The organism is Actinocorallia aurea (assembly GCF_054783995.1).
In genome coordinates this window covers 1-45,480 of record NZ_BAAGPQ010000001.1, presented here as the reverse complement: position 1 = coordinate 45,480, position 45,480 = coordinate 1, and the positions used below count along the sequence as shown (strand labels likewise).

Sequence of the window (45,480 nt, the reverse complement as noted above, 5' to 3'; positions counted from 1 at the left end):
TCGTGGAACGGGCTGAAGACGATCGGCACGTTCGCGTTCTTGATGTTCTGCGCGAGCGCCCGGATGTAGTCGTCCTCCTGGCCCGCCGCGATCGAGGGGATCGAGGCGACCGCGGGGTCGTGCGCTTCGAGCTCCAACTGCGGGAAGGCGCCGGCGTTCCAGATGGTGCGGGCCCAGTTCGCGTCGGGCAGGCCGCCCCAGCCGAAGAAGCTCTTGATCATGTTCGGCTTCATGCCGGTCTTGTTGGCCAGCGCGTTGCGGTCCGCGATCTGGTTGCGCGCCTGGTCGGTGAAGACCCCGAAGATGTCGCGCTTGGGGTAGATGTACTTGTTGACCTTGACGACGCCCGGCGCGTTGTAGCGCTTGAAGTTCTTCGGCGCCGGGTAGTTGTAGACCTTCTTCTTCTTCTTGACCTTGCGAGCGGCGTCGCTCTCGTCACCCGTGAGGGACAGGCCGAACTCGTCGGTGCCGCCCGCGGTGGAGTCCGCGCCGGTCTCCGCACCGCCGGAGGCCGCCGGGGCTTTCGCCTGGGGGGTCTCCTCGGTGTAGACGTCGCGGCCGCTGGCGTCCTGGTCGATGGTGTAGGTGGGCGTCTCCTTGGGGGCCGCCGTCTCCGTGGTGGGCGAGGCGCAACCGGCCGCGAACACCACGGGGAGCGTGAGTGCCAGGAGTGGTCGGAGGGTCGTCATGACGGATGGTGCTCCAGGGGGTCGGTTACAGGGAAATGCTCAGGGCGCGGAGGGCGCGGGAGCGGGCAGGTTCTTCACCCACAGTTGGTGCGCGCCCTCTTCCCAGCCGAGCCGGTAAGGCACGCCGGTCAGCACGCGGTAGTTGCCGGTGCCTGCCCTGAGCTGTGCGAGCAGCGCCTCGTCCACCGGAGTGGCGGCGGGGTACTGCACGACGATCATCTCGAAGCTCCGCTTGCGCAGGAGCGACTTGATCTGGGTGAGACCGCCGTTGTCGACGGGCTTGGTGACCACGTCGGCCAGCGGGGTCCACTGCGCGGGGCGGTATTCCTCCATGTACTGGCTGAAGGTCTCGGGGGCGGAAGCCAGGTACTTCCCGGAAGGCTCCACGGTCTCGTCGAGGACCGTGGCCACGTCCCGGTAGTCGGGCCAGAGCGAGTACTCGTACTCCGACTGGGCCATGCCGAGCGCGAGGAGCGCCACGGCGGCGATGATGCCGACCTGCGGGAAGCGGAAGTGCCTGCCGATCATGCGGACGAGCCCGACACCGGCCATCGTCGCGCCCAGCAGCCCGGCCATCGCGAGCTGGACCCGCCACAGGCTGTCCTCGAACGCGCTGCCGAGGAGCAGGAGCGGAGCGACCAGACCCGGCGCGAGGAACGCGGCGGACAGGGCGAAACGCCAGCCGCGGCCGGGCTCGGGGTCGGCGCCGACCGGCACCTCGCCCATCCGGGCCTTCCAGATGTAGAAGCCGGCGCCGAACAGGCCGAACGCCAGGAAGGTGCCGAGCCAGTAGAACCAGCCGCTCGCCAGCTCGCCCAGCGGCACGCCCGCGGGCGCGTCCGAGGCGCCGGACGCGTACAGGCCGAGCCCGACGAGCACCGCGAGGAACAGGCCGGACGACAGCCCGATCGCCTTGCCGACCGGCTTGTGCCGCGCGGTGACGAGCACCGCGAGCAGCGCGATCGACGGAAGGTAGAACACCGCGCCGAACTTGACGGCGACGGCGAGCACCGCGACGGGCGCCGCCGCGAACAGCGGCCACGCCGGACCGCTGCGGCTCAGCACGACGAGCCACATCGCGCCCGCGAGCAGCAGCACCGCGAGGGAGTCCTCGGTGGCGAGCGCGCCCGCGACGAGCGTCGGCGCGATCACGCTGTAGGCGCCGGCCGCGGCCAGCCCGACCCGCTCGTTGAACAGGCGGGTCGACAGCGAGTACAGCAGGCCGGTCGCGCACAGCATGAAGATCAGGCTGACCGCCCGCATGCCCTGCACGCCGATCCCGCCCTGGAGCGCCTCCGACAGCGGCGGGTAGATCCCGAGGCCGCCGTGGAACTCGCCGTTCGACGGCAGGATCGACGTCTCGCCCTCGGACACCGTGTTGCTCAGCCGCAGCGTCAGGATCGCCTGCATGAGCAGCAGGCCGAGCAGCACGACGCGGCTCAGCCAGGCGCGGCGCTTGCTGTTGCCGGGCGCCCACGCGATGGGCGGGGCGCTCGGAATCCGGTAGGGGGCGGGGCGTACGTTGGAGCGGTACTTCTTCGGCTCTTCGTGGTCCTCCCGCATCGGGGGGGCCTGGTGCCGGGTCTCAGTCGTCATTGATCAGCTTTACTGGGTCGAAGCCGAGTTTCTGGCCCCACTTGGACTTGAGGGCGTTCTGGTAGGCCTTGACTGAGTCGTCGCGGGCCTCGACGCGGAAGTCGACGACGTTGCCGAACTCCTCCTTGCGCATCTCGAACCAGACGTAGCCGAGGATGTCGTTCTTGCTCGCCGAGCCCTTGAGGAGCTTCTTGACGTCGTTGGCCTTGGCCTGCTCAGCGGTGGAGCCGGTCTCGGCGATCACGATGGGCTTCTGGGTGAAGGCACGCAGCTCGTTGCGGAGGGGGCCGAAGACCTTCTTGAAGATGTCGCCGCGGCCGGCCACGGCATCGTCGTCCTTGTACATGTAGCCGGAGATGCCGATCCAGTCGACGTACTCGTCGCCGGGGTAGAACTCCTTCACCGGGGGCAGGCCGTCGCCCTGGGCGGTGTTGGGGCTCCAGACCCAGATGACGTTCCCGACGCCCATCTTGGTGAACACGTCGTGGATGTGCTTCCAGGCGTCGACGAAGTCCTCGGGGGTGTTGTCCTTGGAGTCGCCCTTGCAGGCGTCGCCGATGTCCTCCTCGGACTTCTCGCTGCCGTCCTTCTCCAGGTGGCCGGAGTCGGAGCAGTACCCCCACGGGTACCACCAGCCGTTCATCTCGTGGCCCCAGGAGTAGGCCAGCGGAATGTTGGCGGCCTTCACCAACGAGGCGTACTTCGAGAGCTCCGCGTCGTACTTGCCGTCCGCGAACTCGCGAAGGGTGCCTTCGAAAGGCTCGACGTCGGCGAACGGCAGAGCGCCCGCCTTCCAGATGTCCTGGTTCTCCTTGGTCTTGAAGTCCGGGCCGAACTCCTCGAAGTACTTGAGGAGGTTGTGCGGCCTCCCCATGAGGTCGCCGAACTCCTTGCGGCCCTTCAGTCCGGTCTCGATCGTCCCGCCGTAGGCGAGGCCGATGTAGTCGTTCTTCGGCCAGATGAGCTCGCGGATGTCGACGGCCTTGGTCAGCGGCACCTTGTCGGCGTTCTCCGCGGCGTGGTAGGCGTCGCGGTCCAGGGCTGGGTCGCCGCAGGCGGCCAGGACGAGCGCGGCGGCCATTCCCACGGCCGCCGCTCTCAGAGTTCTCAGCGTGCGCATCAGTCGTCCACCACGTCCCGGTATTCGCGCGGCGAGACCAGCACCCGGCCGACGACGACGGCGTAGAACAGCGCGGTCACCAGCGCCATCGCCACGTCCGGCGGGTACATGGTCGCCATGCGCCAGCAGGCGAGGCCGAGCCAGATCGCCGCGCAGCCGCCGCTGAAGAACACGTACGACTTGTAGACGCGGCCCATCTTGTTCTTCTTGACGCCGTTGGAGCCGGACGGCTTCCAGCCCATCTCACGGCCGCGCACCATGTCCCACAGCGCGAACACGTGCGCCCAGCCCTGCATGAAGCCGACGGCCCACGCCTCGAGGCGGAAGGGCGCGCGGTGCCAGGCGGGGAAGATGATCGACGCGTAGATGAGGCTGGGGACCAGCCACACCATGTGCTTCATGTTCATCAGGTCCGGCGCGCCGATGAGCATCATGATCGGCAGGATCGGCGCGACGAACGTGAACAGCGCGGTGTGCAGGTAGTAGAGCATGCCCGCGGCGAAGGACATCTTGGTGGAGAACGGCAGCGGGGCCTTCCAGAACTTCTTCGCGCCGAGCAGCGAGAAGGAGCCCATGCACCAGCGGTACTGCTGGTTGTGGAAGGCGCCGGCGTTGTCCGGGCACACCCCGGCCGACAGCGCGATCGGGACGTACTTGGTGCTCCACCCGAGGACCTGGAGGTCGTAGCCGGTGTGGATGTCCTCGGAGTGCTCGATGAGCGTGGTGCCGTTGTTCTCGTTCAGGGCGGCCCGGCGGTAGACCGCGCAGGAGCCGACGCAGATCGAGCCGTTGCGGCGCTGCCGGGAGACCTGGACGGAGCGGTAGAACAACTCCTGCGAGGCGCCCGCGCCGCGCTCCACCCACGTCTGGTGGTCCAGGACGCGGAAGAACTGCGGGGTCTGCACGATGCCGATCTTGGGGTCGTCGTCCATGACCGGCAGGACCTCGTTGAGGATGTCGTGCCGGGGGGCGAAGTCGGCGTCCAGGATCAGCATGAAGTCGCCGTCGGAGCTGTGGTAGCCGAACTGGAGGTTTCCGGCCTTCTTGTACCAGCCGCGGTTCGGCCGGGAGCCGTACCGGAATCCGAAGTCGGCGGCCATGGCCGCGAGTTCGGGGCTGGCGCCGTCGTCGAGGACGTAGGGCACGCATTTCCCGGGATAGAACTCGACGACCCTGCGCACATGGGTCCACGTGTTGTGGATGACCTCGATCGGCTCACCGCACACCGGCAGGAAGATGTCGACCGACGGATAGCGCGCGGGCTTCCAGTTGTCGACGATCTCGCGGTGGTGGTCGATGTCGAAGTTCTTCGTGAACAGGTCGAGCCGCAGCGACAGCAGGTAGTTCAGGACGGTGAAGAACAGGAACGGGGCCGCGAGCCACAGCTGGCTGATCGAGACGAACTTCACCGCCGTGATCGCCAGGCAGACGAAGCTGATGAACGTGAAGATGTTCAGGACCCACACGTACCTGTCGACGTAGGAGTACTTCTCCTTGTCGTCCGGCGGCTGCGGGAGCAGCGGGGAGGGGTCCGGGATCGGGGGCACCGGACGCAGGCGGCGGCCCCGGGGCTGGGGCCGGCGCGGCATCGGAGGAAGGTCCTCCATGGTGCGCAGGGTGTCGCCGCCGACCGGGCCGGGGGGCACGGGGCGGCGCTGGGGGCGGGGGCCCGCGGTGCGGGGGCGCGGGGCCTGGCCCACGCGCATGCCGGCGGCCGCAGGGCGACCGCCCTGCTGGGGGTACTGGCCCTGCGGAGGGCGCGGCTGCCGGGGGGGCATGGGCGGGCGCGGCGGCGCAGCCTGCTGCGGAACTGCGGGCTGCGGGGCAGCCTGCGGCACGCCACCGGTGAGCCATTCGAAGTCAGGCCCGCCTGGCGAGGTCGACGATGAGGTCGACATGTCGGTCACAGAGCGCCTCTCCACGAACACGGAAAGCGGCACATGCCGCACGAAACGGTCTCGACCCTATAGGACCCGCGTTGCCCAGAAGTTACTTTCCACAGATCAGGAAGGTCCGTTGCCCTTATCGGATGATCGGCGACTACCGTCCGTCAGCCGACACCCGGGGGAACGTGACGACGGTCACGAAAGTCATCCGAACTTTCCGTCTCAGCCGTGAATCATACGGTCAGGGCCCCTGTGCTGCCCGAAGCGGGGAATCTCACCCTGGGTGCGGAATGTTCCATTCGCCATGGGAAATAGCGAATAGGCGGTCCGTTCTCCGAGGCCGCTATTGATCTTTCCCAGCGCATTCTGCAATGCAAGTGGATAGGCCAACCGGTGTCAACCACCGGTCGTCGCCGTCGCCGGGACGAAGCGTCCATTCCCGTCACCCAGAGTGAGACGAGTGGCGAGATAGAGGGATGTTCCGCTAGGTTCTCCCTTCAACAGACAAAGAGTCGAACACCTCCTGACTCGGCCCACCCCCCAAGGGGCACATCAGTGCATTCCGTGACAAGGCGCGCCGCAATCGGCGGAATCGCGTTGACCAGCATGCTTTCCGCCGTGCGCCCCGGCACGGCGTACGCGGCGCCCGCCGACACCGGCGCGACCGTCGTCGGCGAGCAGGAGGTACGGGCGCGCACGCTCGACCTCACCGTCGCCACCCCCTCCATCCCGTTCATGCAGTGCAAGATCCGGATCTTCACGCCGCTCGGCTGGAGCAAGAACGCCGCGCGCACCTGGCCGGTCCTCTACGTCTACGGCGGCGGCGGCGAAGGCGGCGACTACCAGGGCTGGGACGTCATGACCGACCTCAAGGACTACGCCGCGGCGTGGGACGTCCTGGTGGTCATGCCCGAGGGCGGCGTCTCGGCCGGCTTCACCGACTGGCTGCGGCCCAAGGGCGGCGGCGTCGTCAACTGGGAGACCTGGCACACCTCCGAGGTGATCCAGATCATCGAGCGCAACTACCGGGGCGGCACCGACCGCGCCGTGATGGGGATCTCCTCCGGCGGGCAGGGCGCCGTCACGTACGCGGCGCGGCACAAGGGCCTGTTCAAGTACGCCGCCTCCTTCAGCGGCATCCTGCACATGACCAAGCCCGGCATCCCCACGATGATGGAACTCGCCGACATGACGTCGTCGACCGGCGCGACCGCCGACCAGAAGTGGGGCGACCCCGTCGCCAACCGGGCCAACTGGCTCGCGCACGACCCCTACTACCTCGCCTCGAACCTGCGCGGCGTCGGGCTGTACCTGACCACCGGGACCACCGGCCGGCCCGGCCCCCTGGACGCGACGTGGGGCGACGTCCTGGAGGACATGGGCGTCGTGGGCGGCACCCAGTCCCAGGTCGTCGGCGGCGTCGGCGAGGCCCTCGTCGGGGTGACGGTCAAGTCGTTCGTCGCCAGGCTCAAGGCGCTCGGCATCCCCTACACCGCCAACATCTACGGCGACGGCCTGCACAACTGGGCGTACTGGAACCGCGAGTTCCGCAGCGCCTGGCCGCACCTGATGAAGGCGCTCAAGGCGCAGAAGTACTGACGGGCGAGAAGCACCGAAAGCGAAGGCCGGTCCGGGAAGCCTCCCGGACCGGCCTTCTGCCTTCTCCTCAGACCGCGAGCATCCTGCCGACTCCCTCGTCGCGCAGGTCGTCCTTCTCCCCCGCGTGGACGACGAGGCCGCCCTCCAGGATGACGAACCGGTCCGCGAGCCGCAGCGCGAGCTCCAGGTACTGCTCGACGAGCAGGATCGCCAGGCCGCTCGCGTGCAGCCGCTCGATCGCGTCCTCGATCTCCAGCACGATGTTCGGCTGGATGCCCTCGGTCGGCTCGTCGAGGATCAGCATCCGCGGCCGGGTCACCAGGGCGCGGGCGATGGCGAGCTGCTGCTGCTGGCCGCCGGACAGGAACCCCGCCTTGCGCTTGAGCAGCGGCACGAGCCGCGGGAACGCCTCCAGCGCCTCGTCCACCGCCTTCCGGTCGCGGTGCCCCGTCGCCTCCAGGGTCACCTGGAGGTTCTCCTGCACGGTGAGCTGGGGGAAGGTCTCGTGGCCCTGCGGCACGTAGCCCATCCCGCGGCGTACCCGCTCGTGCGTCTTCATGCGGGTGACGTCCTCGCCGTCGAAGACGACCTTGCCCGCGGTGGGCGGCAGCACGCCCATCACGGCGTTCAGCAGGGTCGTCTTGCCGACGCCGTTGCGGCCCATCACGCACATGAGCTGGCCCGCGTCGACGGCGAAGTCGATCCCGAACAGCACCCGGGCCCGGCCGTAGGCGGCCTCCAGCCCTTCCACCTGGAGCATCACGCGGCGTCCTCCTTCTTGCGGCCCAGGTAGACCTCCTGGACCCTGGGGTCGGCCTGGACCGCCGCGACGTCGCCCTCCACCAGTACCGTGCCCTCGTGCAGCACGGTGACGGTCGAGGCGTAGCGGCGCAGGAACTCCATGTCGTGCTCGATGACGATCACCGTGTGGTCGCGGGCGACCTCCGTCAGCAGCTCGCCGGTCCGCTCGCGCTCGTCCTTGCTCATGCCCGCGACCGGCTCGTCGAGGAGCAGGAGCTTGGGGCCCTGGGCGAGGAGCATGCCGATCTCCAGCCACTGGCGCTGCCCGTGCGACAGGATCCCGGCGGGCTTGTCGGCGAGGTCCGCCAGACCGATGGTCTCCAGGGCCGCGCCGACCTCGGGCGAGACGCCCCTGCGCCGCCGCAGCAGCTTCACCAGGGGCTTGCGGAACGTCGCGGCGAGGTCGATGTTCTCCAGCACCGACAGCTCCTCGAACACCACCGACGTCTGGAACGTCCGGCCGACGCCCATCCGGACGATCTGGTGCTCCTTGCGGCCGACCAGCGAGGTGCCCGCGAACGTCACCGTCCCCGACGTGGGCCTGGTCAGGCCGGTGATGATGTCGATCAGGGTGGTCTTGCCCGCGCCGTTGGGCCCGATGAGGAACCGCAGCTCCCCCTCCCCCACGGTGAGGTCGACCCCGTTGATCGCCTTGAACCCGTCGAAGACGACCATGAGGTCGCGGATCTCCAGCAGGCCTCCGGCCGGCTTCGCGTCCGGTGTCCGGTCCTGCGTCTGGTCCTGCGTCTGGTCCTGCTCCGGTTCCGTCATACCGCCACCTCCGTCTTGGCCTCGGGCGCGGCCGCCGGGGGCGCGGCCTCGGCGGTCCTGGCGCGGCGGCGGGCCAGGAGGTCGCCCGCCTGGCGGGCCAGGCCCGCGATGCCGCGCGGCGCGGCCATGATGACCAGGATGAAGAGACCGCCCTGGACGTAGATCCAGCCGTCGGGCCAGCTCTCGGAGAACGTGGTCTTCGCCCAGTTCATGAGGACGCCGCCGAGCAGCGCCCCGGCCAGCGAGAACCGGCCGCCGATCGCGACGGCGACGAGCAGCTCGATCGACGGGACCACGCCCAGCAGCGCCGGCGAGATGATCCCGACGACCGGGACGTACAGGGCGCCCGCGATGCCCGCCATGCCGGCCGACACGGCGAACGTGATGGTCTTGACCGTCGCGGGGTTGTAGCCGAGGAAGCGGACCCGGTCCTCGCCGTCGCGGATCGCCACGAGCAGGCGGCCGAACCGGCTGCGGACCATGTGCCTGGCCAGCAGGTAAAGCACCCCGACGGCGATGACGACCACGAAGTAGAACGTGACCTTCGTCGAGTCGTCCTCGGGGTACATGCCGAAGACGTCGTAGAAGTTCGTCAGGCCGTTGGTGCCGCCGGTGAGGCCCTGGTTGCCGATCAGCCAGATCACGAACGCGGCGGCGAGCGCCTGGCTGAGGATGGCGAAGTAGGCGCCGCGCACCCGCTGGCGGAAGACCAGCAGGCCGAGCACCGTGGCGATCGCCACGGGCAGCACCACCACCATCGTCAGCGCGAAGAACGGGCTGCGGAAGGGCTCCCAGATGGCGGGCAGCTCCTCCACTCCGCTCCAGGTCATGAAGTCGGGCAGGCCGCCTTCGCCCGCCTCCTTGAGCTTCAGGTGCATGCCCATCGCGTAGCCGCCGAGGCCGAAGAAGACGCCCTGGCCGAGCGTCATCATGCCGCCCTGGCCCCAGGCGAGGCCGATGCCGAGGGCGGCGATGGCCAGGCACAGGTACTTGGCGAGGAGGCTGAGCCGGAACGGGTCGAGGGCGGCGGGCGCGACGGCGAGCAGCAGCAGCGCGACGGCGGCGAAGGCCAGGTAGCCCCGGTACGAGCCGGTGAGCAGTGCCTTCGGGTCGAACGCGCGCTTGCCCTGCTTGACGGGCGGGGTCGTGCCCCGCGTGTCCGCGCTCACGTCAGGGCCCGGGAGCGCAGGACGAACATGCCCTGGGGACGGACCTGGAGGAAGGCGATGATCGCGACGAAGACCAGGACCTTCGCGGCGCTGGCGTTGGTCCAGAACTCCGCGTACGACTGGAGCAGGCCGAGCGCGACCGCCGCGATCACCGCGCCGCGCAGCTGGCCGAGGCCGCCCGCGACGACGACGAGGAACGCGTCGACGATGTAGTTGGTGCCGAGCGTCGGGCCGATCGGGCCGATGAGGGTGAGCGCCACCCCCGCCACGCCCGCGAGGCCGGAGCCGATGAAGAAGGTCAGCTGATCGACCCGCTCGGTGACCACGCCCGAGCAGGCGGCGAGTTCGCGGTTCTGCATGACCGCGCGCATCCGGCGGCCCTGCTTGGAGCGGTTCATGTAGGCCCAGATCGCCAGGCCGCAGGCGATCGCCAGGGCCATGATGAAGAGCCGGGTGTGCGGGATGATCACGTCTCCGAGGGTGATCCGCCCGGACAGCCAGGACGGCGCGGTGACGTTGACGTTGGGGGCGCCGAAGATGTCGCGCGCGAGCTGCTGGAGCACGAGGCTGACGCCCCAGGTGAGCAGCAGGGTGTCCAGGGGCCTTCCGTAGAACCTGCGGATCGCGAGCCGTTCCAGGATGAGGCCCATCAGGCCCGCGACGGCGAACGCGACGGGCAGGGCGACGATGACGGCCTGCCCTCCGGCGAGGCCCTGGAGCATGTAGGCGGTGTAGGCCCCGGCCATGATGAACTCGCCGTGCGCCATGTTGATGACGCCCATCTGGCCGAAGGTGAACGTGAGGCCGAGCGCGATGAGCAGGAGCGCGCCGGCGATGCTGAGGCCGATCGGCAGCTGGCTGAGCATGGTTCCCCTCCTTTCCTCGGGTGCGGGTGGCTCAGTGCATGCGGGAGGGGCCACGCCCGCCCCCCGGGCCCGCGAGGGCTCGGCGCGCGGGGTGGCCCCGGTGTCCATGCGTGCTGGCTGCGGGGCTCAGGAGAGTCCGGCGGCCCAGGGGTAGTTCTTGAGGTAGGGGTCGGGCTGGATCGGCTCGCCGGAGTTCCAGACCTCCTTGATCAGGCCGTCGGGCTGGATGACGCCGATCCGGGCGGTCTTGTAGACGTGCTGGGTGGGGCCGTCGATGGTGACCTTGCCTTCGGGCAGGTCGAGGACGATGCCGCCGGCTGCCTTCTTGACGGCCTCGACGTCGGTGCTGCCCGCCTTCTCGACGGCGGCGGCCCACAGGTAGACGGCGTTGTAGCCGGCCTCCATCGGGTCGGAGGTCACCTTGTCGGCGCCGTACTTGGCCTTGAAGGCCTCGACGAACTTGGAGTTAACGTCGCCTTCCGTCGTCTGGTAGTAGTTCCAGGCCACGGGCTGTCCGACGATGTTGTCCACACCGATGCCGCCGACTTCTTCCTCGGCGATGCTCACGGAAAGGACGGGCAGGCTCTTGGCAGTTCCGCCGGCGGCCTTGAACTGCTTGAAGAAGGCCACATTGCTGTCACCGTTGAGGGTGTTGAAAACGGCGTCGGGCTTGGCCGCCATTACCTTGGAGACGAGCGTGCCGTATTCGGTGTGGCCGAGCGGGGTGTATTCCTCGCCCAGGACCTCCATGCCGTTGGCCTCGGCGTAGGCCTTGATGATCTTGTTGGCGGTGCGCGGGAAGACGTAGTCGCTGCCGACCAGGAAGATCTTCTTCTTGCCCTCGGACTTCAGGTAGTCCAGGCCCGGGATGATCTGCTGGTTGGTCGTGGCGCCCGTGTAGAAGATGTTCGGGGACTGCTCCAGGCCCTCGTACTGCACGGGGTACCAGAGCAGCGACTTCTCCTGCTCGAAGACCGGCAGCATCGCCTTGCGGCTCGCGCTGGTCCAGCCGCCGAAGACGGTGGCGACCTTGTCGCTGCGGATGAGCTTGCGGGCCTTCTCGGCGAAGGTCGGCCAGTCGGAGGCTCCGTCCTCGACGACCGGCACGATCTTCTTGCCGAGCACGCCGCCCTTGGCGTTGATCTCCTCGATCGCCATCAGCTCGGAGTTGTGCACCGTGACCTCGCTGATGGCCATCGTGCCGCTCAGCGAGTGGAGAATGCCGACCTTGATCTCGTTGGCGTTCGCCTCGGCGCCGTCACCGGACGAGTCCTCCGTGCTGCCGCAAGCGGTGAGCGCGAGTGCGGAGGCGGCCACCAGGACCGCCATTTTCCGCAGGGGGGTAATGCGCAACTTTGCTCCTCGGGCGTGGTTCCCCGTTGTTGTCGGGAACAACCTCCGCGAGGCGTATTTCGCGTGTCCCGCGCCCGTGTTAATTGCGCATTACCGAAGTACCACCATGTGAACATACGGTGAATCGGGGCAGGCGAAAGGGTCTCACCCTGCGGGAACTATTGAAAGGTTACTTTTCAGATGAGGATGGAGAGGCAGGTCACGCTGCCTTCCAGTGCCTCGAACTGGCTGATGTCAAGAACCGTGACCCGCCAGCCGTCGGCGCGCAGCCGGGCCGCCGTGCGCGGGGCGCTCGCGGCGACCATCACGTGGTCCTCACCGAGGACCAGGACGCGGGCGCCCGCGGCCTCGGGCGCGACCAGCAGGCCGGGCAGCCCCGCGGTGTCCACGTGCTCGGGCGATCCGATGAGGGTGCCGTCGGGCAGGGCGGTCATGCCCGTCTTCAGGTGCAGCACCCCGCTGACCTTGACGCCGACGACCCGGCGGCCGCGCATCAGCGGCGCGAACCGGCACAGGGCCTCGTCATCGGTGCGGCCCGACCTGCCGACATACCAGGTGTCCCCGGCCCGCAGGACGTCGCCGCCGTCGAGGGTGCAACCCTCCCCGAGGGTGTGGATCTCCAGACCGAGGTCGCGCAGCGCGCGTTCCGTCCCCGGGGTCTCCGGCCTGCGTTCGGGCGCGCCGGGAGCGGCCAGGACGGCACGGCCGTCGGACACGATCGCGGTGTCCTCCACGAAGACCGCGTCGGGGCAGTCGTCGGCGGGCTCCACGTAGCGGATCTCGAAGCCGGCGTCCGCGAGGACCGCGACGTAGGCGTCGTGCTGGGTGCGGGCCAGGTCGAGGTCGACCGGCACGCGGGCGAGATGGGTGAGCAGCCCCTCGGCCAGCCGGGGCCCGGGTGCCCGGACCAGGGCCGTGCGCGGCGGGGCCGCCGCCGTCACCGGGACGCGCCCTCGGTGGTGAGGATGACGCCCAGGGCGTGCGCCGGGCTGAGGCCGAGGGTCGCGGCGATCCGGTGCAGCTCCTCGCGCTGCCCGTCGCTCAGCTCCCCGGTGCACAGCGCGACCCTGACGATCTGCTCCAGGAACCACTCCCTGGCCTCGACCGCGAGCTGGGCGCCCGTCGCGGCGATCTCCTCCAGCTGGTAGGACTCGGGCATGTCGAGGTCGCCGGCGAGCTCGTCGGGGCCGTAGGCGCTCTCGCCGTAGCCGCGCACGACGTCCACGGCGCGGACCCGGGCGACGGTGTCGGCGGGGTCCCCGGCCAGCAGGGCCAGGCAGCAGGCGGCGCGGGCGGCGGCGGGCAGGGCCGACTCCATCCGGGCGGCGGTCGGCATCCGCAGCACCGAGGTGTTGAAGCGGGTGGCGCAGCTCCGGCACTGCACGGTGTGGCCGAGCCGGGCGAGCGGAATCACGGGCAGGAAGAACAGCGACACGTAGCGGCGCCCGGCGCGCCGCCGGTACCGGCGGTCGCCGCCGCAGGACGGGCAGTGGAACATGCCCTCGCCCACGGTCTTGAAGTTCACCGACACCCCGAAGAGGACGTACATCGGGTGCTCCCTTCGAAGGGTGGAGAAGTCAAGGTACAGAGTGATCCGGCACCATGTGGGCGATATAGCCAGAGACGTGCCGGTGGAAGGGTATCCCCGGGTCGGCGCTGCTCCCGCCCACGATCACGACATCCTCCTGATACCAGGACGGATCGTCGTTCACTGCCATCCGCCTGTAGCCTCTTCGCGCGATGAACACCCGTCTGCCCCGCTCCGCCGCCCTCGTCCCGGCGCTCGCCGCCCTGGCGGGCCTCGGGGCGGCCCTCTGGACGCTCGGCACCCCCTCCCTGTGGCGGGACGAGGCGGTGACCGCCGATCTCGCGGGCCGCTCCCTGCCGCAGCTCGCCGCCGTCCTCGGGAAGATCGACGCCGTCCACGCCGCCTACTACGCGCTCATGCAGGTCTGGACCGCGGTGGCGGGCGACTCGGTGATCGCGCTGCGCCTCCCGTCGGCGCTGGCCGCCGCGGCCGCCGCGGGCCTCACCGCCGCCCTCGGCAGAAGGCTGGTCTCGGACCGGGCGGGACTGATCGCCGGGCTGCTGGTGGCCGCCTCGCCCTTCGTCGCGCGGCACGCGCAGGAGGCCCGCCAGTACGCCATCGTCATGGCCGTCGCCGCGCTGGCGTCCTGGCTGCTGGTGCGGGCCGACGGCAGGCGCGGCTGGGCCTGGTACGCGCTGTCCGTCGTCGCGCTGGGCGCCGCCCACCTGTTCGCGCTGCTGATCCTCCCGGCCCACCTCCTGACCCGTCGCAAGGACTGGCGGGCGTTCCTGATCTCCACGGCGGCGGCCATGGTGCCGCTGTCGGTGCTGGGCTACGCCGCCGCGGGGCAGCGCTACCAGGTCGGCTGGATCGAGCGGCCCACCTGGGACGGGGTCGGGAAGCTCCTCGAAGGGCTCGGCTGGGGACCGTACTTCGTCCTCCCGGCCTTCGCCCTGATGGCCTACGCGGTCTTCCGCCGCTCCCCCGCCGTGCCCGTCGCGCTGCCGTGGCTGGTGCTGCCGCCCGTGCTGCTCCTCGGGGTCTCCCTGGTCTCGCCCCTGTACGTCCAGCGGTACCTACTGTTCTGCGTGCCCGCCGCAGCCCTCCTCGTGGCCGCCGGGCTCGACCTCCTGCCGGACCTCGGGCTGCGGTGGCGGCCCCTGGCCTGGGCCGGGCTCGCCGTGGCCGTCGCCGCCGCCGTGCCCGCCCAGCTCGACGTCCGCCGCCAGGACGCCAGGGTCGACGACCTGCGCACGCTGTCCGACATCGTGGCCGCGGGCAAGGAGGACGGCGACGCCGTGGTGTTCACCGACATCCGCTTCCGGCCCGTCATGGACACCTACCGCCAGGCCTGGCAGGGCCTGGACGACGTCCTGCTGCGGACCTCCCCCGAGAAGACGGGCGATCTCAAGGGCGGCGAGGTCGGCCGCGGCGGCTACCCGGCGGCCCTCGCCGGGGCGCCCCGGGTCTGGCTGGTGGACAACAAGGTGGCGTTCCTGCCCGGCTCCAAGGCCGCGTCTCCCGCCAAGCGGGCCGCCCTGGAGAGCGGCGGCTTCGTCCTGGTCGAGGAGTGGCGGTACAAGGGCGGCAGGATCGGGCTGTACCGGCAGAGCGAGGCGCTGCCGGAGCTCGCCGAGCGCAGCTCGGACCTGCCGTAGGGGCCGATCAGCCGGGGAAAGCCGATCAGTCGAAGAAGCCGAGCCGGCGGAGCTGTTTGGGGTTGCGCTGCCAGTCCTTGGCGACGCTGACCTGCAGGTTCAGGTAGACGCGGGTGCCCAGCATCGCCTCGATCTGCTTGCGGGCCTGGGTGCCGACCTTGCGCAGCCGCTCGCCCTTGCGGCCGATGAGGATCGCCTTCTGGCTCGGCCGCTCCACGAACACGTGCGCGTAGATGTCGGTGAGGTCGCTCCGGCCGGCGCGCGGGCCCATCTCGTCGACGACCACGGCGATCGAGTGCGGCACCTCCTGCTCGACGCCCTCCAGCGCCGCCTCGCGGATGAACTCCGCGGCGAGGATCTGCTCGGGCTCGTCGGTGAGGTCGCCTTCGGGGTAGAGCGGCGGGCCCTCGGGCAGCTTGCCGATGATCACGCCCGCGACCACGTCGAGCTGGTAGGGGTCCTGCGACGAGCCGCCGAGGCCGCCGACGGCCGAGACCGGCACGATGTCGTCCCAGGAGCCGAGCGCGTCGACCGCCATCAGCTGCTCGGCGAGCGCCTGCGGCCCCACCTTGTCGGCCTTGGTGACGATCGCCACGATCGGGGTGCCCTTGATCTGGGCGAGCTCCCGGGCGATGTAGCGGTCTCCGTCGCCGACCTTCTCGTCGGCCGGGACGCAGAAGCCGATCACGTCGACCTCGGTGAGGGTGCCGCGCACGAGGCTGTCGAGCCGCTCGCCCAGCAGGGTGCGCGGCCGGTGCAGGCCGGGGGTGTCGACGATGACGAGCTGGGCGTCCGCGCGGTGCACGATGCCGCGGATGGCCCGCCGCGTGGTCTGCGGCCGGTTGCTGGTGATCGCGACCTTCGCGCCCACCAGGGCGTTCATCAGCGTCGACTTGCCCACGTTGGGCCGCCCCACGAAACAGGCGAATCCGGATCTGAAGTCGGGCTGGTCTGGCGTGGTCACCCTCCGATTCTCCCGTATCCGGGCCGATGGCCCGACCAGCGGCCCGGGAAATCGCCCTCGGGAAGGGCGGCAAGCGCGCGGCAAGAGCCTCGCAAGGGTCCTCGGGGACGGTGGTCCCATGAACAGTGAGACGCGTCCCCCGGTCGTGCGGCCCCGCGCCGCCGGCGACCCCGAACCCGACCTGACCACCTTCGCGATCGTCCACCGCGCGATGCGCGGCGAGGCCCGCAGGCTCGCCGCCCTGACCGCCGAGCAGGGGGACGTGCCGTTCCCCGCCGAGCGCGAGGCCGCGCTCCAACGGCACCTCGACCTGCTGCTCCACGAGATCCACGCCCACCACGACCGCGAGGACGCGCTGGTCTGGCCGCTGATCACCGCCTCCGCCGGGGCCGCGATCGACCTCGCCCCGCTCACCGAGGACCACGCCGCCATCGACCCCTGCCTCGACCGGATCAGGGCGTCCCGCGGCGTCGCCCGGTCCAAGGCGCTGGCCGACCTCCGCGACCTCCTCGACGAGCACATCACCGACGAGGAGGCCTCGGTCTTCCCCGTCCTGCGCCGCTACGTGTCGGTCGCCGACTGGGACCGGTGCGAGAAGGAGATCGCGAAGGCGCCCTTCGCCCAGATGAAGTGGGTCGTGCCCCTCATCGCGTCCTACGCCACGTCCGAGGAGTTGGACCACCTGGTGAAGGAGGCCGGGCTGGGCATGCGGATCCTGCTGCGGCTGACCCGCCCGTCCTTCGTGCGCCTGAACCGCGCGGTCTACGGGTGAGCGGAGCCGCGCCCGCCCCTGCCGGGGCGGGCGGGGGTCAGGGCAGCCGGGAAAGGCTGCGGCGCTCCCAGAAGTCCGATCCCGCGCGGCGCGCCACCTCGGCGGCGCGCGCGTAGTGCCGTGGGGCGTCGGGCAGGCCGAGGAAGGCCGCCGTCTCCCCCAGGACCCAGGAGACGGGGCAGAGGGCGACCGCTGTGGTGAAGGTGCCGACGAAGGCGTCCGCGTACGGCAGGAGCAGCCGGTAGGCGTCCCGCGCGGCCTCGGCGTCGCCGACCGCGACGGCCGCCAGCGCCCTGAGCGACATGTGCAGGTCGAACAGGTAGTCGGGCCGGATCGGCACACCTTGCGCGAAGACCTCGCGCGCCTCGGCGGCACCGCCCCCGGCCGCGAGCGTCAGCACGTAGGCCTCGCAGGCCGCGCCGTACGGCCAGTTCCGCCACATCAGCTCCGCCTCCCCGCTGAGCTCCGCGAGCCGGTCCTGGGCGAACATGACGGCGAAGCGTACGCACCAGCCGACCGCCGCCTCCGCGCCGAACGAGCTGGTCCGGGCCATGCCCTCGACGACGGCCGCCGCGTGCGCGCCCGCCTCTTCGAAGCGGCCCGCCAGCGTCAGTTCCAGGCAGGCCCGCCATGCCGCGAGGTTCAGCAGCAGCGGCAGGTCGTAGCGGCGGGCCAGCTCCACGCCGCGCTCGTGCAGCTCCGCGGCGGCGGCGAAGTCCAGCCGGGAGCACGCGTTGTTGTGCAGCGAGAGCAGGGCCAGCGCCGTGTAGACGCCGAGCGAGTGCCGCTCGGCCACCTCCAGCATCTCCCGGGCGGTCTCCTCCCGCGCGACCACGTCCCCGGCCTCGCGGTGCAGGTTGTTGAACAGGCCGTTCAGCGCGTGCACCAGGATCTCGCCGCCGCCCAGTTCGCGGGCGAGCGCCACCGCCTCCTGCGCGGCCGGCACGCCCAGGCCCGACGGGTCCCCGTCGAGTTCCAGCGCGATCGAGGTGAGCAGCCGCGCCCGGGTCTCGCCGTGCGGCAGCTTCGCCAGGACCGCCTCCATCGCGGCGATGAGCCGCTCGTCGTACAGCCCGTACGGCCTGTTCGCCCACAGCATCGGGGTGTCGACCGCGCTCAGGACGCGCGCGGCGAGCTCCACGTCGGCCGGCTCGGCGTCGGCCAGCGCCGCCAGCGCCGGAACCGCCTCGTCACGGCGGATCCGGGCCGTCATCACGTCGCCGGCCAGGACGAGGGCGCGGACCAGCCGGGCCGTCAGCTCCATGCGGCCCCGCACGTCCCCGCCGGTGCGCGTGTGCGCCTCCAGGGCGCTCGCCCACAGGCCCGCGGCGGCGCGGTGCGCGAAGCGGGTCTCGGCGGCCTCGGCGGCACGCGAGGCGTGCACGGCGGCTCGGTCCAGCCGGGTCCCGGCGGCCAGGTGGTGGTGGGCGAGGGCGGCGCTGTCTGCGGGCCGCAGGTCCTCCAGCGCCTCGGCGACACGACCGTGCAGCCGGGCCCTGCGCAGCCGCGACAGCTCGCCGTACAGGGTGTCGCGGACGAGGACGTGGGCGAAGCGCGGACCCGTCTCGTCCTCGGTGATCAGACCGGTGATGAGCGCGGCCTCCAGGGCGTCCAGGACCGAGTCCTCGTCCAGCGCGCACACCCGCACGAGCACCTCGGCGTCGACCTCCCGGCCCAGCACCGCGGCGGTCCGCAGCACCGTCGAGGCCGTGGCGGGCAGCCGGGCGACGCGCCTGCGCAGCACGTCCCCGACACCCGAAGGCACCTCGCGCAAGGCCGCGTCCGGGCCTTCGGCGTCCAGGAGGCGGGCGGTCTCGCGCACGAAGAAGGGGTTGCCCGCGGTGCGCTCGGCGACCGCGGCGAGCGTGCCGGGGTCGACGGGCCTGCGGCACACCCTGCCGACGAGGTCGGCGACGGCCCCGGCGCCCAGGCCGCCGAGCGCGACCCGCACCGGCTCGCGTCCGGCCAGCGCCGCGAGCGCGTCGGCCAGCGGCTCGCTCGGCTCGGTCGAGCGGAACGTGCCCACGAACAGGACGCCGGGCGCGCGTTCCGGCAGGCTCGCCAGCAGGCCCAGGGTCTCGGCGTCGGCGCGGTGCAGGTCCTCCAGCACGACCGCGAGCGGGGTCTCGGCCGCGACCTCGGCCAGATAGGCGCCGATGGCCCGGTGCAGCAGGAACCTGGCGACGGACGGGTCGCCCTCCGGGGCGGGCGCGGCGTCGTCGAGCATCGGGGCCAGCGCCCTCGGCGCCGGATGGACCGCGTGCAGGGACCGCAGCAGCTCGGCCCACGCCCACGCGGCGGGCGCGCCGTCCACCTCGGGCGTGCGGCCCTGGGCGCGGTGCCAGCCTTCGGCGGCGAGGTCGCGGCAGATCCGGTCGGCGAACGCGGTCTTGCCCGCCCCCGCCTCCCCCGAGACCAGGACGAGGCGCCGCCCGGCCCGGACCGCCGCGAGCACCTCGGCGACCTCGGTCTCCCGGCCGACCAGCGGCTCGGGGTCCTCCGGCGCGGCGACGGGAGACGGCGCGGGCACGGCGACGGTGACCTGCTCACTGGGGACCAGCCCAGTGGGAACCAGCCCAGTGGAAACCGGCTCAGTGGGGACGCGCACGGTGGGGACCGGCGCAACGAGGTCGTCGTCCTGGCGGAGGATCGCGTGCTCCAGCCGCTGGAGCGCGGGGCCGGGGTCGACGCCCAGTTCGGCGGCGAGCAGCGCCCTGACCTTGCGCAGCGCGGCGAGCGCGTCGGCCTGCCTGCCCACCCGGTAGAGGCCGAGCGCGAGCAGCCGCCACAGCTCCTCGCGCAGCGGATGCTCGGCGGCCAGGGCCTCCAGGTCGGGCAGCGCCTGCGCCGCCGACCCGTCGTCCAGCATCGCCGCGGCCCGCCGCTCGACCGCCGTCAGCCGCAGCCCTTCCAGCCGAGCGGACTCGGCCTCGGCCCAGGGCAGGTCGGCGAACTCCGCGTAGGCGGGCCCGCGCCACATCGCCAGGGCCGCCTCGGCGGACGCGCGCGCCTGTGACGGCTCCGCCGCCCGCCCGACCAGCGTCTCGAACCGCCACACGTCGACGGCCGCCTCGTCCAGCGCGAGCGCGTATCCGGGCGCCCTGGTGACCAGCACGGCCGCGGGGGTCCGCGGGGCCCGGTCCGGCTCCAGCGCCCGCCGCAGATGCGACACGAACGCCTGCACGCCCGCGAGCGCGCGCGGCGGCGCCTCACCCGGCCACAGGTCCTCGATCAGCCGGTCCACCGGGACCATCCGGCCCCGTGCCGCGACGAGCCGCGCCAGCACGGCCCGCTGCCTGGTCCCGCCGAGGTCGGCGGGTCCCCCGCCGACCCTGGCCTCCAGCGCCCCCAACACCCGTATTTCGACCATCTCGGGGGCATCATAAACCGCCCGGGACGCCGGAATCCGCCCCCACGCGGACGTGGACGCGGATCACACACCGGCAGGGTCAGCCGACGAGTTCGAGCGTGTTCCGGTCCTCCTCGCCGCGGTCGCGGCGGGGGCGCGCTCCCGGCAGGACCCTGGCCAGCGGCGCGGGCAGCCACCAGTTGGCCCTGCCGAGCAGCGCCATCGTCGCCGGCACGAGGACGAGGCGGACCACCGTCGCGTCGACGGCGACGGCCGCGGCCAGCCCGACCCCCATCTGCTTGATGAGGACCGCCGGGTCCAGCACGAAGCCCGCGAACACCGCGATCATGATGAGGGCCGCGCTGGTGATGATCCGCCCCGTCGAGGCAAGACCGGCGACGACCGAGCCGCGCGCGTCGCCCGTCCGCTCGTACTCCTCGCGCACCCGCGACAGCAGGAACACCTCGTAGTCCATCGAGATCCCGAACAGCACCGCGAACATCAGCGGCAGCACGTAACTGGAGACCGGGACGCCGTGCGGCAGCCCCAGCACCGAGGCGCCCCAGCCCCACTGGAAAAGCGCGGTGACGACCCCGTAGGCCGCGCCGACCGAGAGCAGGTTCATCACCGCGGCCTTCACCGGCACCGCGATCGAGCGGAACACCAGCAGGAGCAGCGCGCACGACATGCCGACGACCGCGAGCACGACGATCCACAGCCGGTCGATGATGAGCGCGCTGATGTCGCGGTAGGCGGCGGTGAGCCCGGTGACCTCGCCTCCGGCGGGCCGCACCTCGGCGCGGACCGCGTCCACGAGCGGCGCCACCCGCTCGTCCTGCGGGCCGAACTCCGGGACGACGGTGAGGGCCGCGACCGCGCCGTCCGGGGACGGCACCGGTTCCGTTACCGAGGCCACCCCGGGCACCTCGGCGAGCCCGTCCCGGACGGCCGCCGGATCGGCGCCCCCGCCCAGGTCGAGGACCACGACGAGCGGGCCGTTCGCGCCCGGCCCGTAGGCTTCGGCGATGAGGTCGTAGGCCTGCCGGACGGTGCTGGACGTCGACTCCGAACTCGCGTCGCTCGGCCAGTTGCGCAGCGCGAGCGTCGGCGCGGCGAGCGCCAGCAGCAGCGTCAGCGCGGCCAGCAGCCAGGGCAGCGGCCGCCGTCCGACGCGCTCGGCCCAGGCGGCGACCCGCGGTGAGGCCACCGCGACGGCCGCGCCCCTGCGCTCGCGGCGGCGCAGCACGCGCCGGCCCGACAGCCCCAGCAGCGCGGGCAGCAGCGTGAGCGCCGACGCCATCGTCGCGGCGACCACCAGCCCCGTCGCGTATCCCATCGTGACGAACACCGGCAGCCCGGCGAAGGCGAGCCCGCACAGGGCGAACAGCACGGTCATGCCCGCGAACAGCACCGACCGGCCCGCGGTGGCGTTGGCGGCGGCGACCGCCTCGCGCACCTCGAGTCCTTCGGCCAGGTTCTCCCGGAACCGGGTGAGGACGAACAGCGCGTAGTCGATGCCGACCCCCAGGCCGATCATGACGGCGAGGGTCGGGGTCGTCGTGCTCACGTCGATGAGGCCCGCGAGCACGGTGATGCCCGAGACGCCCACGCCCAGCCCGGTGAGCGCGACGGCCAGCGGCAGCCCCGCCGCGACGACCGAGCCGAAGGCCAGGAACAGCACCGCGAGCGCGGCCGCGATCCCGATCGCCTCCGACGTCCCGCCCGGCGCCGACACGTTCTCCGGCACCTGGCCGCCGAACTCCGACCGCGCCCCGGGCACCCGTGCGGCGTCCTCCAGCAGCGCGAGCTCCGCCTTCGGCGCCAGCTCCGTCACCGCCCTGTCATAGCGGACCGTGAGGAGGGCGGTGCGCCCGTCCCGGCCGAGCAGCGGATCGGCCACGTCGGCGACGCGCGGCAGGGCGGCGATCCGGTCGCGGGCGGCGGCCACCGCGGCCGGGTCCAGCGGCCTGTCCCCGTGCACGACGACCCGGGCGTCGGCCCCCGCCATGCGCGGGAAGTGCTCCCGCAGCAGGTCGGTCCCGCGCTGCGAGCCCGTCCCCTTCAGCGTGTAGTCGTCGTGGAGCGCGCCGCCGACGCCCGCCGCCAGCCCGGCGAACACCGCCACGGCCAGCACCCACAGCCCGATCATCCGCCAGGGCCGCCGGGCGGCGAACCCTCCCAGGCGGTACAGCAAGCGCGACATCCCATCCCCTTCACACGGTGGTCCTCAACCGGGACCACTGTGCGGGAGGGTGCTTGCGCACGGGTTGGCCCGCACTTGCGGGCCGCCCGGGGCGGGGCGCGTCAGAGGGTCTCGCGGACCGTTCCGTCGAGGCCGCAGACGAGGACGGGGGCCTCCGCGGCGAGGTCGCGGACCGCCGCGATGTCCGGGGCGCCGCCCGCGGTGACGACGACGGCGGCCTCCAGCGCCTCGGCGCCGCTGGCGACGGCCATGGCCACCGCGGTCTGGAGGGCGGTCAGCGAAAGGCTGGGCAGGGCCACCGTCGAGGCGGTGTAGGTGCGTCCGGTCTCGTCGCGGACCGCGGCGCCTTCCTCGGCGCCGTTGCGGGCGCGCGTGGAGCGCGCGAGTTTGATGAGCTTCTCGTCCTCGGGATTCACGGGCTCACCCTAGTGGCTCGCTCCAACCGGATCGCCGCCGCCTCCGCGGCCTTCGCGACGGCGGCGCGCTGGCCCTTGCGCAGCAGCGCGGGCCCGGCCACCAGCAGCAGGTCGCCGCCGACCCGGTGCGCGACGAGCTCGTAGCTCAGCCGGGTGCCGTCCTCGGCCTCCTCCCGGTAGGCCGCCGCGGCGGTGTCGGCCTCGCTCAGCCGCGGGACGGGCAGTTCCGCACGGCGCAGCCCCATCATGCCCTCGCCCGCGGGCGCCTCGATCGCCGCGCAGTCGTCGATGAGCCGCCGGGCGTCGGCGACGGCCCTGGCCGCGGCCTTGTCGCCGAGGTGGAAGATCCGCTGCGCGAGCGTCGCGCCGGGCTCCACCTGGAAGAAGACGGCGACCTCGGCGGGCTTGGCGGGCCGCAGCCCCTTGCCGTCGGCGAGGCCGAGCAGCGCCGCGCAGTCGAGGTCGAGCGGGGCGACGCCGCCGAACACCTCCTGCGCCGCCGCGGGCAGGTACCCGGCGGGCAGGTCCGCGGCGGTCAGCAGCGCCGACGCGGTCTTCGGCGCGCCCGCCGGGGCCGCGGTCCGCGTCCCGCAGCCCGCGGCACAGACCGCCATGACGGCGCACACGGCCACGCAAGCGAACCGACCCATGGGATATCCCCCCGAAGTCTCCCGACGGCGAGCGGGAACGTTCCCGGTCCCCCGGCGCGTCAATCCTCGGGGTCGCTACCGGGCCGATTCCTCCGGCGCCTCGGCGAGGCGTTCGACCAGGACCGTGGAGATGCGGTTGCGGCGGCCGGTGAGGCTCTCGGCGGTCAGGCGCAGGCCCGCGACCTCGGCGGTCGACCCGGCGATCGCGACGCGGCCGAGGGCGTGCGCGAGCAGGCCGCCGACGGTCTCGACGTCGTCCTCCTCGATGGGGGCGCCGGTCAGCTCGGCGAGCTCCTCCACGCTCAGACGGGCCGTCACCCGGACCGCCCCGTCCTCCAGATGCTCCACCCGGGGGGCCTCGGTGTCGTACTCGTCGGTGATCTCCCCGACGATCTCCTCGAGGATGTCCTCGATCGTGACGAGCCCCGCGGTGCCGCCGTACTCGTCGATGACGATCGCGACGTGGATGTGCTCGGCCTGCATCTCGCGCAGGAGGTCGTCGACGGGCTTGGAGTCCGGCACGAACGACGGGTCCCGCATCAGCGTGGAGACCCGCTCGCCGGAGGCGTCGTCGCCCGACTCGTGCAGCCGCCGGATGACGTCCTTGAGGTAGGCGACGCCCACGACGTCGTCCTCGTTCTCGCCGGTCACCGGGATGCGCGAGAAGCCCGAGCGCAGCGACAGCGACAGCACCTGCCGCAGCGACTTCTCCCGCTCGATGAACACGATGTCGGTGCGCGGCACCATCACCTCGCGCACCACCGTGTCGCCCAGCTCGAACACCGAGTGGATCATCTCGCGCTCGTCCGGCTCGATGAGGCTGCGCTGCTCGGCGAGGTCGACGAGGTCGCGCAGCTCCGCCTCGGTGGCGAACGGGCCCTCCCGAAAGCCCTTGCCTGGAGTGAGGGCGTTGCCGAGGAGGATGAGCAGCGACACCAGGGGGCCGAGGACCCGCGCCAGCGGGAGGATGATCATCGCGCCGGCCAGGGCGACCTTGTCGGCGTGCTGGATCGCCAGCGTGCGCGGGCCGACGCCGACGAGGGTGAAGCTCACCAGGATCATGATCAGCGCAGCCGTGACGTAGGCGCGCCATGTCTCGTCGAGCCAGCCGATGCACAGATCGGCCACGATCACCGTCGCCGCCAGCTCGCACGACGTCCGCAGCAGCAGGAGAAGGCTGACATAAGGGGCGGGATCGGCCACGACGGCCGACAGCTTCGCCGAGTCGAGCTCGGCCACCCGCACCCGCGACACCCGGGACAGAGCCGTTTCCGCGCTCGCGAACAGCCCCGCGAAGACCACCAGCAGCACGCTGAGGGCGGTCATCCACAGCTGGGTGTTCAGCGCGACTCCCGCCAGCTAGCCAGCAGCTTGCCCTGGAGCCCGAACATCTCGGCGTGCTCCTCGGGTTCGGCGTGATCGTAGCCCAGCAGATGCAGGATGCCGTGCGCGCACAGCAGCTCCATCTCCTCCTGGGTGGAGTGGCCCGCCGTCTTGGCCTGCCGCTCGGCTACCGCGGGGCAGAGCACCACGTCGCCCAGCAGGCCCGGATCGGCGACGCCGTCCTCGCTGCCGCCCGACAGGTGGCCCGGCCGCAGCTCGTCCATGGGGAAGGCGAGGACGTCGGTCGATTTGTCCTCGCCCATCCACTTCTGGTTGAGCTCGTGCATCGCGGGCTCGTCGACCATCAGGATCGACAGCTCGGCCTGCGGGTGGATGCGCATGGCGTCCAGGACGTGCCTGGCCAGCTCCACCAGAGCCACCTCGTCGGCCGTCGCCGACGACTCGTTCAACACCTCGATGCTCATCGGCGTCCCCGCTCCCGGCGCCCTGTGCGGCCCGACTGCGGATGGTCCTCCGCGTCGAACCGCGCGTAGGCGTCGACGATGTCCGTGACCAGCCTGTGCCGGACCACGTCGCCGCTGGAAAGGCGGCAGAAGTAGATGTCCTCGATGCCTTCCAGGATGCCCTGGACGACCGCGAGGCCGCTGCGCTGCCCGGACGGCAGGTCCACCTGGGTGACGTCGCCCGTCACCACGATCTTGGAGCCGAAGCCGAGCCGGGTCAGGAACATCTTCATCTGCTCCGGCGAGGTGTTCTGGGCCTCGTCCAGGATGATGAAGGAGTCGTTGAGGGTGCGGCCGCGCATGTAGGCGAGCGGGGCGACCTCGATCGTCCCTGCCTGCATGAGCTGCGGGATCGAGGCGGGGTCGACCATGTCGTGCAGCGCGTCGTACAGCGGGCGCAGGTACGGGTCGATCTTCTCGAACAGGGTGCCGGGCAGGAAGCCCAGCCGCTCGCCCGCCTCGACCGCGGGGCGCGTCAGGATGATGCGGTTGACCTGCTTCTCCTGGAGCGCCTTCACCGCCTTGGCCATCGCCAGGTACGTCTTGCCGGTGCCCGCGGGCCCGATGCCGAAGACGACGGTGTGCTGGTCGATCGCGTCGACGTAGCGCTTCTGGTTGACGGTCTTGGGGCGGATCGTCCTGCCGCGCGAGGACAGGATGTCGTGGCTCAGCACGTCCGCCGGGCGGCCGGAGTGGCGCAGCATCGACAGGCTGCGCTCGACCACGTCCGGGGTGAGCACGGTGCCCTTGCCGAGCAGTTCCACGAGGGAGGCGAACAGCTCCGCCACCAGCTCGGGCTCCGATCCGCCGGTCACGGTGATCTCGTTGCCCCGCACGTGGATGTCGCTGTCGAAGGCCTTCTCCACGGCCGCGAGCAGTTCGTCGCCGGAGCCGAGCAGCGCCACCATCGGCAGGTCGTCGGGTACGACGATCTTCATCTGGGCGTGCGCCCCGGTCCTGGCGGCGGAGCCGCCGCGGGAACTCTTTGATTCGGTCATCTGCCGGCCGCGGGCGGCCACGAACCCCTCTGCTGCGTGGTTTCCGGTCTTGTCGACCATGGTACCGACCGGGGGCCGCCCGGCGCGCGCCCATTATTCAGGGATGAGTCGCGAAAGCGCTGGTCATCCCGTTTCTTCGGCCTATCCTGGAGGCCAGTTGAGCCCCCGGCCGCCCAGCACGTGGGCGTGCGCGTGGAACACCGTCTGACCCGCGCCCGAACCGGTGTTGAACACCACCCGGTAGCCGGACTCGTCGATGTCCTCGACCTCGGCGACCTTCCCCACCTCGACGGCGAGCGCCGCGAGCTCCGCGGGGTGCTCGCCCAGCGCGGCGAAGTCCGGCACGTGCAACTTGGGGATCACCAGCACATGCACCGGCGCCTGCGGATTGATGTCGCGGAAGGCGAGCGTGTGCTCGGTCTCCCGGACGACCTGGGCGGGCACCTCACCCGAAATGATCTTACAGAAGAGACAGTCCACGGGGCCTCCGTCCTCACGTTCGGGGGGCATGCTATCGGGGTGCGGGATACGTAACTTGCACGGCGCGGCGTGGCTTCGTCTGGTTATGGTGGTCTTGGTGGCGCTACCCCCGAGGCGGCTGGACGGCTGAATGCGGTTTGGTAAACCGGACGACGAAGGTGGGCGTCCTCCTGATGTGACCGAGACCGTCCTGGCTCCGCTCCCCGCGGTCGCCGCCGCGTGGGACGCCGACCAAGCAGTGACCGCCCTGTACGGGGCCGAGTACCGCTCCCTGGTCCGCCTCGCCGCGCTGCTGGTGCGCGACGTGGCCACGGCCGAGGAAGTGGTGCAGGACTCCTTCGTGGCCATGCACGGGTCCTGGCGGCGACTGCGCGATCCCGGCAAGGCGCTGGCGTACCTTCGGCAGTCGGTCGTCAACCGCGCCCGGTCGGTGCTGCGGCACCGGGCCGTCGTCGAGAAGTACGCGCCCAAGGGCCTGCCGGACGTGCAGAGCGCCGAACACGGGGCCATCATCCAACTGGAGCGCGACGCCGTCGTCCGCGCGCTGCACGGGCTGCCGCCCCGTCAGCGCGAGGCCCTGGTGCTGCGCTACTACGCCGATCTGTCCGAAGCCGAGATCGCCGCCGCCATGGGCATCAGCCGCGGCGCGGTGAAGAGTCACACGGCGCGCGGCATGGCCGCGCTCCGCAACGTCCTGGAGCACCCATGACCACCGGCGACCCGTACGCCGACCTGCTCCGCCGCGCCCTGCACGCGGAGGCGGACGAGGTCATGCCGTCGCCCGAGGGACTGAGCCGCATCCGCGAGCGGACCTCCGTGCCCCGCCCCTTCCCCTGGCCGAGCTGGAAGAGCATGCTGCTCGCCGCCGCCGCGGCCCTGGCCACCGGCACCGTTGCGATCACCGCCACCCCCGCCGCCTACCACCGCTTCATCGCCCCGGACACCGAGTCCGTGCCGGTGCAGGAGCCCAAGAACGCGCCCGGTCCTTCGGAGCAAGGGCCTCAGACCGTCACCCCGACCCCGACGGAGACCCGGTCCCTCTGCGTCTCCGCGCCTGCGGACGTGACCCCCGCGCCGGGATCGTCCTGCCCGCCTTCGACGACGCCGCGCCCCACCTCCCAGACCGAGTCCTCCCCGCAGGCGCCCGTCCCGACCGTCCCGCCGCCCGCGACCCAGCAGCCCACGCCGACGCAGGCCCCGACCTCCGAGGCGCCCGCGCCCCCGCCCGCCGAGTCGCCCTCCTCGTCCGCCCCCGCCACCCCCGACCCGACTGCGGTCGACACCCCGGCCACGGCCGACCCGTCACCCTCCTGACCCCCGATCCCGGGCAAGGAGCCGCCCCGGCCACCCGGGTTCTGGCCGGGGCGCGCCCCACCCGTCCCACGGCGTCGCCCTGTCCGTGCTCCGCGTGCGGGCCGGTCCTGCTGCGCCGCCAGGTCGGCGGGATGCCGTCCGGACGCGGTCACCGGGGCCTTGCGCCGGTCGTCCTGCGGTCGTCCACAGGGCCGCGGACGGGACGGGGCGCGAGCTGCGAGGATGGAGGGGTGAGTGCTCCGGTTTTCGTGGTGGAGTCCGCCGTGCTGGCGGACGGCAGGATCGTGGTCGAGGGGGCCGAGGGGCGGCACGCGGCCACGGTGAAGCGGTTGCGGGAGGGCGAGGAGGTGGTGCTGACCGACGGGGCCGGGCTCGTGGTGCGCGGTGTCGTCGCCGGGGTCGGCCGGGACAGGCTCGAGGTGGAGGCGGTCGAGCGGAGGGTCGAGCCGGAACCCGCGCCGAAGCTCGTCGTGGTGCAGGCGCTGCCGAAGGGCGAGCGGGGAGAGCTCGCCGTCGAGGTGATGACGGAGGCCGGCGTCGACGTGATCGTGCCGTGGTCGGCGAGCCGCTCGATCACGCAATGGCGTCCCGAGCGCCGCGAGAAGTCCCTCGCCCGCTGGCGCAACGCCGCCCGCGAGGCCGCCAAGCAGGCCCGCCGCGCCCGCTTCCCGGAGGTCGCCGACCTGGAGACCACCGCCCAGGTCGCCGCCCGCCTCGCAGCCGCCCCCCTGGCCCTCGTCCTCCACGAAGAAGCCGCCGAGCCTCTCAGCCGAGTCGCCCTGGCCGCCCCGGAGATCGTCCTGGTCGTGGGCCCGGAAGGCGGCATCAGCCCAGAGGAACTCGATCTCTTCACCGCCTCCGGCGCCGAACCCGTGCTCCTGGGCCCCACCGTCCTGCGCACCTCGACCGCCGGCGTCGCCGCCGCCGCTGTCCTCCTCTCCCGCACCGGCCGCTGGTGACCCGACCACACCCCGAAGCCGTCCCGCGAACCCCTGCGCCGACCGCACGCCTCCGTCCCCACCCGATCGGGTGCGAGAAGAAGGCCGGAAGACGCGGGACGGCCGGGCGCTGGGGGCGCCCGGCCGTCTGGTCAGACCGTTAGGGGTTGTTGTAGCCGTCGTGGTAGGCGTCGGCCACTTCGTCTCCTCAAGTGTGGAAGGCGTCCCTGAGGCGGGAGAAGAAGCCCTGCTGGCCGGGGGCGAACTTGCCGGGGGGGCGCTCCTCGCCGCGCAGGACCGAGAGCTGCTTGAGGAGGTCCTCCTGCTCGGGGTCCAGCTTGGTGGGGGTCTCCACGTTGACGTGGATCATGAGGTCGCCGCGGCCGCTCGCGTTGAGGTGGCGCGCGCCCCTGCCGTACAGGGGGATGACCTGGCCGGACTGGGTGCCGGGCCGGATGTCGACCTCCTCCGCGCCGTCCAGGGTCTCCACCGTGACGGTGCTGCCGAGGGCCGCCGCCGTCATCGGGATCTGGACGGTGCAGTGCAGGTCGTCGCCCTCGCGCTCGAAGATCGCGTGCTGGCGCTCCACGATCTCCAGGAACAGGTCTCCGGCGGGGCCGCCGCCGGGGCCGACCTCGCCTTCGCCCGCGAGCTGGATGTGCGTGCCGTGCTCGACGCCCGCGGGGATCTTGACCTTGATCGTCCGCTGGGTCCGCACGCGCCCCTCGCCGGAGCACTCGCGGCACGGCGTCCGGATGACCGACCCGTAACCGCCGCACTGGGGGCACGGGCGCGAGGTCATGACCTGGCCGAGGAAGCTCCGCTGCACCTGCTGGATCTCACCCCGGCCGTGGCACATGTCGCACGTGTCGGGATGCGTGCCGGCCTCGGCGCCCGAGCCGCTGCACACCTTGCAGACGGTCGCGGTGTCGATCGTCAGCTCGCGGGTCGTGCCGAACGCGGTCTCCGAAAGGTCCAGTTCGACCCGAAGCGTGGCGTTTCTGCCGCGACGGGCGCGCGAGCGGGGGCCGCGCGTCCCTGCCTGGCCGAAGACGGCGTCCATGAGGTCGCTGAAGGGGAAGCCCGCCCCGAAACCGCCGCCGAAGCCGCCCGCGCCGGCGCCGCCGGACGCGAAGGGGTCGGCGCCGAGGTCGAACATCTCCTTCTTCTTCGGGTCGGACAGGACCTCGTAGGCCTGCGTGACCTCTTTGAACTTCTCCTGGCTCTCCACGTCCGGGTTGACGTCCGGGTGGAGTTCGCGCGCGAGCCGGCGGTAGGCCTTCTTGATCTCGTCGGGGGTGGCGCCGCGGCCCACCCCGAGGATCGCGTAATAGTCGCGCACTACGAGCCAGCCAGGATCTGTCCGACGTAACGTGCCACAGCGCGTACCGCTCCCATCGTTCCGGGGTAGTCCATGCGGGTGGGGCCGAGAACCCCGAGGCGGGCCAGCGCCTGCCCGTCCATCCCGTAGCCGGTGGCGACCACGGAGGTGGAGCGCAGCCCTTCCATCTGGTTCTCGGTGCCGATTCTGACGGTCAGGGTAGCCGGATCCCCGGTCTCCCCCAGCAGCCTCATCAGCACCACCTGCTCTTCCAGGGCCTCCAGCACGTCCCGGAGGCTCTGCGAGAAGTCGACGTGGGCGAGGTTGGCCGCGCCCGCGAAGACGATCTTCTCTTCGTTCCGTTCGACCAGGGTCTCCAGCAGCACCGACAGCACCGCCGCCGCGATCGGCCGGTCCTCGGCCGAGACGCGCTCGGGCAGGTCCTCCACCGCGAGGGGCACCTCGGCGAACGACCTCCCGTCCAGGCAGGTGTTGAGCAGCGCCCGCAGATGCGCCACCGACTCGTCCGCGAGGTCGGCGGCGGTCTCGAAGACGCGCTGCTCCACCCGTCCGGTGTCGGTGATCACCACGAGCAGCAGCCGCCGCGCCGACATCGGCACCAGCTCGATGTGCCGGACCGACGAGCGCACCAGCGACGGGTACTGCACCACGGCGACCTGCCGGGTGAGCTGCGCGAGCAGCCGGACGGTGCGGGACACCACGTCGTCGAGGTCATAGGCGCCGGCGAGGAAGCTCTCGATCGCCCGCCGTTCCCCGGGCGACATCGGCTTGATCGTCGACAGCCTGTCGACGAACAGGCGGTAGCCCTTGTCCGTCGGTATCCGGCCCGCGCTGGTGTGGGGCTGGGTGATGTACCCCTGCTCCTCCAGCACGGCCATGTCATTGCGCACGGTGGCCGGCGAGACCCCGAGGGCGTGCCGTTCGGCCAGCGCCTTGGAACCCACCGGTTCGTTGGTGGAGACGTAGTCCTCCACGATGGCGCGCAGGATGGCCAGCTTACGATCTTCCAGCAACGCTCACCTCCTGCTCGGCGCTCCCACTGCCCGGTGTCCGGCTGCCGATCAGGCTGCCTGGCACTCCCAGTCTATGAGTGCCAAGTGTACGGTCCCGGGCGCGGAAGTCGATGTGCGAGAGTCTGGTGCATGTCCTGGGAAGAGGTCGCCGATCGCTGTTTCCGCCGCAGCCACGGCAGGTTCGAGGTGAATGTCGGGGTCGTCACGGGGCGGCTGGGCACCGTCCTCATCGACACCGGAGCCTCCCCCGCCGAAGGCCGGGAACTGCGCGAGGAGCTGCGGGAACTGGGCGTCGGCGAGCCCGTCGCGGTGATCAACACGCACGGCCATTTCGACCACTGCTTCGGCAACGGGGCCTTCACCGGCCTGTTCTGGGGGCACGCGGGCCTCCCTGAATACCTGCGCCGAGAGGTCTGGATCACCATGGCCGCCGACGACCCCGACTGGGCCCGCTCCGTCGCCGGGACCGAGGTGCCCCCGCCCACCCAGACGGTCTCCGGCACCGCCCTCATCGACCTCGGCGACCGCCTCGTGGAACTCCACCACCTCGGCCGCGGCCACACCGGGCACGACCTCGTCGTCCAGGTGCCCGACTCGGGGGTGCTCTTCTCAGGCGACCTCGTAGAGGAGTCCGGCCCCCCGGCCTACGGAGGCGACAGCTACCCCTTGGACTGGCCGATCACCCTGACGCGGCTGCTGGAACTGCATCCGGAGACGATCGTGCCGGGGCACGGCGCACCCGTCGGGCGGGAGTTCGCGGTGCGGCAGCGGGACTCCATCGCGGCGGTGGCCCACGGCGTCCGTGAGACGTTCGACCAGGGCCTCGATCCTGTGCAGGCGCTCACGGCCCGCGACTGGCCCTACGACCCGCTGCGCCTCTTCCAGGCCGTCCGCAGGGGCCACGGGCAGCTTTCCCGTCCTTCGGAGTGATGCGCCGCCGGGTGATGCACCGCCGCGCCCCCGAGGGTTAGGGTCGGGGCGTGCGCAGCAAGGACTATGGAGACGACGTCCTCGCCGGGAACTGGCGGCTCCCCCGCAAGGGCACCATTCCCGAGATCCCCGCCGAGCGCGACCTCGTCGTCGAGGACCCCGACAGCGGGTTCTGCGGCGCCGTCGTCGCCTGCGGCAAGGAAGAGGTCACCCTTGAGGACCGCTTCGGCAAGCGCCGCGTCTTCCCCCTCGACCCCGCCGGATTCCTGCTGGACGGCAGGCCCGTCACCCTCGTACGGCCCGTCCCCCGGCAGGGCGGTCCGGCCCGCAGCGCCTCCGGGTCGATCGCCGTCCAGGGGCACCGGGCGCGGGTGGCGCGGGAGAGCCGGATCTACGTCGAGGGCGTCCACGACGCCGAACTCGTCGAGAAGATCTGGGGGCACGACCTGCGGGTCGAGGGCGTCGCGGTGGAGTACCTGGAGGGCATCGACCATCTGCCGCTGATCGTCGAGGAGTTCGAGCCCGGCCCGGGAAGGCGCCTCGGCGTCCTCGTGGACCACCTCGTGCCGGGCTCCAAGGAGTCGAGGATCGCCGCCCGGGTCACCGACGCGAACGTCCTCATCTGCGGACACCCCTACATCGACGTCTGGCAGGCCGTGAAGCCCGCCGCCCTCGGCATCCGGGCCTGGCCCGAGGTGCCCAAGGGGTTCGACTGGAAGGAAGGGGTCTGCGCCCGGCTCGGCTGGCCCGGAGACACCCGCGCGGCCTGGCGGCGGATCCTCGGATCCGTGCGGACTTTCGCGGATCTGGAACCTGAGCTGCTCGGGCGCGTCGAAGAGTTGATCGACTTCGTCACCGCTCCCGAGGAGTGACGCCCATGGCACGTCGCAGCCGCCCCCAGCCCACCCCGACCGTCCGTCTTCCCGAGGGCTTCGCCGCCGGGTTCCAGGGCGGGCCGACCACGCCGGACGAGCGCCAGTGGGCGCTCACCGCCTACATCGGCCAGTTCGTCCTGTGGGTGCTGCCCCCGCTGTACGTCTACCTGACCAAGAAGCGCCGCTCGGCCTACGCCCGCCACCACGGCCGCCAGGCGCTCAACCTCGCTTTGACGACCGGGATCGTGGTCGGCGCCGCGCTGTGGATCAGCCAGTGGGTCCCGGCCGCCCAATGGGTCGCCGCGGGCTGGGTGGTGCTCGCCCTCGGCCTCATCGTGTTCAGCGCGACCCGCGTCAACAAGGGAGCCTGGCACCGGCTGCCCGTTCCCGTCGCCTGGCCGATCTTCAAGGACCGCCCGCGCGCTTAGGTGAGGTCGCGGACCACGGCGTCGGCGAGGAGGCGGCCCTGGAGGGTCAGGACGGCGCGCCCGTCCACCCGCTCCACCAGGCCGCGCGCCTCCTGCTCGGCAACGGTGGCCGCATCGAGGAGCTCCAGCGGGCAGCCCTCGCGGAGCCGGATCTCCAGCAGGATCCGCTCCACGAGGCGGGTCTCGGCGTCGAGCACCTCGCGCGCGTGCGCCGGTGTGCCGCCTTCGGCGAGGCGGGAGGCGTACGCGGCGGGGTGCTTGACGTTCCACCACCGCGTGCCGCCGACATGGCTGTGCGCGCCGGGGCCCGCGCCCCACCAGTCCGCGCCCTTCCAGTACAGGACGTTGTGGGCGCACTCCCCACCCGGCAGCGCCCAGTTCGACAGCTCGTACCAGCGCATCCCCGCCTTGCCGAGCAGCTCGTCGGCCATGAGGTAGCGGTCGGCCATCGCGTCGTCGTCCGGCTCGGCGAGCACCCCGCGGCGGACCTGCGCGGCGAGCTTCGTGCCGTCCTCGACGATCAGCGCGTACGCCGAGATGTGGTCGGGACCCGCCTCCAAGGCCGCTTCCAGGGACGCCCGCCAGTCCTCGTCGGACTCTCCCGGCGTGCCGTAGATCAGGTCGAGGTTGACGTGCGCGAACCCCGCCTCCCTGGCCTGCGCGACGACCAGGGGGACCCGCGCCGGCGTGTGCGTGCGGTCCAGGGCCGCGAGGACATGCGGACGGGCGCTCTGCATCCCGTAGGAGACCCGGGTGAAGCCGCCCGCCCTCAGACCGTCCAGATAGGCCCTGTCGACGGTCTCCGGGTTGGCCTCGGTGGTGACCTCGGCGCCGGGCGCGAGGCCGAACTCGCCGTCGATCGCGGCGAGGATCCGGCCGAGGTCGCCGGGCGGGAGCAGGGTCGGGGTGCCGCCACCCACGAACACCGTCTCGACCGGCAGCTCCGCGTCGCCCAGGACGCGCCGGGCCATCCGGATCTCGGAGATCACCGTGTCGGCGTAGGAGTCGCGGGACGCGCCGGGGCCCAGCTCGGAGGCCGTGTAGGTGTTGAAGTCGCAGTAGCCGCAGCGCGTCACGCAGAACGGGACGTGGACGTAGAAGCCGAACGGGCGCTCGCCCAGGCCGGCGAGAGCCGAGGCGGGCAGCGATCCGTCGGCCGGTACGGGGTCCCCTTCGGGCAGCGTCGAGGGCATTCCCCCAGTCTCGCAGCGCGGACGCCGTGCTCCGACCGGCCGGAACTGCCGAGGCCCGGGTGGCGGGGTGTCCCGCCACCCGGGCCCGGGGAACTCAGTCGAACCGGACGGGAGCCTGCGGGGCGGTCGGGGCCGCCGCGGGCAGGACCGTCATCGTGCCGGGACGGCCCGGCACCTGGTCGAGCCGGACCACCCGGCCCGGATAGGCGCGCTGGGCGATCGCGACGTCCCGCTCGTCCCAGCGGCCGTAGAAGACGGGGCTGCCGTTGTGCAGCTCCACCTTCTCCACCCCGGTGGGCCAGCGGCGCAGGAAGGAGTCGATGCCGAACGCCTCGTCGGCCGCGGGCAGGTCGGGGCCGTTCTGACGCGCCATGTGCGCTCCCTCCACCGGGGCACGCCAGGGCGGCAGGCCCCGGAACAGCGCCTCGGGCGTGATCTCGATCTTGAATGGTTCGGTGAGCCGCACCGTCTCGCCCGTGCCGACGACGGCGACCTCGCCGTAGCCGTCCTCGCCCAGCTCGAAGACATGGACGCGCGCGTTCTCGCCCTCGGCGTCCACGACCCAGTAGCAGGGCACCCCGGCCGCCTCGTACAGGGCCTTCTTCGCGCCGAGATCACTCGCCCGCGACGCCTCCGAGGCGACCTCCACGGCCAGCAGCGGAGGGCCCTCCACGAAGCCCTCCCGTCGCTGGCCGGCGCAGTAGACCGTGAGGTCGGACGGCACCCACGTGCCGCCGCCGAGCCGCACAGCCGTCGCCGTGGCCGTCGCCATGTCGCCGTATTCGGCGAACATCACCGGGGCGACGAGATCCGCCACGAGTATCTGGTGCAAGAGTGTGTGACCCACGACGGACAGTTTTCACCCAGGGACGCATGGTGACCCGGCGTTTTCGGGTATCCGTGTGACTCGATCTGATCACGGGGCCTCGACGCCGGTCACCGTCGTCAGCAGGACCACCGCGTCGGTGAGCGCCGTCAGGCCGTGGCGCTCCTGCGGGAGCGGGGCGACGCTGCCCTCCGCCACCTCCACGTCGCCGCTCTTCGCCGTGATGCGCACCGAGCCGGACAGGACCTGGAGGGAGGCCGCCGGAGGCGCCACGTGCTCCTCCAGCTCCACGCCCCGGGTCAGCGCGATCAGCGCCTGGCGCAGGGGGCCCTCGTGCACGAAGAGGTGGGCGCTGCGGCCGTGGCCGTCGGCCTTGGCCTTGGTCAGGTGCTCGTCGCTGAGCGCCTTGAGATCAGTGGTCATGGCCAAGGGATTCCCTGGACCTCACCCTGGCCAAACTGTGATCTAGCCCCGCATGTCACCGCGATCCGGTCGGTAAGCGTGCTTCCAGGACGGACCGCGCCAGTAGTGGTTCGCCGCGGCGATCGTGGCGAACTCCGCCGCCACCGCCTCGCCGCTCACCTGGGGATCCGCCGCGGGCCGCATCCGCAGCAGCACCCGGCGCGCCAGCTCGATCGCCAGCACCCGGCCCTCCTCCGGAGTGTCGGTCATCAGCGAATCGCCGGGCACCAATTCGTCCATGATCGATCCATGCCACCGCACGGGGCCCGCTAATCCGCCGGATCCGACATCCGGGACGTCACTTGATCATGGGCCAGGCGACGAAGGCCGGGAATCGGTACCAATCGCCCTGGGACGCCTTCACTGCCGCGATCACCACGAAGACGACCTCCAGAATCCCCAGCGGGAAGTACAGGAGCGCCCCGAGGCCGAAGGTGACGAACGAGACGGGGATCAGGATGATCGCGTAGGCGATCGCGGTGATCCCGAGGTTGATCCCCTGGGCCGCGTGCCAGCGCGCGAACGGGCCCCTGTCCTTGTAGACCAGGTAGACGATCAGCGGCGCGAACAGCCCGATCAGGAACTGGCCGAGATGCCCCAGCAGGGCCCACGTCCGCTCCTCCGACGCCGAGACCGGCGGCTGCCCCCAGCCTCCAGGGCCCTGCGGGGCGCCCGGCGGCGGGAAGAAGGGCGGCTGGGAGGGCGGACCGAACTGCTGGCCGTAAGGCTGCTGCCCTGGTTGGCCGTAAGGCTGCTGCCCATAGGGCTGCTGGCCGGGCTGCCCGTAAGGCTGCTGGCCGGGCTGCCCGTAAGGCTGCTGGCCGGGCCCCCCGGGATGCCGGCCGGCTCCCGGCTGCGGGAACGGCGGCTGCGTCGACGGCGGGGGCTGCTGCCCCGGCGGGCGCCAGCCCCCCTGGGGTGATGCGGCTCCGTCAGGTTCCCAGGGGGGTGTGCTCATCGCCTCAGGCTCATTTCTTCGGCTTGTCCGCCGACGATCCCGTCGAGAGGGCGGCGACGAAGGCCTCCTGCGGCACGTCCACGCGCCCGATGGTCTTCATCTTCTTCTTGCCCTCCTTCTGCTTCTCCAGCAGTTTGCGCTTCCGGGAGATGTCACCGCCATAGCACTTGGCGAGGACGTCCTTGCGGATCGCGCGGATGTTCTCGCGGGCGATCACCCGGGCGCCGATCGCCGCCTGGATGGGCACCTCGTACTGCTGGCGCGGAATGAGCTCCTTGAGCTTCGTCGTCATCATCAGGCCGTACTCGCGGGCCTTGTCGGCGTGCACGATCTGGCTGAACGCGTCGACGGACTCGCCCTGGAGGAGGATGTCGACCTTGACGAGGTTGGACTCCTGCTCGCCCGTGGGGTCGTAGTCGAGGCTCGCGTAGCCGCGGGTGCGCGACTTCAACTGGTCGAAGAAGTCGAAGATGATCTCGCCGAGCGGCAGCGTGTACTTGATCTCGACGCGGTCCTCCGACAGGTAGTCCATGCCGAGGAGCACGCCGCGGCGGCCCTGGCACAGCTCCATGATCGTGCCGATGAACTCGGTCGGGGTGAGGACCGTCGCCTTGACCACCGGCTCGAAGACCCGCGCGATCCGGCCGTCGGCCGGGTACTCGCTGGGGTTCGTGACGGTGTGCTCCTCACCGTTCTCCATCTCCACGCGGTAGATGACGCTCGGGGCCGTCGAGATCAGCGCGAGGTTGAACTCGCGCTCCAGGCGCTCGCGGACGATCTCCATGTGGAGCAGGCCGAGGAAGCCGCAGCGGTAGCCGAAGCCGAGCGCCAGCGACGTCTCCGGCTCGTAGACCAGGGCGGCGTCGTTCAGGCGGAGCTTGTCCAGGGCGTCGCGCAGCAGCGGGTACTCGTCGCCGTCGATCGGGTACAGGCCCGAGTAGACCATCGGCCTCGGGTTCTCGTACCCGCCGAGCGACTCGGGGGCCGGGCGCGAGGCCATCGTCACGGTGTCGCCGACGCGGGCCTGGCGGACGTCCTTCACACCGGAGATCAGGTAGCCGACCTCGCCGACGCCCAGACCGTCGGTGGAGATGGGCTCGGGCGAGATGACGCCCACTTCCAGGGTGTCGTGGGCGGTGCCCGTCGACATCATGAGGGACTTCTCGCGGCGGGTGATCCGGCCGTCGACCACGCGGACGTAGGTGACCACGCCGCGGTAGGTGTCGTAGACCGAGTCGAAGATCAGGGCGCGGGCCGGGGCGTCGGCGTCGCCGACGGGGGCCGGGACGTCCGCGACGATCTTGTCGAGGAGGTCCTCGACGCCCATGCCGGTCTTGCCCGACACGCGCAGGACCTCGGACGGGTCGCAGCCGATCAGGTTCGAGATCTCCTCGGCCACCTTCTCCGGCTGGGCCGCGGGCAGGTCGATCTTGTTCAGGACCGGGATGATGTGGAGGTCCGCCTCGATCGCCATGTACAGGTTCGCCAGCGTCTGCGCCTCGATGCCCTGGGCGGCGTCCACCAGCAGGATCGCGCCCTCGCACGCGGCCAGCGAGCGGGACACCTCATAGGAGAAGTCCACGTGGCCCGGCGTGTCGATCATGTTGAGGACATGACCCTTCCACGGCAGCCTGACCGCCTGCGACTTGATCGTGATGCCGCGTTCGCGCTCGATGTCCATCCGGTCCAGGTACTGGGCCCGCATGGAGCGGTCGTCGACGACCCCGGTCAGCTGCAGCATGCGGTCTGCCAGGGTGGACTTGCCATGGTCGATGTGCGCGATGATGCAGAAGTTGCGGATCACCGCGGGATCGGTGTGTTTCGGTACGGGCGGCACGCGGATCCTAGGTTGACGTGGAAACGTTCCGACTCCCATCGTCCCATGTCCGTGCCGATGCTCCGGTTGCGGCGGGTCCGTTCCCCGTCCGGCGGGACCCGCGGGCGTCATCGACAGGGCCCCTGAGCTGGGATTCTCCCGCTCGGGTTGGGGGTCGGGGCGTGGCGTTGGTAGTCTTCTTCCTTGCGTGTGGGTGCGTGTGTCTCCGTACCCGCAGATCCGACCGGCTGCCGGATCTCCGCGCCCCATCCGTGACTCACCCGAACGAGGCTTCTTTCAGTGGCGAACATCAAGTCCCAGATCAAGCGGAACAAGCAGAACGAGAAGGCGCGCCTGCGCAACAAGGCCGTCAAGACCGAGCTGAAGTCGGCCATCCGCAGGTTCCGCGAGGCCGTCGCCGCGGGCGACGCCGACGGTGTGGAGACCGCGCTGCGCCACGCCAGCCGCAAGCTGGACAAGGCCGTCAGCAAGGGCGTCATCCACCAGAACCAGGCCGCGAACCGCAAGTCCGCGATCGCCAAGCAGGCCGCCGCCCTGGCCAAGTAAGGCCACCGCGCACCGCGCTTCGAGGCCGCCCCCGCCGATCACGGCGCGGGCGGCCTTCTGCGTCTTTGGGAACCGCGACGCCGGTCGCGCGGACGGCACCGCGCTTCCCGGCTGGGCTTTCCGGCTGCGCTTTCCGGCTGCGCTTCCCGGCTGGGCTTCGGCGAATTCAGATGCGCGGCGGCGGAGATCCGTTTACGCTCGCGAGGGAATGAACGAACGACAGATCATCAAAGTATCGAAGTACCTCGCCCGCCACCTGCGGCACCAGCCCGAGCGCATCGGCCTCCGGCCCGACCCCGCCGGCTGGGTGACCGTCGCCGACCTCCTCGAGGCCTGCCGCAGGCACCGGATGGCGCTGAGCGAAGCCGACCTCCGCGAGGTCGTCGCCGGCAACGACAAGCGGCGGTTCGCCTTCTCCCCCGACGGCCTGCGCATCCGCGCCAGCCAGGGGCACACCATCACCGTCGACCTCGGGCTGCCCGCCGTCACGCCACCCGACGTCCTGTACCACGGGACCGTCGGGTCGGTGCTCGAGGCGATCTTCCGCGAGGGGCTGCGGCCCATGGACAGACACGCCGTGCACCTGTCGCCGGACACCGAGACGGCCCGGCGCGTCGGCGCGCGGCGGGGACGCCCCGTGCTGCTGCGGGTCGACGCCGCCGCGATGGCCGCCGCCGGCCACCTCTTCCAGCGCACCGACAACGGCGTCTGGCTGACGGGGCACGTCCCGCCCTCGTACCTGGCGACCGTGGGCTTTCCGCCGGCCGACTGACGCCTCGGGGGCCGCCGCGCCGGCCTCGGGGCCTCGCGGCCTCCTTCAGGGGTAGCCGATGGCCTCGTCCACATCGCACCAGGTGAGGGTCGGCACCACCCAGTCGGGAGCGGGCTCGTCCTGCGGGCCGAACAGGTAGCGGTGCGGGACCACGTCGCGGATGGCGCGGTGCACGTCCATCCGGTCGTCGATCATGTGCGTGATGCCCAGCTCCGCGCAGTGCTGGGCCTTGTCCGCACGGCGGCGGCAGTACCGGATGTGCGCGCGGGGGATGCCCGTCACCTTGTAGAACTCGTGGTGCTCCAGCCAGGCCAGCGACATGGGCTCGCCCTCCTCGCTGACGCGTGAGATCACCCACGCACGGCCGTTGAAGCGTTCCACGATCCTCGGCAGGATCTCGAACGCGCCCTCGATCAACGGCATGAGCCGCGGATCGTCCAGGAACACCCGGCCGTCGGCCTGCCTGTTGGCGCCGACCACCACACGCCCGAGGTCCACCCCGAGCCTCGCCTCTCCCATGACTCCACCTTGTCCAGCATGCGAACCACCCGCAACCGTTTCTTGGACAACGAGACCGTGTCGCGTTCCGATGCCGTCCGCGAGTGAGAACCCCGTCACCCTCAGCGCGCCGACCTTGCCGCGACGATCTCATGCACCGCGCGTTCCAGCGCGTACCCGGCATCGGCCGCGCCGCCCTTGACCGCCTGATCCGTCTCGGCCACGACGATCAGGGCGCGGGCGATCCCGTCGGGGGACCAGCCGCGGATCTGCCTCTGCAGCCGCTCGATCTTCCACGGCGGCATGCCCAGCTCCTTGGCCAGCGCGAAACTCTTGCCCCGCGCCCCGCCGACCTTCGCCAGGCCCCGGACGCCCTGGGCGAGGGCGCTGTTGATCAGAACCGCCGCCACCCCCGTCGACAGGGCCCAGCGCAACTGCTCCAGCGCCTCGCCCAGCCTGCCCTCGACCGCGGCGTCGGCCACGGTGAAACCCGAGACCTCGGCACGGCCCCGGTGGTAGCGCGCCACCGCCGCGTCGGTGATCTTGCCGCCGGTGTCGGAGATGAGCTGGCTGCAGGCGGCGGCGATCTCGCGCAGATCGTTGCCGACCGCGTCCAGGAGCTGCTGGGCGGCGCCGGGGCTGATCGAGCCGCCGAGCCGGCGGACCTCGGCCCGCAGGAAGTCCAGCCGCTCCCCCGCCTTGGTGACCTTCGGACACGTGATCTTCCGCGCGCCCGCCTTCGTCCACGCGTCGAGCAGCCCCTTGCCCTTGACGCCCCCGGCGTGCACCAGCACGAACACGATGTCGTCCGCCGGGTTCTTCACATAGGCCCCGACCTCCGCCGCCAGATCCTTCCCCAGGTCCTGCGCCGCCCGCAGCACGATCACCTTGCCCCCGCCGAACAGCGACGGCGACGTCAGCTCCACCAGCCGCCCCGACTCCAGCCCCGAAGGCACCAGATCCACCACCTCGGCGTCCGGCTCCCGCCTCCGCGCCTCCCCCACGATCTCCCCCACCGCCCGATCGACGAGCAGCTCCTCATCCCCCACGACCACCGTCACCAAGTCCACCCCCCCAGAATGCCACCACCCCCCGACCACTCCACCCCGAACCCAGCCCCCACCCCCCCGAAAACCCGGCCCAGGGCGTGGGCAAGGCGGGGCCACCCCGACCCAGGGTGTGGGCGGCAAGCGGGGCCAGGCGTATGGGGTCAGGGCAGGGCGCGGGGCAGGTTATGCGGGTCAGTGCGCGCAGGGCAGGCGCGCGCAGGGGCGGTGCGCGCAGGGGCGGTGCGCGCGAGGCAGGTATGCGGGGTCAAGTGTGGGCAGGGCAGGTATGCGGGGTCAGGTGTGGGCGGGGCAAGTGTGCAGGGTCAGGTGTGCGGGGTTCAGGGGCCGTGGGGGTCAGGGGCCGTGGGGGCGGGTGTGGACCTGGAGGCGGGAGCCGGAGGTGGAGACGGCTATGTCGCCTTGGAGGTCGGTGCGGTAGACGCGGGCGGGCTCCAGGAGCTTCAGGGTGCGGGTGGACGGGTGGCCGTAAGGGTTGTCCCGGCCTACGGAGATCACGGCGATGCGGGGACGGCCTTCGGTGAGGAAGGCCGCCTCCTGCCGCGGGCTCCCGTGGTGCGGGACCTTGAGGACGTCGATCTCCGGGATCAGGCCGCGCAGCGCGTTCTGCGCGTCCTCTTCCAGATCCCCGGCGAGCAGCACGGACAGGCCCGGCCAGCGCGCGAGCAGGACGACACTGGCGTTGTTGACGAGGGTTCCGTCGTCGGAGGGCAGCGGCGGGCCCGGGCGCGGGCCGAGGACGTCGAGGGTGAGCGCACCGTACGCCCACCGCCGCCCGGGGACCGCGGGGAGCAGCGCCGGAGCGGCGCGCGCCGCGGCGACCGCGCGCCGCTCGGGGCCCAGACCGCTCAGCGGGCTGTGCGCGACCACCGCGCCCGGTCTCGCGCGCAGCACCCCGCTGAGCCCCGCGACGTGGTCGGCGTGCGGGTGAGTGAGCACCACCAGCGAGACCCTCCGGACGCCGAGCCGTCTCAGGCAGCCGTCGACGAGCACCGGGTCGGGCCCCGCGTCGACGACCACCGCTCGCCCCGGCCCCTCGGCGAGGACCAGTGCGTCGCCCTGCCCGACGTCGCAGGCGACGAACCGCCACCCGTCGGGCGGCCACGCGGGCGCCGTGATCCGGACCGCCGCGAACGTGACCGCCGCCCCCGCGACGGCCGCCGCCGCGAACCGCCTGACCCACCGCACCCGCGCCGCGGCGACCACCCCGACCGTGCAGACGGCCAGGCAGACCGCGCCCCAGAGCCCTCCCGGCCATGGCAGCACCAGATAGGGCAGCGCCGCGAACGCCTCCGCGACCGCGATCACCCAGGACGCCGCCCACCCCGCGGGCACCGCCGCCCAACGCGCGGCGTCCGCCGACACCTGGGCCAGCACGGCGGCGGCGAATCCGCACACCGTCGTCAGCCCGATCCCCGGCGCTGCCAGCACGTTCGCCGGGACCGCGGTGAGCCCGACCTGCCCGGACAGCGCCGCCAGCACCGGCCCGACCGCCGCCTGCGCGGCCAGCGGCACCGCGACGGCCTCGCTCAGCCGGCGCGAAAGCCCCCACGCGTGCAGGGCGTCCCGCCAGCGTGGCGCGAGGAGCAGCAGGCCCGCCGTCGCGGTCACCGACAGGACGAAGCCGTACGACCCCGCGAGCCCTGGGTCGAGCAGGATCAGCACGACGACGGCGCCCGCGAGGGCGGGCACACCCTGCCTCTCCCGCCCGGTGAAGACCGCGAAGAGCCCGATCGCCCCCATGACCGACGCCCGCAGCACGCTGGGCTCCCCGCCGACCACCGCGAAGAAGGCCGCCGCGGCGATCCCCGCGGCGACCGCGGCGCGGCGCAGCCCCAGGCCCGCCCACCGGACCGCCCACAGCACCGCGGCGGTGAGGATCGAGAAGTTCGCGCCGCTGACGACCAGGCAGTGCACCAGGCCGGCGGCCCGGAACTCCTCGTGGGTCCGCTGCGGCAGGCCCGACACGTCGCCCAGCACCATGCCGGGGACGACGCCGCGCGGCTCGGGGGCCATGTCGTCCACCGCCTTCCGCAGACCCGCCCGCACTCCCTCGGCCCACCGCTGCCAGGCACCCGCCTCACCGATCACCTCCGCCCGTCCCCGAGCCAGCACCAGCGCCCCGACGAGGCCGCCGCCGTCGGGCACCGCGAACCGTCCGCGTCCGCGCACCCGCTCGCCCATCCGCGCCTTCTCCCACCCGCCCGCGCCCTCCTCCCACTCCATCGCCATCACCACCACCGGCGTCCGCACCGGCACCCCGCCGTGCAAACCCACCCATTCCGCCCTCCCCTCCACGACGAGCACCCCCTTCCCCGTCCTGCGCACCCCCGCCGTCACGACCACCTCCACATCCGCCGTCTCCTTCCGCTCCGCCGCCTTCCGGACGACCCCGCCCTCCACGGCCTCCACCCGCACCCCCACCCCCACGGCGCAGGCCGCCCCCACCGCCAGCGCCGCCGCCACCGCGCGCCACCCCCGCGCCCACCCGGCCAGCCCGCCGACGCAGCACCCGGCCGCCACCCAGTACGCCTCCCAGCCCCACCCGATCCGGACCAGGCCGAAAGCCAGAGCCCAGACCACGCCCGCGACCCCCACCAGCCGCACGTCGACCGGCCGCTTTCCCCCGGCCTCCGCCCACCCGCCATGCCCCGCCACCGCACCCATCCCCTTCCGAAGAACTGCCTGCTCCTTTGGCACCTGCGACCCCACCCGTCGGTCTCACCTCGCGCGCCTAGACGCGGATGTGCGGGGCCAGGTCGGCGTACCGGCTGTCGCCGATGCCGCTGACGTCGCGGAGCTCGTCCGGGGTGCGGAAGGGACCGTGGGCGGTGCGGTGGTCGAGGATGCGCTGAGCGAGGACGGGGCCGACGCCCGGGAGCTGCTGGAGCTGGTCGAGGGTCGCGGTGTTGAGGTCGACGGGGGTTTGAGGCACCCCGGCCGGGGCCTGCGGCTGGGCGAGTGGCTGCGGCTGGTCGGCGCCCACGTTGATCTGTTCGCCGTCCTGGACCTTCCGGGCGAGGTTGAGCGCGCCCACCTCGGCCTTCGGCCGCAGCCCGCCCGCCGCGGCGACCGCCTCGTGCACGCGGGAGTCCGGCGACAGCGTCACGATGCCGGGGCTCCGCACGTCGCCCGCCACGTGCACCACCACGGGCCGCGCCGTCGCCGCGGGCACGGGGGACGCGGCGGGCACCGGCTCCGCCGACCGGTTCGTCTCCTCCCGCGCGAACAACTCGGGCTCAGGGCGCGTCGCCCAGAAGAACACCCCCGTCGCGACGACCGCCACGAACGCGAGCACGGCCAGCGCCCGCGCCCCCGTGATCCCCGGATCGAGCCGCTCCATCACCCTTCCGGCAGCCCGCCGCGCCTCCTCCAGACGCACCCCGCTCCCCCTTTCCCGATCTTCCACCCACTCCGTCCCCGACCTTCCGTCCTCCCGTTCCGCGCCCTCCCGCACCCGCAGCGGCCTCCCCCGACCTCCGCTTTCCCCTTCGGCCAAGACGTCCCCCGCTCCGCCGCCGTCCGCCTCCCCACCCCGAGGCACCCCGGGCCCGGCCCCGCCACCCAGCCCCCCGAGCACTCCGACCTCCCTCTCCGTCCACACCGCACGCGCCCCGCTCCCTCCTTCACTCCACCCGCCGCCTCCTCCACCCGTTCTCCCGCCCCACCCCGCGTCCGCGTCCCCCTTCGAACCCGGCCCGCCGCCACCCCACGCCAAGGCCCCGCCGATCCCCCCACCTTCCGGCCCCAACTCCTCCCCGAACCC

43 protein-coding genes are annotated in these 45,480 nt (G+C 72.0%); 11 read left to right on the top strand and 32 right to left on the bottom strand.

Annotated elements, in window-relative coordinates; genetic code table 11:
* From ACYVOM_RS00215 to ACYVOM_RS00200, 4 genes are all read right to left on the bottom strand, one after another.
* On the bottom strand, positions 1-689 hold a 689-nt coding region (locus tag ACYVOM_RS00215; RefSeq protein ID WP_460301103.1), incomplete at its 3' end, for a hypothetical protein.
* A gap of 39 nt (positions 690-728) precedes the next feature.
* Complete coding sequence (locus tag ACYVOM_RS00210) at positions 729-2,285, bottom strand: ArnT family glycosyltransferase (RefSeq protein ID WP_460301102.1); 1,557 nt, start codon at positions 2,283-2,285, stop codon at positions 729-731.
* The gene (locus ACYVOM_RS00205; protein WP_460301101.1) at positions 2,275-3,405 is read right to left on the bottom strand and encodes a glycoside hydrolase family 26 protein; all 1,131 of its coding nucleotides are present in this window, start codon (positions 3,403-3,405) and stop codon (positions 2,275-2,277) included. The genes ACYVOM_RS00210 and ACYVOM_RS00205 overlap by 11 nt, the downstream gene beginning before the upstream one ends.
* On the bottom strand, positions 3,405-5,012 hold the full coding sequence (locus tag ACYVOM_RS00200) for a glycosyltransferase family 2 protein (RefSeq protein WP_460301100.1): 1,608 nt from the start codon (positions 5,010-5,012) through the stop codon (positions 3,405-3,407). The genes ACYVOM_RS00205 and ACYVOM_RS00200 overlap by 1 nt, the downstream gene beginning before the upstream one ends.
* Positions 5,013-5,897: 885 nt before the next feature.
* Here ACYVOM_RS00200 and ACYVOM_RS00195 point away from each other — a divergent pair.
* A complete protein-coding gene (locus tag ACYVOM_RS00195) occupies positions 5,898-6,890 on the top strand; it encodes an alpha/beta hydrolase (protein ID WP_460301107.1) in 993 nt (330 codons plus the stop codon).
* Positions 6,891-6,957: 67 nt separating this feature from the next.
* On the opposite strand, the gene urtE is transcribed toward ACYVOM_RS00195, so the two are convergent.
* The 7 genes from urtE to ACYVOM_RS00160 form a co-directional block, all read right to left on the bottom strand.
* Positions 6,958-7,650: an urea ABC transporter ATP-binding subunit UrtE gene (gene urtE, locus ACYVOM_RS00190; protein ID WP_460301106.1), complete on the bottom strand. Its 693-nt coding sequence runs from the start codon at positions 7,648-7,650 to the stop codon at positions 6,958-6,960.
* Positions 7,650-8,462, bottom strand: coding sequence for an urea ABC transporter ATP-binding protein UrtD (urtD, locus tag ACYVOM_RS00185; protein ID WP_460301099.1), 813 nt, complete (start codon positions 8,460-8,462; stop codon positions 7,650-7,652). The genes urtE and urtD overlap by 1 nt, the downstream gene beginning before the upstream one ends.
* Complete coding sequence (gene urtC, locus ACYVOM_RS00180; protein WP_460301098.1) at positions 8,459-9,631, bottom strand: urea ABC transporter permease subunit UrtC; 1,173 nt, start codon at positions 9,629-9,631, stop codon at positions 8,459-8,461. The genes urtD and urtC overlap by 4 nt, the downstream gene beginning before the upstream one ends.
* Complete coding sequence (gene urtB / locus ACYVOM_RS00175; protein ID WP_460301097.1) at positions 9,628-10,497, bottom strand: urea ABC transporter permease subunit UrtB; 870 nt, start codon at positions 10,495-10,497, stop codon at positions 9,628-9,630. Before urtB ends, urtC begins: the two co-directional genes overlap by 4 nt.
* Positions 10,498-10,623: 126 nt before the next feature.
* Complete coding sequence (gene urtA, locus ACYVOM_RS00170; protein ID WP_460301105.1) at positions 10,624-11,826, bottom strand: urea ABC transporter substrate-binding protein; 1,203 nt, start codon at positions 11,824-11,826, stop codon at positions 10,624-10,626.
* Positions 11,827-12,026: 200 nt separating this feature from the next.
* On the bottom strand, positions 12,027-12,791 hold the full coding sequence (locus tag ACYVOM_RS00165; protein WP_460301096.1) for a dimethylarginine dimethylaminohydrolase family protein: 765 nt from the start codon (positions 12,789-12,791) through the stop codon (positions 12,027-12,029).
* Positions 12,788-13,399 (bottom strand): zinc-ribbon domain-containing protein, encoded by a 612-nt coding sequence (locus ACYVOM_RS00160; RefSeq protein WP_460301095.1) that lies wholly within the window; start codon positions 13,397-13,399, stop codon positions 12,788-12,790. The genes ACYVOM_RS00165 and ACYVOM_RS00160 overlap by 4 nt, the downstream gene beginning before the upstream one ends.
* A gap of 191 nt (positions 13,400-13,590) precedes the next feature.
* On the opposite strand from ACYVOM_RS00160, the gene ACYVOM_RS00155 reads away from it, so the two are divergent.
* On the top strand, positions 13,591-15,036 hold the full coding sequence (locus ACYVOM_RS00155) for a glycosyltransferase family 39 protein (protein WP_460301094.1): 1,446 nt from the start codon (positions 13,591-13,593) through the stop codon (positions 15,034-15,036).
* A gap of 25 nt (positions 15,037-15,061) precedes the next feature.
* Here the strand turns inward: ACYVOM_RS00155 and era are convergent, their stop codons facing one another.
* Positions 15,062-16,000 carry a GTPase Era gene (gene era / locus ACYVOM_RS00150; RefSeq protein ID WP_460301093.1) on the bottom strand — a complete coding sequence of 313 codons (939 nt, stop codon included), beginning with the start codon at positions 15,998-16,000 and terminating at the stop codon, positions 15,062-15,064.
* Positions 16,001-16,118: 118 nt separating this feature from the next.
* Between era and ACYVOM_RS00145 the strand changes: the two genes are divergently transcribed.
* A complete protein-coding gene (locus ACYVOM_RS00145) occupies positions 16,119-16,772 on the top strand; it encodes a hemerythrin domain-containing protein (RefSeq protein WP_460301092.1) in 654 nt (217 codons plus the stop codon).
* Positions 16,773-16,809: 37 nt separating this feature from the next.
* Here ACYVOM_RS00145 and ACYVOM_RS00140 read toward each other — a convergent pair whose 3' ends face one another.
* The 8 genes from ACYVOM_RS00140 to ACYVOM_RS00105 all read right to left on the bottom strand — a co-directional run bounded on the left by ACYVOM_RS00140 (position 16,810) and on the right by ACYVOM_RS00105 (position 26,745).
* Positions 16,810-20,142, bottom strand: a complete 3,333-nt coding sequence (locus tag ACYVOM_RS00140; RefSeq protein WP_460301091.1) for a BTAD domain-containing putative transcriptional regulator — start codon at positions 20,140-20,142, stop codon at positions 16,810-16,812.
* Positions 20,143-20,221: 79 nt separating this feature from the next.
* Positions 20,222-22,324, bottom strand: a complete 2,103-nt coding sequence (locus ACYVOM_RS00135) for an MMPL family transporter (protein WP_460301090.1) — start codon at positions 22,322-22,324, stop codon at positions 20,222-20,224.
* Between the two features lie 101 nt (positions 22,325-22,425).
* Positions 22,426-22,740, bottom strand: coding sequence for a cytidine deaminase (locus ACYVOM_RS00130; protein ID WP_460301089.1), 315 nt, complete (start codon positions 22,738-22,740; stop codon positions 22,426-22,428).
* Positions 22,737-23,390: a hypothetical protein gene (locus tag ACYVOM_RS00125; RefSeq protein ID WP_460301088.1), complete on the bottom strand. Its 654-nt coding sequence runs from the start codon at positions 23,388-23,390 to the stop codon at positions 22,737-22,739. The genes ACYVOM_RS00130 and ACYVOM_RS00125 overlap by 4 nt, the downstream gene beginning before the upstream one ends.
* A gap of 75 nt (positions 23,391-23,465) precedes the next feature.
* A complete protein-coding gene (locus ACYVOM_RS00120; protein ID WP_460301087.1) occupies positions 23,466-24,716 on the bottom strand; it encodes a hemolysin family protein in 1,251 nt (416 codons plus the stop codon).
* Between the two features lie 14 nt (positions 24,717-24,730).
* On the bottom strand, positions 24,731-25,198 hold the full coding sequence (gene ybeY / locus ACYVOM_RS00115; protein WP_460301086.1) for an rRNA maturation RNase YbeY: 468 nt from the start codon (positions 25,196-25,198) through the stop codon (positions 24,731-24,733).
* Positions 25,195-26,235, bottom strand: coding sequence for a PhoH family protein (locus ACYVOM_RS00110; RefSeq protein WP_460301104.1), 1,041 nt, complete (start codon positions 26,233-26,235; stop codon positions 25,195-25,197). Before ACYVOM_RS00110 ends, ybeY begins: the two co-directional genes overlap by 4 nt.
* 141 nt (positions 26,236-26,376) lie before the next feature.
* Positions 26,377-26,745, bottom strand: coding sequence for a histidine triad nucleotide-binding protein (locus tag ACYVOM_RS00105; protein WP_460301085.1), 369 nt, complete (start codon positions 26,743-26,745; stop codon positions 26,377-26,379).
* Positions 26,746-26,890: 145 nt separating this feature from the next.
* On the opposite strand from ACYVOM_RS00105, the gene ACYVOM_RS00100 reads away from it, so the two are divergent.
* The 3 genes from ACYVOM_RS00100 to ACYVOM_RS00090 all read left to right on the top strand — a co-directional run bounded on the left by ACYVOM_RS00100 (position 26,891) and on the right by ACYVOM_RS00090 (position 28,988).
* Positions 26,891-27,424: a SigE family RNA polymerase sigma factor gene (locus ACYVOM_RS00100; RefSeq protein WP_460301084.1), complete on the top strand. Its 534-nt coding sequence runs from the start codon at positions 26,891-26,893 to the stop codon at positions 27,422-27,424.
* Positions 27,421-28,029, top strand: a complete 609-nt coding sequence (locus tag ACYVOM_RS00095) for a hypothetical protein (protein WP_460301083.1) — start codon at positions 27,421-27,423, stop codon at positions 28,027-28,029. Before ACYVOM_RS00100 ends, ACYVOM_RS00095 begins: the two co-directional genes overlap by 4 nt.
* 230 nt (positions 28,030-28,259) lie before the next feature.
* Positions 28,260-28,988 (top strand): 16S rRNA (uracil(1498)-N(3))-methyltransferase, encoded by a 729-nt coding sequence (locus ACYVOM_RS00090; RefSeq protein ID WP_460301082.1) that lies wholly within the window; start codon positions 28,260-28,262, stop codon positions 28,986-28,988.
* Positions 28,989-29,175: 187 nt separating this feature from the next.
* Here the strand turns inward: ACYVOM_RS00090 and dnaJ are convergent, their stop codons facing one another.
* A complete protein-coding gene (gene dnaJ, locus ACYVOM_RS00085) occupies positions 29,176-30,309 on the bottom strand; it encodes a molecular chaperone DnaJ (RefSeq protein WP_460301081.1) in 1,134 nt (377 codons plus the stop codon).
* Positions 30,309-31,322 carry a heat-inducible transcriptional repressor HrcA gene (hrcA, locus tag ACYVOM_RS00080; RefSeq protein WP_460301080.1) on the bottom strand — a complete coding sequence of 338 codons (1,014 nt, stop codon included), beginning with the start codon at positions 31,320-31,322 and terminating at the stop codon, positions 30,309-30,311. Before hrcA ends, dnaJ begins: the two co-directional genes overlap by 1 nt.
* 129 nt (positions 31,323-31,451) lie before the next feature.
* Between hrcA and ACYVOM_RS00075 the strand changes: the two genes are divergently transcribed.
* Genes ACYVOM_RS00075 through ACYVOM_RS00065 form a run of 3 tightly spaced genes read left to right on the top strand, consistent with a single transcriptional unit; the run spans position 31,452 to position 33,555 of the window.
* The gene (locus ACYVOM_RS00075; RefSeq protein ID WP_460301079.1) at positions 31,452-32,252 is read left to right on the top strand and encodes an MBL fold metallo-hydrolase; all 801 of its coding nucleotides are present in this window, start codon (positions 31,452-31,454) and stop codon (positions 32,250-32,252) included.
* 50 nt (positions 32,253-32,302) lie between these two features.
* Positions 32,303-33,124, top strand: a complete 822-nt coding sequence (locus ACYVOM_RS00070) for a DUF3097 domain-containing protein (protein WP_460301078.1) — start codon at positions 32,303-32,305, stop codon at positions 33,122-33,124.
* A gap of 5 nt (positions 33,125-33,129) precedes the next feature.
* The gene (locus ACYVOM_RS00065; protein WP_460301077.1) at positions 33,130-33,555 is read left to right on the top strand and encodes a DUF4870 domain-containing protein; all 426 of its coding nucleotides are present in this window, start codon (positions 33,130-33,132) and stop codon (positions 33,553-33,555) included.
* On the opposite strand, the gene hemW is transcribed toward ACYVOM_RS00065, so the two are convergent.
* From hemW to lepA, 6 genes are all read right to left on the bottom strand, one after another.
* Positions 33,552-34,748 carry a radical SAM family heme chaperone HemW gene (hemW, locus tag ACYVOM_RS00060; protein ID WP_460301076.1) on the bottom strand — a complete coding sequence of 399 codons (1,197 nt, stop codon included), beginning with the start codon at positions 34,746-34,748 and terminating at the stop codon, positions 33,552-33,554. The two genes, ACYVOM_RS00065 and hemW, sit on opposite strands and share 4 nt — an antisense overlap.
* A gap of 94 nt (positions 34,749-34,842) precedes the next feature.
* The gene (locus tag ACYVOM_RS00055; protein WP_460301075.1) at positions 34,843-35,595 is read right to left on the bottom strand and encodes a Uma2 family endonuclease; all 753 of its coding nucleotides are present in this window, start codon (positions 35,593-35,595) and stop codon (positions 34,843-34,845) included.
* A 69-nt stretch (positions 35,596-35,664) separates the two neighbouring features.
* Complete coding sequence (locus ACYVOM_RS00050) at positions 35,665-35,997, bottom strand: cupin domain-containing protein (RefSeq protein ID WP_460301074.1); 333 nt, start codon at positions 35,995-35,997, stop codon at positions 35,665-35,667.
* 42 nt (positions 35,998-36,039) lie between these two features.
* Positions 36,040-36,276: a hexameric tyrosine-coordinated heme protein gene (locus ACYVOM_RS00045; RefSeq protein ID WP_460301073.1), complete on the bottom strand. Its 237-nt coding sequence runs from the start codon at positions 36,274-36,276 to the stop codon at positions 36,040-36,042.
* A gap of 58 nt (positions 36,277-36,334) precedes the next feature.
* Positions 36,335-36,994, bottom strand: coding sequence for a DUF4870 domain-containing protein (locus tag ACYVOM_RS00040; protein WP_460301072.1), 660 nt, complete (start codon positions 36,992-36,994; stop codon positions 36,335-36,337).
* A gap of 10 nt (positions 36,995-37,004) precedes the next feature.
* Entirely contained in the window at positions 37,005-38,870 is a 1,866-nt protein-coding gene (gene lepA, locus ACYVOM_RS00035; protein WP_460301071.1) for a translation elongation factor 4, read from the bottom strand.
* 240 nt (positions 38,871-39,110) lie between these two features.
* Here lepA and rpsT point away from each other — a divergent pair, with 240 nt between their 5' ends.
* Both rpsT and ACYVOM_RS00025 read left to right on the top strand, forming a co-directional pair.
* Positions 39,111-39,377 carry a 30S ribosomal protein S20 gene (gene rpsT / locus ACYVOM_RS00030; RefSeq protein WP_460301070.1) on the top strand — a complete coding sequence of 89 codons (267 nt, stop codon included), beginning with the start codon at positions 39,111-39,113 and terminating at the stop codon, positions 39,375-39,377.
* 208 nt (positions 39,378-39,585) lie between these two features.
* Positions 39,586-40,149 (top strand): RNA 2'-phosphotransferase, encoded by a 564-nt coding sequence (locus ACYVOM_RS00025; protein WP_460301069.1) that lies wholly within the window; start codon positions 39,586-39,588, stop codon positions 40,147-40,149.
* A gap of 45 nt (positions 40,150-40,194) precedes the next feature.
* On the opposite strand, the gene ACYVOM_RS00020 is transcribed toward ACYVOM_RS00025, so the two are convergent.
* The 4 genes from ACYVOM_RS00020 to ACYVOM_RS00005 form a co-directional block, all read right to left on the bottom strand.
* On the bottom strand, positions 40,195-40,668 hold the full coding sequence (locus ACYVOM_RS00020; protein WP_460301068.1) for a hypothetical protein: 474 nt from the start codon (positions 40,666-40,668) through the stop codon (positions 40,195-40,197).
* 101 nt (positions 40,669-40,769) lie between these two features.
* Positions 40,770-41,717, bottom strand: a complete 948-nt coding sequence (holA, locus tag ACYVOM_RS00015; protein WP_460301067.1) for a DNA polymerase III subunit delta — start codon at positions 41,715-41,717, stop codon at positions 40,770-40,772.
* A gap of 333 nt (positions 41,718-42,050) precedes the next feature.
* The gene (locus ACYVOM_RS00010; protein WP_460301066.1) at positions 42,051-44,372 is read right to left on the bottom strand and encodes a ComEC/Rec2 family competence protein; all 2,322 of its coding nucleotides are present in this window, start codon (positions 44,370-44,372) and stop codon (positions 42,051-42,053) included.
* A 76-nt stretch (positions 44,373-44,448) separates the two neighbouring features.
* Positions 44,449-45,096 carry a helix-hairpin-helix domain-containing protein gene (locus tag ACYVOM_RS00005; protein WP_460301065.1) on the bottom strand — a complete coding sequence of 216 codons (648 nt, stop codon included), beginning with the start codon at positions 45,094-45,096 and terminating at the stop codon, positions 44,449-44,451.
* Positions 45,097-45,480 lie beyond the last annotated feature (384 nt).

Bases quoted from the DNA above. Each gene is read 5' to 3' on its own strand.
- ACYVOM_RS00210 (WP_460301102.1), bottom strand. From the start codon at position 2,285: ATGACGACTGAGACCCGGCACCAGGCCCCCCCGATGCGGGAGGACCAC.
- ACYVOM_RS00205 (WP_460301101.1), bottom strand. From the start codon at position 3,405: ATGCGCACGCTGAGAACTCTGAGAGCGGCGGCCGTGGGAATGGCCGCC.
- ACYVOM_RS00200 (WP_460301100.1), bottom strand. From the start codon at position 5,012: ATGGAGGACCTTCCTCCGATGCCGCGCCGGCCCCAGCCCCGGGGCCGC.
- ACYVOM_RS00195 (WP_460301107.1), top strand. From the start codon at position 5,898: ATGCTTTCCGCCGTGCGCCCCGGCACGGCGTACGCGGCGCCCGCCGAC.
- urtE (WP_460301106.1), bottom strand. From the start codon at position 7,650: ATGCTCCAGGTGGAAGGGCTGGAGGCCGCCTACGGCCGGGCCCGGGTG.
- urtD (WP_460301099.1), bottom strand. From the start codon at position 8,462: ATGACGGAACCGGAGCAGGACCAGACGCAGGACCAGACGCAGGACCGG.
- urtB (WP_460301097.1), bottom strand. From the start codon at position 10,497: ATGCTCAGCCAGCTGCCGATCGGCCTCAGCATCGCCGGCGCGCTCCTG.
- urtA (WP_460301105.1), bottom strand. From the start codon at position 11,826: ATGGCGGTCCTGGTGGCCGCCTCCGCACTCGCGCTCACCGCTTGCGGC.
- ACYVOM_RS00160 (WP_460301095.1), bottom strand. From the start codon at position 13,399: ATGTACGTCCTCTTCGGGGTGTCGGTGAACTTCAAGACCGTGGGCGAG.
- ACYVOM_RS00155 (WP_460301094.1), top strand. From the start codon at position 13,591: ATGAACACCCGTCTGCCCCGCTCCGCCGCCCTCGTCCCGGCGCTCGCC.
- ACYVOM_RS00145 (WP_460301092.1), top strand. From the start codon at position 16,119: ATGAACAGTGAGACGCGTCCCCCGGTCGTGCGGCCCCGCGCCGCCGGC.
- ACYVOM_RS00140 (WP_460301091.1), bottom strand. From the start codon at position 20,142: ATGGTCGAAATACGGGTGTTGGGGGCGCTGGAGGCCAGGGTCGGCGGG.
- ACYVOM_RS00135 (WP_460301090.1), bottom strand. From the start codon at position 22,324: ATGTCGCGCTTGCTGTACCGCCTGGGAGGGTTCGCCGCCCGGCGGCCC.
- ACYVOM_RS00125 (WP_460301088.1), bottom strand. From the start codon at position 23,390: ATGGGTCGGTTCGCTTGCGTGGCCGTGTGCGCCGTCATGGCGGTCTGT.
- ACYVOM_RS00120 (WP_460301087.1), bottom strand. From the start codon at position 24,716: ATGACCGCCCTCAGCGTGCTGCTGGTGGTCTTCGCGGGGCTGTTCGCG.
- ybeY (WP_460301086.1), bottom strand. From the start codon at position 25,198: ATGAGCATCGAGGTGTTGAACGAGTCGTCGGCGACGGCCGACGAGGTG.
- ACYVOM_RS00110 (WP_460301104.1), bottom strand. From the start codon at position 26,235: ATGACCGAATCAAAGAGTTCCCGCGGCGGCTCCGCCGCCAGGACCGGG.
- ACYVOM_RS00105 (WP_460301085.1), bottom strand. From the start codon at position 26,745: ATGCCCCCCGAACGTGAGGACGGAGGCCCCGTGGACTGTCTCTTCTGT.
- ACYVOM_RS00095 (WP_460301083.1), top strand. From the start codon at position 27,421: ATGACCACCGGCGACCCGTACGCCGACCTGCTCCGCCGCGCCCTGCAC.
- ACYVOM_RS00075 (WP_460301079.1), top strand. From the start codon at position 31,452: ATGTCCTGGGAAGAGGTCGCCGATCGCTGTTTCCGCCGCAGCCACGGC.
- ACYVOM_RS00065 (WP_460301077.1), top strand. From the start codon at position 33,130: ATGGCACGTCGCAGCCGCCCCCAGCCCACCCCGACCGTCCGTCTTCCC.
- hemW (WP_460301076.1), bottom strand. From the start codon at position 34,748: ATGCCCTCGACGCTGCCCGAAGGGGACCCCGTACCGGCCGACGGATCG.
- ACYVOM_RS00050 (WP_460301074.1), bottom strand. From the start codon at position 35,997: ATGACCACTGATCTCAAGGCGCTCAGCGACGAGCACCTGACCAAGGCC.
- ACYVOM_RS00045 (WP_460301073.1), bottom strand. From the start codon at position 36,276: ATGGACGAATTGGTGCCCGGCGATTCGCTGATGACCGACACTCCGGAG.
- ACYVOM_RS00040 (WP_460301072.1), bottom strand. From the start codon at position 36,994: ATGAGCACACCCCCCTGGGAACCTGACGGAGCCGCATCACCCCAGGGG.
- lepA (WP_460301071.1), bottom strand. From the start codon at position 38,870: ATGGGAGTCGGAACGTTTCCACGTCAACCTAGGATCCGCGTGCCGCCC.
- ACYVOM_RS00025 (WP_460301069.1), top strand. From the start codon at position 39,586: ATGAACGAACGACAGATCATCAAAGTATCGAAGTACCTCGCCCGCCAC.
- ACYVOM_RS00020 (WP_460301068.1), bottom strand. From the start codon at position 40,668: ATGGGAGAGGCGAGGCTCGGGGTGGACCTCGGGCGTGTGGTGGTCGGC.